The organism is Chromobacterium sp. CCUG 76385, assembly GCF_059916625.1.
In genome coordinates this window covers 57,672-115,342 of sequence record NZ_JAUCGU010000005.1, presented here as the reverse complement: position 1 = coordinate 115,342, position 57,671 = coordinate 57,672, and the positions used below count along the sequence as shown (strand labels likewise).

The 57,671-nt window shown below is 63.1% G+C and carries 49 protein-coding genes (2 of these 49 cut by a window edge); 21 read left to right on the top strand and 28 right to left on the bottom strand.

The features are described from left to right. The 3 genes from QUG01_RS05835 to QUG01_RS05825 all read left to right on the top strand — a co-directional run. Positions 1-600, top strand: the 3' end of a protein-coding gene (locus tag QUG01_RS05835) for a S8 family serine peptidase (protein ID WP_500829305.1). Its footprint begins 1,194 nt before the window's first position; 600 of the gene's 1,794 nt are visible here — the last part of the coding sequence; its start codon lies off the left edge, out of view; the stop codon is at positions 598-600. Then, a complete protein-coding gene (locus QUG01_RS05830; protein WP_500829304.1) occupies positions 597-1,064 on the top strand; it encodes a serine protease external chaperone in 468 nt (155 codons plus the stop codon). Before QUG01_RS05835 ends, QUG01_RS05830 begins: the two co-directional genes overlap by 4 nt. 392 nt (positions 1,065-1,456) lie before the next feature. Continuing rightward, the gene (locus QUG01_RS05825; protein ID WP_500829303.1) at positions 1,457-3,073 is read left to right on the top strand and encodes a methyl-accepting chemotaxis protein; all 1,617 of its coding nucleotides are present in this window, start codon (positions 1,457-1,459) and stop codon (positions 3,071-3,073) included. A 27-nt stretch (positions 3,074-3,100) separates the two neighbouring features. Here the strand turns inward: QUG01_RS05825 and QUG01_RS05820 are convergent, their stop codons facing one another. Together QUG01_RS05820 and QUG01_RS05815 are read right to left on the bottom strand one after the other, a co-directional pair. Next, positions 3,101-3,463, bottom strand: a complete 363-nt coding sequence (locus tag QUG01_RS05820; protein ID WP_043626063.1) for a YkgJ family cysteine cluster protein — start codon at positions 3,461-3,463, stop codon at positions 3,101-3,103. A 97-nt stretch (positions 3,464-3,560) separates the two neighbouring features. Beyond that, complete coding sequence (locus tag QUG01_RS05815; RefSeq protein WP_500829302.1) at positions 3,561-4,808, bottom strand: TIGR03862 family flavoprotein; 1,248 nt, start codon at positions 4,806-4,808, stop codon at positions 3,561-3,563. Between the two features lie 393 nt (positions 4,809-5,201). Between QUG01_RS05815 and QUG01_RS05810 the strand changes: the two genes are divergently transcribed. Further along, positions 5,202-6,749 (top strand): methyl-accepting chemotaxis protein, encoded by a 1,548-nt coding sequence (locus QUG01_RS05810; RefSeq protein ID WP_500829301.1) that lies wholly within the window; start codon positions 5,202-5,204, stop codon positions 6,747-6,749. Positions 6,750-6,910: 161 nt separating this feature from the next. Continuing rightward, the gene (dbpA, locus tag QUG01_RS05805; protein WP_500829300.1) at positions 6,911-8,293 is read left to right on the top strand and encodes an ATP-dependent RNA helicase DbpA; all 1,383 of its coding nucleotides are present in this window, start codon (positions 6,911-6,913) and stop codon (positions 8,291-8,293) included. 56 nt (positions 8,294-8,349) lie between these two features. On the opposite strand, the gene QUG01_RS05800 is transcribed toward dbpA, so the two are convergent. Continuing rightward, positions 8,350-9,966, bottom strand: a complete 1,617-nt coding sequence (locus tag QUG01_RS05800) for a methyl-accepting chemotaxis protein (RefSeq protein ID WP_500829299.1) — start codon at positions 9,964-9,966, stop codon at positions 8,350-8,352. Between the two features lie 217 nt (positions 9,967-10,183). Between QUG01_RS05800 and QUG01_RS05795 the strand changes: the two genes are divergently transcribed. Continuing rightward, complete coding sequence (locus tag QUG01_RS05795) at positions 10,184-10,852, top strand: 7-cyano-7-deazaguanine/7-aminomethyl-7-deazaguanine transporter (RefSeq protein WP_500829298.1); 669 nt, start codon at positions 10,184-10,186, stop codon at positions 10,850-10,852. An 81-nt stretch (positions 10,853-10,933) separates the two neighbouring features. On the opposite strand, the gene QUG01_RS05790 is transcribed toward QUG01_RS05795, so the two are convergent. Further along, on the bottom strand, positions 10,934-15,007 hold the full coding sequence (locus tag QUG01_RS05790) for a sensor domain-containing protein (protein ID WP_500829297.1): 4,074 nt from the start codon (positions 15,005-15,007) through the stop codon (positions 10,934-10,936). A 324-nt stretch (positions 15,008-15,331) separates the two neighbouring features. Between QUG01_RS05790 and QUG01_RS05785 the strand changes: the two genes are divergently transcribed. Continuing rightward, a complete protein-coding gene (locus QUG01_RS05785; RefSeq protein WP_500829296.1) occupies positions 15,332-16,156 on the top strand; it encodes a hypothetical protein in 825 nt (274 codons plus the stop codon). Here QUG01_RS05785 and QUG01_RS05780 read toward each other — a convergent pair. Further along, the gene (locus QUG01_RS05780) at positions 16,153-16,710 is read right to left on the bottom strand and encodes an FMN-binding negative transcriptional regulator (RefSeq protein ID WP_500829295.1); all 558 of its coding nucleotides are present in this window, start codon (positions 16,708-16,710) and stop codon (positions 16,153-16,155) included. The two genes, QUG01_RS05785 and QUG01_RS05780, sit on opposite strands and share 4 nt — an antisense overlap. Positions 16,711-16,821: 111 nt before the next feature. On the opposite strand from QUG01_RS05780, the gene gntR reads away from it, so the two are divergent. The 4 genes from gntR to QUG01_RS05760 all read left to right on the top strand — a co-directional run bounded on the left by gntR (position 16,822) and on the right by QUG01_RS05760 (position 20,664). After that, positions 16,822-17,841 carry an HTH-type transcriptional regulator GntR gene (gene gntR, locus QUG01_RS05775; protein ID WP_500829294.1) on the top strand — a complete coding sequence of 340 codons (1,020 nt, stop codon included), beginning with the start codon at positions 16,822-16,824 and terminating at the stop codon, positions 17,839-17,841. A gap of 185 nt (positions 17,842-18,026) precedes the next feature. Continuing rightward, positions 18,027-18,527, top strand: a complete 501-nt coding sequence (locus QUG01_RS05770; protein WP_500829293.1) for a gluconokinase — start codon at positions 18,027-18,029, stop codon at positions 18,525-18,527. A 26-nt stretch (positions 18,528-18,553) separates the two neighbouring features. Further along, positions 18,554-19,861: an MFS transporter gene (locus QUG01_RS05765; protein ID WP_500829292.1), complete on the top strand. Its 1,308-nt coding sequence runs from the start codon at positions 18,554-18,556 to the stop codon at positions 19,859-19,861. A gap of 191 nt (positions 19,862-20,052) precedes the next feature. Further along, positions 20,053-20,664, top strand: a complete 612-nt coding sequence (locus QUG01_RS05760; RefSeq protein ID WP_500829291.1) for a beta/gamma crystallin domain-containing protein — start codon at positions 20,053-20,055, stop codon at positions 20,662-20,664. An 82-nt stretch (positions 20,665-20,746) separates the two neighbouring features. Here QUG01_RS05760 and nudB read toward each other — a convergent pair whose 3' ends face one another. The 7 genes from nudB to QUG01_RS05725 are packed head-to-tail and all read right to left on the bottom strand — an operon-like array spanning position 20,747 to position 26,117. Beyond that, positions 20,747-21,196: a dihydroneopterin triphosphate diphosphatase gene (gene nudB / locus QUG01_RS05755; RefSeq protein WP_500829290.1), complete on the bottom strand. Its 450-nt coding sequence runs from the start codon at positions 21,194-21,196 to the stop codon at positions 20,747-20,749. After that, the gene (locus QUG01_RS05750) at positions 21,197-21,817 is read right to left on the bottom strand and encodes a response regulator transcription factor (RefSeq protein ID WP_043626097.1); all 621 of its coding nucleotides are present in this window, start codon (positions 21,815-21,817) and stop codon (positions 21,197-21,199) included. It abuts the gene before it with no gap. A 12-nt stretch (positions 21,818-21,829) separates the two neighbouring features. Then, positions 21,830-23,119 carry a mechanosensitive ion channel family protein gene (locus QUG01_RS05745; RefSeq protein WP_500829289.1) on the bottom strand — a complete coding sequence of 430 codons (1,290 nt, stop codon included), beginning with the start codon at positions 23,117-23,119 and terminating at the stop codon, positions 21,830-21,832. A 54-nt stretch (positions 23,120-23,173) separates the two neighbouring features. Continuing rightward, on the bottom strand, positions 23,174-23,866 hold the full coding sequence (gene lolD / locus QUG01_RS05740) for a lipoprotein-releasing ABC transporter ATP-binding protein LolD (protein WP_500829288.1): 693 nt from the start codon (positions 23,864-23,866) through the stop codon (positions 23,174-23,176). Continuing rightward, the gene (locus tag QUG01_RS05735; RefSeq protein ID WP_500829287.1) at positions 23,859-25,097 is read right to left on the bottom strand and encodes a lipoprotein-releasing ABC transporter permease subunit; all 1,239 of its coding nucleotides are present in this window, start codon (positions 25,095-25,097) and stop codon (positions 23,859-23,861) included. Before QUG01_RS05735 ends, lolD begins: the two co-directional genes overlap by 8 nt. A gap of 2 nt (positions 25,098-25,099) precedes the next feature. Next, the gene (locus QUG01_RS05730) at positions 25,100-25,330 is read right to left on the bottom strand and encodes a hypothetical protein (protein WP_500829286.1); all 231 of its coding nucleotides are present in this window, start codon (positions 25,328-25,330) and stop codon (positions 25,100-25,102) included. A 58-nt stretch (positions 25,331-25,388) separates the two neighbouring features. Continuing rightward, entirely contained in the window at positions 25,389-26,117 is a 729-nt protein-coding gene (locus QUG01_RS05725) for a C40 family peptidase (RefSeq protein ID WP_500829285.1), read from the bottom strand. A gap of 123 nt (positions 26,118-26,240) precedes the next feature. Between QUG01_RS05725 and QUG01_RS05720 the strand changes: the two genes are divergently transcribed. Both QUG01_RS05720 and QUG01_RS05715 read left to right on the top strand, forming a co-directional pair. Further along, positions 26,241-27,860 (top strand): ABC1 kinase family protein, encoded by a 1,620-nt coding sequence (locus QUG01_RS05720; RefSeq protein WP_500829284.1) that lies wholly within the window; start codon positions 26,241-26,243, stop codon positions 27,858-27,860. 205 nt (positions 27,861-28,065) lie between these two features. Next, positions 28,066-28,197, top strand: coding sequence for a hypothetical protein (locus QUG01_RS05715; protein WP_500829283.1), 132 nt, complete (start codon positions 28,066-28,068; stop codon positions 28,195-28,197). On the opposite strand, the gene QUG01_RS05710 is transcribed toward QUG01_RS05715, so the two are convergent. Continuing rightward, the gene (locus tag QUG01_RS05710) at positions 28,188-28,979 is read right to left on the bottom strand and encodes a transporter substrate-binding domain-containing protein (protein ID WP_500829282.1); all 792 of its coding nucleotides are present in this window, start codon (positions 28,977-28,979) and stop codon (positions 28,188-28,190) included. The genes QUG01_RS05715 and QUG01_RS05710 overlap by 10 nt on opposite strands. A gap of 163 nt (positions 28,980-29,142) precedes the next feature. On the opposite strand from QUG01_RS05710, the gene QUG01_RS05705 reads away from it, so the two are divergent. Beyond that, positions 29,143-29,493, top strand: a complete 351-nt coding sequence (locus QUG01_RS05705) for a DUF2325 domain-containing protein (protein WP_071110474.1) — start codon at positions 29,143-29,145, stop codon at positions 29,491-29,493. Between the two features lie 402 nt (positions 29,494-29,895). On the opposite strand, the gene QUG01_RS05700 is transcribed toward QUG01_RS05705, so the two are convergent. Continuing rightward, a complete protein-coding gene (locus QUG01_RS05700) occupies positions 29,896-31,518 on the bottom strand; it encodes a methyl-accepting chemotaxis protein (protein ID WP_500829281.1) in 1,623 nt (540 codons plus the stop codon). A gap of 133 nt (positions 31,519-31,651) precedes the next feature. Here QUG01_RS05700 and QUG01_RS05695 point away from each other — a divergent pair, with 133 nt between their 5' ends. The 4 genes from QUG01_RS05695 to QUG01_RS05680 all read left to right on the top strand — a co-directional run bounded on the left by QUG01_RS05695 (position 31,652) and on the right by QUG01_RS05680 (position 34,766). Beyond that, entirely contained in the window at positions 31,652-32,968 is a 1,317-nt protein-coding gene (locus tag QUG01_RS05695; RefSeq protein WP_500829280.1) for a DUF2254 domain-containing protein, read from the top strand. Between the two features lie 74 nt (positions 32,969-33,042). After that, the gene (locus QUG01_RS05690; RefSeq protein ID WP_500829279.1) at positions 33,043-33,615 is read left to right on the top strand and encodes a GNAT family N-acetyltransferase; all 573 of its coding nucleotides are present in this window, start codon (positions 33,043-33,045) and stop codon (positions 33,613-33,615) included. Between the two features lie 148 nt (positions 33,616-33,763). Next, positions 33,764-33,961 (top strand): hypothetical protein, encoded by a 198-nt coding sequence (locus tag QUG01_RS05685; protein ID WP_500829278.1) that lies wholly within the window; start codon positions 33,764-33,766, stop codon positions 33,959-33,961. A gap of 124 nt (positions 33,962-34,085) precedes the next feature. Then, entirely contained in the window at positions 34,086-34,766 is a 681-nt protein-coding gene (locus QUG01_RS05680) for a DUF3313 domain-containing protein (RefSeq protein WP_500829277.1), read from the top strand. 3 nt (positions 34,767-34,769) lie between these two features. Here the strand turns inward: QUG01_RS05680 and QUG01_RS05675 are convergent, their stop codons facing one another. Both QUG01_RS05675 and hflX read right to left on the bottom strand, forming a co-directional pair. Beyond that, on the bottom strand, positions 34,770-35,321 hold the full coding sequence (locus QUG01_RS05675; protein WP_500829276.1) for a GNAT family N-acetyltransferase: 552 nt from the start codon (positions 35,319-35,321) through the stop codon (positions 34,770-34,772). Positions 35,322-35,490: 169 nt separating this feature from the next. After that, complete coding sequence (hflX, locus tag QUG01_RS05670; RefSeq protein WP_500829275.1) at positions 35,491-36,879, bottom strand: GTPase HflX; 1,389 nt, start codon at positions 36,877-36,879, stop codon at positions 35,491-35,493. A 160-nt stretch (positions 36,880-37,039) separates the two neighbouring features. Between hflX and QUG01_RS05665 the strand changes: the two genes are divergently transcribed. Next, entirely contained in the window at positions 37,040-38,311 is a 1,272-nt protein-coding gene (locus tag QUG01_RS05665) for a DEAD/DEAH box helicase (protein ID WP_500829274.1), read from the top strand. Positions 38,312-38,366: 55 nt separating this feature from the next. Here the strand turns inward: QUG01_RS05665 and QUG01_RS05660 are convergent, their stop codons facing one another. The 12 genes from QUG01_RS05660 to QUG01_RS05605 all read right to left on the bottom strand — a co-directional run bounded on the left by QUG01_RS05660 (position 38,367) and on the right by QUG01_RS05605 (position 55,637). Then, a complete protein-coding gene (locus QUG01_RS05660; RefSeq protein WP_106076823.1) occupies positions 38,367-39,569 on the bottom strand; it encodes an acetyl-CoA C-acyltransferase in 1,203 nt (400 codons plus the stop codon). Between the two features lie 173 nt (positions 39,570-39,742). Next, positions 39,743-42,118, bottom strand: coding sequence for a 3-hydroxyacyl-CoA dehydrogenase/enoyl-CoA hydratase family protein (locus QUG01_RS05655; RefSeq protein WP_500829273.1), 2,376 nt, complete (start codon positions 42,116-42,118; stop codon positions 39,743-39,745). Positions 42,119-42,563: 445 nt separating this feature from the next. Beyond that, complete coding sequence (locus QUG01_RS05650) at positions 42,564-44,033, bottom strand: OmpP1/FadL family transporter (RefSeq protein WP_500829272.1); 1,470 nt, start codon at positions 44,031-44,033, stop codon at positions 42,564-42,566. A 184-nt stretch (positions 44,034-44,217) separates the two neighbouring features. Continuing rightward, the gene (locus tag QUG01_RS05645) at positions 44,218-44,595 is read right to left on the bottom strand and encodes an acyl-CoA thioesterase (RefSeq protein WP_500829271.1); all 378 of its coding nucleotides are present in this window, start codon (positions 44,593-44,595) and stop codon (positions 44,218-44,220) included. A 120-nt stretch (positions 44,596-44,715) separates the two neighbouring features. Further along, positions 44,716-47,169 (bottom strand): acyl-CoA dehydrogenase, encoded by a 2,454-nt coding sequence (locus QUG01_RS05640; RefSeq protein WP_500829270.1) that lies wholly within the window; start codon positions 47,167-47,169, stop codon positions 44,716-44,718. Positions 47,170-47,244: 75 nt separating this feature from the next. Further along, entirely contained in the window at positions 47,245-47,886 is a 642-nt protein-coding gene (locus QUG01_RS05635; protein WP_043626145.1) for a TetR/AcrR family transcriptional regulator, read from the bottom strand. A 197-nt stretch (positions 47,887-48,083) separates the two neighbouring features. After that, on the bottom strand, positions 48,084-49,265 hold the full coding sequence (locus QUG01_RS05630; protein WP_500829269.1) for an O-succinylhomoserine sulfhydrylase: 1,182 nt from the start codon (positions 49,263-49,265) through the stop codon (positions 48,084-48,086). A 125-nt stretch (positions 49,266-49,390) separates the two neighbouring features. Further along, the gene (locus tag QUG01_RS05625; RefSeq protein ID WP_500829268.1) at positions 49,391-49,762 is read right to left on the bottom strand and encodes a DUF488 domain-containing protein; all 372 of its coding nucleotides are present in this window, start codon (positions 49,760-49,762) and stop codon (positions 49,391-49,393) included. A 120-nt stretch (positions 49,763-49,882) separates the two neighbouring features. Beyond that, entirely contained in the window at positions 49,883-51,016 is a 1,134-nt protein-coding gene (gene yiaY, locus QUG01_RS05620; protein WP_500829267.1) for an L-threonine dehydrogenase, read from the bottom strand. Between the two features lie 118 nt (positions 51,017-51,134). Further along, a complete protein-coding gene (locus tag QUG01_RS05615; protein ID WP_043626159.1) occupies positions 51,135-51,836 on the bottom strand; it encodes a MarC family protein in 702 nt (233 codons plus the stop codon). A 105-nt stretch (positions 51,837-51,941) separates the two neighbouring features. After that, on the bottom strand, positions 51,942-53,468 hold the full coding sequence (locus tag QUG01_RS05610) for an amino acid permease (protein WP_500829266.1): 1,527 nt from the start codon (positions 53,466-53,468) through the stop codon (positions 51,942-51,944). Between the two features lie 249 nt (positions 53,469-53,717). After that, positions 53,718-55,637, bottom strand: coding sequence for a potassium transporter Kup (locus QUG01_RS05605; RefSeq protein WP_500829265.1), 1,920 nt, complete (start codon positions 55,635-55,637; stop codon positions 53,718-53,720). 418 nt (positions 55,638-56,055) lie between these two features. On the opposite strand from QUG01_RS05605, the gene QUG01_RS05600 reads away from it, so the two are divergent. Both QUG01_RS05600 and QUG01_RS05595 read left to right on the top strand, forming a co-directional pair. Then, complete coding sequence (locus tag QUG01_RS05600) at positions 56,056-57,297, top strand: MdtA/MuxA family multidrug efflux RND transporter periplasmic adaptor subunit (protein ID WP_500829264.1); 1,242 nt, start codon at positions 56,056-56,058, stop codon at positions 57,295-57,297. 15 nt (positions 57,298-57,312) lie between these two features. Then, a protein-coding gene (locus tag QUG01_RS05595) for an MdtB/MuxB family multidrug efflux RND transporter permease subunit (RefSeq protein WP_500829263.1) crosses the window boundary here: on the top strand, positions 57,313-57,671 show its beginning. It continues 2,743 nt past the right edge of the window; the window shows 359 of its 3,102 coding nt (coding positions 1-359); the start codon lies at positions 57,313-57,315; its stop codon lies beyond the right edge, outside the window.

Genomic DNA, 57,671 nt, shown 5'->3' with positions numbered 1-57,671 from the left:
AAGGATGCGGCGGGCAATGCCCACAGCTACCAGGCCTTGCCGGGATGGCAAAAAAACGCCGCAGGCCTGTCTTTCCATCCGTTCTATGGCTTTGGCCTGATAGACGTGGACAAGGCGGTGGAAAAAGCCTTGTTCTATCAGCGTCCGCTGCCTCCGCTGCAGAAAACCCGCTGGCAAACCGTGAACGCGCAGGCTGCCATCCCGGACGGCGATGAAAAAGGCGTGGAAAGCGTGTTCAACCAGCCGGACAACCTGACGGTGGAAGCCGTGCAAATCCTGGTGGATGCGCAGCACGGCCGCGCCAGCGACCTGGCGGTGGAACTGATCTCGCCGTCCGGCACCCGCTCGGTGCTGCTGTCGCCGCGCACCGCGCTGGTGGCGGAGGAGTATGGCCTGAACCAGCAGCGGCTGCTGTCCAACCACTTCTATGGCGAGCCGGCCAAAGGCCAATGGCGGCTGAGGGTGATAGACAGCAATGGCGGCGAGTACCAGTTCGTCCATCGGGTCAACAGCAAAAACACCACCTACTCGCTGCCAAACGCGGCAGGCAAACTGAAATCGTGGTCGATCCGCTTCTTCGGCCACCGGAGCGCAACATGAAAGCCATTCTCTCTCTGATTCCCGCCCTGCTGGCGCTTTCCGCCGCGGCTCACGCGGCCGACCTGCCCTTCCTGCCCAAGCCGGCCGGGCAGGCTGTTTCCATCAACGGCAAGGTGTATTACAAACAGACGCCGCAGCCCAAGATGGGCGTTTCCGCCAAGCTGGCGGCCGCGCCCGCTGCCGCCACGCCCACGCTGAAGCGCGGCGACGTGGTGCAAAGCGCCAAGCAGACGGTGCCGGCGTCCGTCAGCGGCGCCGTGCTGGTGCAATTGGCCTCCGCGCAGGACGAGGCGGCGCTCGCGCGCGATCACGGCCTGACGCCGCGCTACCGCACGGCCAGCGTGGTGGTGTTCGACAGCCCGCCGCAGGCCGACCTGCTGGCGCTGCAGCAAAAATTGGCGGCGGACAAGCGGGTGAAGAAAGCGCAGATCGAGCTGGCCAGCAACGACAAGCAGCCCGAATAAGACATCGCCACGCCCATTCATGACAAAGGCTTGCCGCGGCAAGCCTTTTCTTCTTCTGCAAAACACAGCCTGCGCGACCCAAAGGCAAACCCCGCGTTCTCCGCCATGCCACTCGGGTATGGCGCGCCTTCACGCCCGCCAGTCTGGCGATGGGAAGAAAATCCCACATCCGGCTCATGGATTCCACGCCAAACTGCACAATCGCCGCCACAACACTTGCTTGAAATTCATAGACATGGGTTAATCGCCAGGCAATGAAGCGGCTTGCCAATTGCATGTATCTTTCAATAAACCGCAACTTAAATATTATTTATTTAGAAATATTCAAACAGAAACACCCCAGTAGCCCGCAATACCTCTCAAGCACTCGCACCTTGACGGAGTCCATTGCCATGTCGGTTTCCAAAAAAATCCTGCTGCTGATTTTACTTTCCATCCTTACCTTGGTCGGCATCAGCGCCTACAGCCTGTACACCCAGTCCCGGCTGGCGGATACCGCCAGCAATTTCGCCCAAGCGGACTACCCCAAACTGATCACGCTGAACCAGTTCGGCAACGCCATCGCCTCCATCCGGCTAGTCGGGATGCAAGTGCTGGTGGCGGATAGCGAAGCGGACCGCCTGGCGGCCAAGGCCAAGGTCGATGCTGCCTATGCAGCCGCCAAATCGACGCTGGATCAGTACGGCGCGCAGGTCGACAACGAAGAAGACCGCGCGCTATACCAGGAAAACGTTCGCTTGCTGGACCGTTATTGGGGCACCATGGTGCCGCTGATGGACGCGGCTCTGCACGGCAATCTGGCCGAAGCGCTGCGGCTGCGCGCCACCTCTGCCCTGCCTGCCGGCAATGCGCTGACCAAGGGCATCGCGGCACATATCGACTACAACAAGCGCCATGTGGAGCAGGAGGTGGCGAATGCCCATCGGCTGATCGAAACCACCCGCGACATCACCCTGGCCGTCACGGCGCTGCTGGCGCTGCTGCTGATCGCCATCGGCCTGCGCTGCCACCGCTCCATCAGCCGGCCGCTGCAGGATCTGAACCAGACCATGAACCGGATAGGCGAGCGTCTGGATTTCACGCTGCAGGTCAAGGTGCATAACCCAAGCGACGAAATCGGCAACACCGCCGCCACCTTCAACCTGCTGATGGACCGCATTCGCCACAGCATGAGCGATATTTCCGGCAATTGCGCCAAGGTGGCGGCCTACGCCACCGACCTGGCCAGCGCCGCCGGCAATGTGCTGCAGGCGGCGGAAAGACAAAACGAGGCCTCCTCCGCCATCGCCGCCACCATGCAGCAGTTGTCGGTCAGCATCCATCAAGTGGGGGACCGGGCCGAATACAGCAATCAGCAAACCGAAGAAGCCAGCCGCCACGCCGACACCGGCCAGCAGGTCATCGCGCGCACGGTGGAGGAAATCCGGTCGATCTCCCATACCGTCGACCATGCCAGCAGCAGCCTGCATGAGCTGGAAGAGCAGAACAACCGGATCGCCAACTCGGTCAGCAGCATCAAGGACATCGCGGATCAGACCAATCTGCTGGCGCTGAACGCGGCGATCGAGGCCGCCCGCGCCGGCGAGATGGGCCGCGGCTTCGCCGTGGTGGCGGACGAGGTGCGCAAACTGGCCGAGCGCACCGCCATTCTGACCGGCGAAATCGACCACATCATCCGCGGCGTGACCGACACCTCGCGCCAGACCACCACGCGCATGAGCGAAATGCAGCAACTGGTGGTATCCGGCGTCGTCCGGGCCGACGAGGCCTTGATCACGATTGGTGAAATCGGCAAGTCGTCCAATACCGCCAGCCAGATGGTGGGAGAAATTGCGGACTCGATACGCGAGCAGGCCCATGCCTGCAACAGCATCGCCGCGCAGGTGGAAAAAATCGCGGAAATGGCGACCCAGTCCAGCGCCGCCGCCCATCAAACCGCCAAGACGGCGGAGCAACTGGACGAGGCCGTAGTGGCCATGAACCAGGCAGTCAACCGTTATCGCCTGTAAAACCGCGTGGCGCGTTGCGGACGATGATTAACCCGTCAGCAAAGGCTGAGGCTCATTGACGGCCACCGCATCGTCCCGCAACACCGCCAGCCCGTGCGCCGCTCGCGCCTTGTGGCATTGCGCCGATCCGGCCTCCACCTCGCGACAGGCGCTTGGGCGCGCGGCATAGATGCCGCAGGCCACGCTATGGCCCACCTCGCCCTGCAAGGCGACGCAACGCGGGCTATTCGACCAGGTGCCGCGCATGCAGCGGGTCCAGTCGTTGACTTTCTCGGTGAATTGGCTGGGGATGGCGCCGCCGCCGTCATCGGCCTCAGCCCAGTAGAAGGAAACGCGGAAGTTGGCGCAGCAGGCGCCGCAGGATTGGCAGGGATTGCTTTTTTCACTCATGGCAAGCAAGAAAAACAGTTTACGAATCACGCCTTGATCAGGCGAAATAATGTGATCCGGGTATTCTGTCAGGCTCGCTTGCCGCCCTCAAGTAAAACTATTTTGATGCGCCGCCCTGCAGCCACTCCGCCATCCCGATGCCGGCGGCGCGGCCGCTGGCGAAGCAGGCGGTCAGCAGATAGCCGCCGGTGGGCGCTTCCCAATCCAGCATCTCGCCGGCGCAGAACACGCCGGGCAGCGTCTTCAGCATTTGCCGCGGGTCCAGCGCCGAGAAACACACCCCGCCGGCCGTGCTGATCGCCTCGTCGATGGGCCGGGGCGCCGCCAGCCTCAACGGCAGGCGCTTGATCGCGGCTGCCAGCGTCGGCAGATGCTGGAAACTCTCCTTGTCCAGGCACTCGCGCAGGATGCCGGCGCGCGCGCCCTTCAGGTTCAGCCTGCTCTGCAAATGGCTGGATAGCGAGCGAGAGCCGCGCGGGTGCGTCACCTCGGCCAGCACCTTGGCTTCGTCCCAGGACGGGATCAAGTCCAGATGGCAGGTGGCGGCGCCGGAACGGGCGATCTCGTCGCGCAGCAGCGCCGAACACGCGTAGATCAGGCTGCCTTCGATGCCGCCCTCCGTGATGACGCACTCGCCCACCCGCTTGAAGCTACGTCCATCACTGCCTTCTAAGGAAAGCCCCACCGCCTTCAGCGGCTCGCCGGCGAACTTGTCGGAGAAAAGCGCGCTCCAGCCGACATCAAATCCGCAATTGGACGGCATGAGCGGCGCCGTGGCCACGCCGCGCTCGGCCAGCCAAGGCATCCAGCGGCCATCCGACCCCAGCTTTTTCCAGCTGCCGCCGCCCAGCGCCAGCAATACCGCGTCCGCGCGCACCGCCAGTTCGCCGTCCGGCGTATCGAAACGTAGGCTGCCGTCCGCGTTCCAGCCCTGCCAGCGATGGCGCACATGGATGCGCACGCCCGCCTCGCGCAGCCGGCTGAGCCAGGCGCGCAACAGCGGCGCGGCCTTCATTTCGCGCGGAAACACCCGGCCGGAGCTGCCGACGAAGGTTTCCACCCCCAGGCCATGCGCCCAGGCGCGCAGCGCATCGGCGTCAAACGCGCGCAGCAGCGGCTCGATCTGTTCCGCGCGCGCGCCATAGCGGCCGACAAAGGCCGCATACGGTTCGGAATGGGTGAGGTTCAGCCCGCCTATGCCCGCCAGCAGAAATTTACGGCCCACCGAGGGCATGGCGTCATAGACATCCACCCGGATGCCGCGTTGCGCCAGCATTTCCGCCGCCATCAAGCCCGCCGGCCCGCCGCCTATGATGGCGACACCGCGCCCCGCTCTGTCACTCATGCCCATCTCCACACTATCCGATCACGATTTCACCATAGCCGGCGCAGTCCGCCGCGTCGGCAAGGGCGCGATTGTTGCAGAAAAAGGCGGCCAACCCAAGCCATAAGGCCTTGAACGGGTTTTGATAGCAAATCCGCCACCGCGGCAAGCGGTATCCGCGCATTCCTTGATCTTGGCCAGACGCAGCCCACACTCGCCGAACTAGAATTCCTACGGCATAGCCATGCTAAAGTTATTTTCAGCTGCCCGCCCAGCAACGATCAAAACACAAACCACACACAGGAGACGGGGCCACGCCGCCCCGGCATGCAATGAGAAAATTTTCCGACTGGCCAATCTGGCTGCGACTGACCGGCGCCATCTGGAGCTGCCTGGTACTGGCATGGGGGGGGATTGATCGCGTGGGAAACGCGCGCCAGCCGCGACATCGCGGTGGAACAGGCCAAGGACCTGGCGCACAGCATGAATGAAATGACGCTGGCCGGGCTGACCGGCATGATGATCACCGGCACCGTGGGCCAGCGCGACGTGTTTCTGGACCAGATCCGCGAGCTGTCCGCCGTGCGCGACCTGCGGGTGATACGCGGCGAACCCGTCAACAAGCAGTTCGGCCCCGGCAACGCCGGCGACAAGGGGCGCGCCACCGATGCGCTGGAACGCGCCGCGCTGCAGGACGGCAAGCCGCATGTGCAGATCGAATCCACACCCGAGCTGGGCGAGCATTTGAGGGTGGTGTACCCGGCGCTGGCCTCATCCAATTATCTGGGCAAGAACTGCATGGCCTGCCACCAAGTGGCGGACAAAACGCCGCTGGGCGCGGTCAGCATGCGCATCTCGCTGGAAAAACCGTATGCCGCGGTGGACAGCTTCCGCACGCAGAGCATCCTGTTCGCCCTGCTGGCCTCGCTGCCGCTCTTGGGCGTGGTGTATCTGTTCATCCGCCGTTTCGTGACCGACCCCTTGCAGGAAATGGCCAAGGGCTTGGCCGAGCTGGCCAAGGGCGAAGGCGACCTGACGCGCCGGCTGCCGACCAGAAGCAACGACGAGATCGGCGTCACCGCCCGCCTGTTCAACCAGATGCTGGGCACGGTGGCCAGCCTGGTGCGCCAGGTCAGCGAAAGCGCGGACGCGGTGGCCTTGGCCTCGCGCCGCCTGTCCGGCGGCGCCAACCAGCTGGCCGCCAGCTCGCACCGCCAGAACAGCCAGTCGCTGGCTGCCGCGGAGGCTGTGGAGCAGCTGGCCTGCCACATCGGAGAGATCGCCGGCAAGGCGGAGCACGTCAGCAACGGCGCCGAGGAAAGCCTGCAGCGTTCCGAGCAGGGCCAGCGCAGCCTGCAGCAGCTGCAACAGGAGGTCGGCCAGGTGGAAAGCGCGGTGCAGCTGATGGCGCAGGCGGAGAGCGACCTGGTCAACTCCACCGCCGTGATCACCAGCATGACCAAGGAAGTGCGCGAGATCGCCGAGCAGACCAACCTGCTGGCGCTGAACGCGGCGATAGAAGCCGCCCGCGCCGGCGAGATGGGCCGCGGCTTCGCCGTGGTGGCGGACGAGGTGCGCAAACTGGCCGAGAAATCGGCCAAATCCGCCAGCGAGATCGACTCCGTCACCGGCGCGCTGAACAGCAAGACCGATGCGGTGCGGCAAGCCGTCAGCGCCAGCCTGCAATCGCTCGAAGCCAGCCGCCACTCCACAAACAGCGTGGCCAGCGTGCTGAGCGCCGCCAACCAGTCGGTGGCCGAAGTCCGGAACGGCCTGCAGCAGATCGTCGAAGTCACCGAGCAGCAACGCCTCACCAGCCAGGCGGTCAACGAAAACATCGACGCCATCGCCAACATGGCGCGCACCAACGACGCCGATATTCAGCAGACCGTGGGCGCGGCGGCGGAGCTGGAAACGCTGGCGCAGCGCCTGACGGACTCGGTGTCGCGCTTCCGAGTGTGAGGATACCCGGGCAAAAACCGCAACATCTGATAAAACTAGATAGGAAGACCCCAGCGCCCGGTTCACCGGGCGTTTTTTCAACTGAAAATGCGCTGGGCATTTGGCCGCGAGCCTCACTGCTGTTACACTGCCCAGCCTTTAGCCAACCGCGCCAAGTCATTGTGAAACCAGCCGCTTTTTCCTCCCTGCCCCTGCCCGCCCCCTTGCTGTCCAACCTGGACAGCCTGGGCTACCACCAGATGACCGCCATCCAGGCCGCCAGCCTGCCCGCCATTCTGGAAGGCCGCGACCTGATCGCCCAGGCCAAGACCGGCAGCGGCAAGACGGCTGCGTTCGGCTTGGGCCTCTTGGCCAGCATCAATCCGCGCTGGTTTGGCGTGCAGGCGCTGGTGATGTGCCCGACGCGCGAACTGGCTGACCAGGTGGCGCAGGAAATCCGCCGCCTGGCGCGCGCCATCGACAATATCAAGGTGGTGACGCTGACCGGCGGCACCCCGATGGGGCCGCAGATCGGCTCGCTGGAGCATGGCGCGCACATCGTGGTGGGCACGCCGGGCCGGCTGCAGGACCATCTGTTCCGCGAAACGCTGAACCTCTCCGGCGTGAAAACGCTGGTGCTGGACGAGGCGGACCGCATGATAGACATGGGCTTCATCGAGGAAATCGTCGGCATCGTCCGCGCCTGCCCGAAGAACCGCCAGACCCTGCTGTTCTCCGCCACCTATCCGGAAGACATCCGCAAGGCCAGCGCGCAGTTCCTGAAAAACCCGGTGGAAGTGAAGGTGGAGTCGCTGCACAAGGCCGACCACATCGAGCAGTGGTTTTACAAGGTGAAGCCGGAAACCCGGCTGGAAACGGTCAGCCGCATCCTGCGCCACCTGCGCCCCACTTCGGCGCTGGCCTTCTGCAATACCCGCGAACGCTGCAAGGAGCTGGTGCGCGAGCTGCAGGAGCAAGGCTTCAACGCCCTGACGCTGCACGGCGACCTGGAGCAGCGCGAGCGCGACCAGATTCTGCTGCGCTTCGCCAACAAGAGCGCCACGGTGCTGGTGGCCACCGACGTGGCGGCGCGCGGACTGGACATCAAGGAGCTGGATGTGGTGATCAACGTCGACGTCACTCATGATCCGGAAGTGCACATCCACCGCATCGGCCGCACCGGCCGCGGCGATCAGCACGGCCTGGCGCTGACCCTGGCCACCGACAGCGAGGCCAAGCGTCTGGTGCAGATCGAAAACTATCAGCAGGCCGACCTGACCTGGGCCGATGTGGAAGAGCTGACGCCGGCCCCGGGCGGCCCGCTGCTGCCGCCGATGGTGACGCTGGAAATCGCCGGCGGCAAACGCGAAAAACTGCGCCCGGGCGATCTTTTGGGCGCGCTGACCGGCGAGGCTGGCTTTGCCGGCAGCCAGATCGGCAAGATCAACATCTTTGAATTCAACAGCTTCGTGGCGCTGGAGCGCAGCATCGCCGAAGCCGCCCTGGCCAAGCTGTCGCAAGGCAAGATCAAGGGCAAGCAGTTCAAGATGCGGCTGATCGGCTGACGCCGAAAATGAAACAGGGCCTGGCGGCCCTGTTTTCCCCGACCTGCACCCTCGTCTTATACCTGATACTGCCCCACCGTCCGCTGTATGCTTTCCGCCTGATCCCTCAGCCGGTTGGCGGAACTGGCCGAATCGTTGGCATCCTTGGAATTGCCCTCCGCCATCATGGCGATCTGCTCCACCTTCTGCGCGATGATATTGCTGGCGCTGCCCTGCTCCACAATGCTGCTGGAAATCTCGCTGATCAGCTCCACGCTGCGTTCGGAATTGGTTTTGATTTCCTGAATCGCCTCGCTGGCGCCGCGCGCTTTTTCCGCCTCCAGATTCACGCGCTCCACCACTTGCTGCATGCCAGCCACCGCCGCCTGCGTGCCGTGCTGCATCTTGTCGATCACGCCGGAAATTTCTGTGGTGGAACTGGCGGTACGCTCGGCCAGCTTGCGCACTTCGTCCGCCACCACGGCGAAGCCGCGGCCCATCTCGCCGGCTCGCGCCGCTTCGATCGCCGCGTTCAACGCCAGCAAATTGGTCTGATCCGCAATATCCTTGATCACGCCCAAAACCGTGGCGATGGTGGAGCTGTCATCGCGCAGTTTGCCGATGCGGTCCGCCGCCTCGCCGACCGCCTGCGCCACCGCGCTGATGCCGTCCACCGTGCCCAGCACCACGCCGCTGCCGCGCTCGGCGATCTCGCCGGCCTCCTGCGCCTGCGCATTCGCCTCGCGCGCCCGGTCAGCCACATGGTTGATGCTGACCGTCACCTGCTCCACGGCGGCCGCCATTTCCGAGGCGGACTCGCTCTGCGTCACTGAACTGCCGGCGATGTGCGAGGACGAATCGGCCATCATCACGATGGCGCCTTGCATCTGGCTCACGCTGCCGCGGATTTCCAGAAAGCTCTGCTGCAGCCGCCCCATCAGCTCGTTGAACGCCGTCGCGGCCTGGCCAATCTCATCCATCCGCGCCACCGGCGCGCGTTGGCGGAAATCCAGCTGGGTGCGCACGGCCTGCATGGTGCCAAGCAAGCTGGCCAGACTGTTGCGGATATTGACGTATAGATGCGTGCTCAAGCCGCCGCAAATCAGTATGGCCAGCAGCACCACCGCCACCGACATGGCAACGCCGGCCTGATAGGCCGATGCATTGTCCTGCGACAACTGCTCGGCCAGCTTGTAGTTGTATTCGATGTGGTCCAGCAGCAGTTGATTCAGCGTCTTGGCCTCTTCCGCCATATCGCCCAGCATCAGCTTGTCGGCGCCGGCCACATCATTGGCCTGCACCAGCTGCAGGTATTTCTCGCGCTGCTGTCTATAGGTTTTCATCCCGTCGCGATCAGCCTGCAGCATCTTGCGATCGGTATCGTCCGAGATCAGATCCTTTTCGTACTTGTCCATCGTCGCGTCAAAACGCTTATCCAGCTCCAGCATGCGCGCCTGCTGCGCCGCCTTGGCGGCGGGATCGGTCAGGGCCACGCTGCGCGCCAGCGTCAGCCGGATGCCTGCCAGCGCTTCCTTGCCCTCGTCCAATACATGGATGCTGGGGAAAGTATTGACCTTCAGATAATCGAAGCGCTCATTCGCTTTCTTCTGCTGCCACAAGCCCTGAACCCCCACCACGATCATCGCGATCAGAGCCAGAGCTATCGTCAACATCAGCCGCTTGGTTATCGTCATCGCCCACTCCTTCCAACCATCCGCGTGCCAGCAAAATTACTTAGAGTAGTTATAGACAGGACTGACAAACAAACAACAAATCGTTTCGCATATCCCATAATCAGCGCATAGCGCCCTTTTCATCTGGCCGCCAAACCGGTAACATGCTGCCCCTTGCCGTTATCGCGGCGTTTATTCACTGGGTTCCCTCACCCCAGTCAGCAAAAAGGATATTCCGATGTTCGCCTTTACCCGCCGTCAGCGCTTGTCCGCGCTGTTATGGCTCTCGTGCTTTCATATCGCCATCATTGCGTCCAGCAATTACCTGGTGCAGCTGCCGATCACCGTGTTCGGCTTCCACACCACCTGGGGCGCTTTCACGTTTCCGTTCATCTTCCTGGCGACCGACCTGACCGTGCGCATCTTCGGCGCGCCGCTGGCCAGGCGCATCATCCTGGCGGCGATGGTGCCGGCGCTGGCCATCTCCTATCTGGTGTCCACGCTGTTCTATCAGGGGTCCTGGCAAGGCGCGCAGGCGCTGCAGCAGTTCAACCTGTTTGTCGCCCGCATCGCCGTGGCCAGCTTTGCCGCCTATGCCCTGGGCCAGATACTGGATGTGCAGGTATTCAACCGCCTGCGCCAGCTCAAGGCCTGGTGGGCGGCCCCGGCCGCGGCGATGTTCCTGGGCAATATCAGCGACACGCTGTCGTTTTTCTTCATCGCTTTCTACAAGAGCAGCGACGCCTTCATGGCAGCCAACTGGGTTGAGATCGCTCTGGTGGATTACAGCTTCAAGGTGCTGATCTGCATGCTGTTCTTCCTGCCCATGTATGGCGTGGTGTTGAAGATGATCCTGCAGCGGCTGCTGCGGAGCGGGGCGACAGAGCAAACGCTGCAGCCGGTTTGATCCCGCATCAGAATATTGGACGCTTAAAAAATAAAAATGCTGTTCACTTTGTAAAGTGAACAGCATCGGCCTTTGCGCCCGTCATTTCATTTGAATGTCCAGCCCCGCCGCCCCGAGGTCCAACTGGCGCCAGACCGCGTCATCGCGCCAGTGCCGGCACCAGTCCGGCACGGCGGCGGCCTCCATCGGCCGGGCGATGCCGAAGCCCTGGGCATAGCGGCAACCCAGCGCGCGCAGCGCGGCGCCATGCTCCAGCGTTTCCACGCCTTCGGCGATCACCTTGCGATTGAAGATCGCCGCCAGCTGAATCACGCCTTCAACGATGTGGCGATCATCGGCGCTGGTCAGCATGTCGTGTATGAAGCTGTTGTCTATCTTCAGCGTTTCCACCGGCAGGCGGCGCAGATAATTCAGCGAGGCATAACCGGTGCCGAAATCATCCAGGGCGAAATGGACGCCCAGTTGGCGGCAGCGCTGCAAGGTCTCGATGGTTTTCTCCACATCCGCCTCCGCGCTCTCCTGGATCTCCAGCTCCAGGAAATCCGGCGGCACATTCGGATACAGGGCCAGGCTTTGCGCCAGATGATCGCAAAAATCCGCGCTGAGCAGATAGTGCGCGCTGACATTGGTGCTGATCCGAATCGAGAAGCCGGCATCAGCCCATTGCGAAACCTGCTTCAGCGCGGCATCCAGCACCCATTGCCCGAATGCGCCTTCCAATTCGTGCCCGCGCAGATGCGGCAGAAACTCCGCCGGCGCAAGCAGGCCGCGCTTGGGGTGGTGCCAGCGGATCAAGGCCTCCACGCCGATGATCTCGCCATCGAACAAATCGACCTTGGGCTGGTAGAACAAAGCGAACTCGTCGCGGCCCAGCGCCTGGCTCAGCAACTCCAGGAACTGGCGATGCTCCTGCGCCACGCGGTCGCTTTCCGGATCGAACAGCTGATAGCGGTTCTTGCCCGCCTCCTTGGCCACATACATCGCCTGGTCGGCGTGGCGCAGCAGCGTGTCCGGATCGACATTGTCCTGCGGATACAGGCTGACGCCTACGCTGCAGGTGACATTGACCGTGACATTGCCCACCGGCACCGGCGCGGCCACCGCCTGCAGTATCCGGTCCAGCACCAGCATGCACTCTTCGGTCGAGCCGACCTCGGACAATAGCACCACAAACTCGTCGCCCCCCAGCCGCGCCAAGGTATCGTCGCCGCGCAGCACGGATTTCAAATGGCCGCTTACCGCCACCAGCAGCTGGTCGCCCACCTCATGGCCATATTGATCGTTGACCGATTTGAAGCCGTCCAGGTCGAGGAAGCACACCGCGCAGGACTTGCCGCTGCGCGTGGCGCGCACGATGGCCTGGCGCAGCCGGTCGGACAACAGCCGGCGGTTCGGCACCCCGGTCAGCGGATCGAAATGCGCCACCCTATCCAGTTCCGCCTCATGCACCTTCAGCTGGGTGATATCGGAGAAAATGCCGATATAGTGCTGCACTTGGCCGTTTTCATCCCGCACCACCGAGATCGACAACAGCTCGGCGTACAGCTCGCCGTTCTTGCGCCGGTTCCACAACTCGCCGCGCCAGAAGTTATGCCCCTTCACCGAGCTCCACAACTCTTCGTAAAAGCTGTTGGACTGCTTGCCGGAGGACAGCATGCTGGGTTTGCGGCCTATCACTTCCTCCGCGCTATAGCCGGTGATGCGGCTGAAAGCCTGATTGACCTTGGTGATCACCCCATCCGGGCTGACCATCAAGATGCCCTCGTAACTGCTGTCGAACACCGCCGCGGCTTCTTTCTGCGTCTGTTCGAACACTTTGCGTTCGGTGATGTCGGTATGCGTGCCGGACATCATCAGCGGCTGGCCCGCCGCGTCGCGCTCCACCACCCGGCCGCGCGACAGTATCCAGCGCCAGTCTCCGCCGCGGGTGCGGCAGCGAATTTCCACTTCATGACTGGCCGACTCCGCGCGCAGATTGCGTTGAATCGACTCCTTCGCCCGCGCCACATCGTCTGGATGCACATGGTCGTACCAGTTGTCCGCGGTGATGCGCATCTCTCCCGGGCCATAGCCCAGCATGCTCTCCCAGCGCGGGCTGACCTGAAAACTGCCGGTCTTCAGGTTCCAGTCCCAGAAGCCCTGATCCGACCCTTCGATCACCCGCGCCAGTTGCTGCTCGCGGCTGCGCAAAGCCTGCTCGGCGCGGCGCTGCTCGGTCAGATCGCGGCCAAACGCCATGTAGCGGCCATCTTTCAGCCGGCCGGTAGCCAGATCGACGCAGATGCTGCCGCCTTTCTTCTGCCGCAGCAGCCACTCCGCTCGCAGAAAGGCGCCGGAAGCGATCTGATCCAGATGCGCCTGCAGCATGGGCAGAGACTCCGGGGCCACCAGATCGCGGATCTGCATGCCTTTCAATTCTTCCAAACTGTGCCCGGTAAGCCGGCAAGCCGCCGGATTGGCGAAGATGTAAAACCCATCGGGATCGGTCACCCAAATCGCCTCGCCGGCCTCGTTCAACACCAGCCGCAGATCGTCGTCCACCCGCTTGCGTTCGGTGATGTCGGACAGGTTGCCCACCAGCCTCAGCGCCGCGCCGCGCTCGTCCCACTCCACCGCTCGGCCCCGAGTCTGCAGCCAACGCACGCCATGCGCCTGATTGGCCAAACGGAATTCGACCTCGATGCGCGGCGATTTGCCGCGGCGGTGCGCCTCTATCGCCTGCAGCACGAAAGGCAGGTCCGCCGGGTGAATCAATTGCCGGAAAAAACGGAAATCGCCGCTATCATCCTCCGCCCGCGTGCCGGTCACTTCGTAATAGCGAGGCGAACGGTATACCCGGTCGCTGCGCAGATCCCAATCCCAGAAACCGTCGCTGGTGGCTTCCACCACCAGTTGCAGCCGCGCCTCGCTCGCCTTGACCTGCAAGGCCATGTTCTTGCGAGCCGTGATGTCCTGCATCGTGCCGTACAAGGCCACCACTTTGCCGCCCTCATCCCGCCGGGCCTCGCCACGCGCGGTCACCCAGCAGGAGGTGCCGTCCACCCGCAGCACTTCCAGATCGCACTCATACCCCATTCCGATGAGCCGGCAGCGCTCGGTCGCTTCGGACAACTGCGTCCAGCTATCCAGCGTGAAGAAGCGCTGCAGCGCCGTATAGTCCAAAGGCGGCCCATTGCCATCCAGGCCGAACAGCCGATAGATCTCCGCCGACCACTGGTGGCGGTCGGTGCGCAAATCCCAGCTCCAGCTGCCCAGGCCGGCCAATTGCTGCGCCAGTTGCAGCTCCGCCTCGCTGACGCGCAAGGCTTCCTCGGCGCGTTTGTGAGCGGTGATGTCGCGGGAGATGCCGAACAGGCCGACCAAACGGCCGTCAGGCGCATAGACCGGCCCCTTGGTCACCAGGAATACCATGTCGTCGCCGCTTTGCAGCGTCAGCGATTCTTCCTGGGTCAGCACCCTGCCGGACTGCATGATCGCGCGATCAATCGCCATCAGCTTGCGCGCGGTATCCTCGGCGAACAGCGCATAGTCATCCCGCCCCAGCACCTCGCGCTCATCCTTGCCCACAAAAGCCAGGCCGGCCCGGTTGACCAGCAGATAGCATCCATGCACATCCTTGACGAACACGGCATCCGAAGTGCTGGACACCACCGCGCCCAGCAGCCGGCGGTTCAGCTCCACGCGGAAAAGCGTTTGGCGCAAGACGGCGCCCACCAAGCAGGTCGCCATGCCCGTCAAAACGAGGCACGCCAATTGCAGATGCTGCCCCAAGGACTGCGTGGCATGCGCCCCAAAAACTGGCAAGGCATTGGAAGCCAGCGCAGCCAGAGCGATAGCCAGCAGGCCAGGCCCTAGACCGCCCAAGCTGGCGCACAGCATGATGGGGAGCATGAACAAAATCAGCGTGGACTGCTCGCCGCCTGCCCCGGACAGCATGGCGCGCAGCGCCATGATGCAAACGGTCAACAGGACGGCAAGCAGATAGGCCAAACGGACGGACCAGCGGCTGGGAAGCAAGTCGGCAGACAAGGCCACATGCCAGGCCGGCAGATCCGCTTGATATCCCCGAGCGGCTCGCAGCGCCAATAACAGCAGCAACAAGCTCGCCGCGACAAACAGACCATCTTTGATGGCAAATGCATGCAAACCACCCATCGCACGCACCCACGCGTCGGGCAAAGCGAGCCAAACCCAGGCAAACGCGGCGTAGGCCACTGTCGCCAGCAAGATGAATCTTGTCCGCGGCTGCACCCGCATCGCGCCCCCCCCCCTGCCGGCCAAATGGCCCATGGTGTGATTACATCGGGACCGCCCGCCACTGCAAACGCCCAATCGTAGCGAGATACCCTGTCAATGCTTAGAACGCCTCAAATAAAGATATAGCATTGATCGGCCAGGCAACGGCCATCTGAACCGACTTTCGTTTGAATTTGAACTATTCTTTAGCGGTAAAACAATATGTTGCTTGAAGGATCGGGGATGGAGTTTCAGTTCGATCTGGATGATCCGCTGCAGTGCCTGGAACGGATCTATCTGCAGTTGAATCCCATGGTGGTGGCCTTCCGTCCGCTGATGAACGGCGGCCTGTTCGGCCCGGTATTCGGCAGCGGCCTGCTGCTGTCCTATCGCGACGAAACCTTCATCATCACTTCGGAAGCCGTGCTGGCGGAAATTTGCGTCGCTTACAACCAGCAGGCATGGGCCTGCTCGGAGCGTCTGAAGTGGCCGCTGCGCGAACTGTGCTGCGCCTGTTCGCCGCATATGGAAATCGGCGCGATCCACATGCCGATGGACTGGCTGGACAAGCAGCCTCAACCCTCTTGCTTCGAGCTGAGCGGCGTCGGCTGGGCGGACCCGCAGGCCAGCGCCTTCACCCTGCTGTTGGGCTATCCGGTGCCCTGCCGCTCGCCTTCCGCCGATCCGGATTCGGCCATCGGCATCGTGTCCCGCGCCTACCCGAACGGCAACCGGGACTGCAAAACCCTGCATCCGCTGTTCGTCGAATTCGACAGCCGTGACATCCTGAGCCGGCATCCCTTGGACAAGGCCGCCTTGCAGCACCATTATCAGCTTGCCGGCACGCCCGCCATCAGCCTGTACCATTCCTTCCGCGACGACAGCAACCGTCTGACCGCCTACCTGCAAGGCATCGTCACGGAATGGGACGCGGCAGGCATCGGCGCAGTCACTACCTCCACCATGCTGCTCAACGGCTTTCTCGACAACTACCTGCAACAACTGCAGCAAGGCGGCAAACAGGCCAAGGACAATGTGGCCTCGCTGCTGGCGCGTTTTAGGCGCTAAGGCATCGCCGCGGCGTCGCTCTGGTTCTGGCTCAGCTTGAACTTTCCCTCCAGACTATCCACCGTCAACTCTATGCCGACGATCGCCGCCATCATCTTGTCGATATAATCGGCCGGCGCGTCCTCCATCCGCCAGGGCTGGGCGAAAGCGGCCTCATGCTCGGTCGTCAGATCGCTTAGCAACTGCCGCAGCCATGCCCTGTCGTCCACCGCGCGCAAACGCCCGCGCGCATGCGCCACCATATAGTTCCAGGTCGGCACCACCTTGCCGTGCTCGGCCTTGGCCGGATACCAGCTCGGCGTCACGTAAGCGTCGTCGCCCTGAAAAATGGCCACGGCCTGCGGCTCTCCGCCCAGCTGTTTCCACAAGGGATTGGCACGCGCCACATGGCCGCGCAGAATCAGCGTTTCCTCCCGCCGCACCGCCAGCAAGGGAATATGATTGACCAGCGGGCCGTCCTCGCCGTTGATCGCCAGCGCAGCCAATGGACGGGCGCGCATCAGATGGCATAAAGCGTCCGCGTCGCTCGCCTGAAAATGCTTGGGCAGATACATGGAATGATCCAATCAAATAAGCGCCATTATTCATTTCGTATCATGCCGCGGCAAGCCCGCGCGCTTCACGCTGCGCTACAATAGCGGCGGCCCTTCCCCAGACTGAGAAACATGTCGAGAAAACCGCGCGTCCGCTCCGGCAGCGGCGTCACCATGCATGATGTCGCCCGCGCGGCGGGCGTCAGCGCCATTACCGTGTCGCGCGCGCTGAACCAGCCGCAGCAGGTTTCGCCGGCCTTGCGCGACAAGGTGATGCAAGCCGTGGACGCGCTGGGTTACGTCCCCAGCCGCTCGGCCAGCACCCTGGCCTCGGCGCGTTCGCGCACGGTGCTGGTGCTGATCCCATCTCTTGGCAATACGGTGTTTCTGGACACGCTTGCCGGCATCGAGACCGTGTTGGCCGAAGCCGGCTACCAGATGCTGATCGGCAACAGCCATTACGATGCGGAACAGGAGCTGCAACTGCTGCGCGCCTATCTGCAGCACCGGCCGGACGGCGTGCTGCTGACCGGCCTGAGCCACGCCGCGCCGTTCGATGACCTGTTGCGCCGGCATGGGCTGCCGGCGGTATACATGATGGACCTGGCCGACGACGGCCGCTGCTGCGTGGGCTTCTCGCAAGAAGAAGCCGGCGCGGCCATCACCCGCCACCTGCTGGAGCGCGGCAAGCGCCGCATCGGCTTTCTGGGGGCCCAATTGGATGAGCGGGTGATGAAACGCCTGTCCGGCTATCGCGCGGCCTTGGCCGAGGCCGCTTGCCACGACGCCGGCCTGGAATGGCTGGACCCGGCGCCTTCCAGCATGCAGATGGGCGCCGACATGCTGGACGCCGCCCTGGCGGCGCGCCCGGACTGCGACGCCCTGTTCTGCTGCAACGACGACTTGGCGATAGGCGCGCTGGCGCGCTGCCAACAGCTGGGCATCGCCGTGCCGGCGCGGCTGGCGGTGGCCGGCTTCAACGATCTGCAGCCGGCGGCCTGGTGCACGCCCGCCCTCACCACGGTGGCCACGCCGCGCCGCGAGATCGGCATCCAGGCCGCCCGCGCGCTGCTGGCGATGATAGAAGGCGATGCGCCGCAAGCGCTCCGCCTCGACCTGGGCTTTCAATTGATGCTGCGCCGCAGCAGCTGAAATCCGCCTCCCGCCGCGGCGCGCCTGATCTGCCGCCGCCTGTTGTGCGCCGACTACATTTCTTCCTATCGCAAGTGAAAACTTGATCCAGCTGCTTGTTGCCGCGCTTTTGTTAGCGCTAACATCATTGCCATTCGGCCGATCTGGCATCGGCCATTTCTTCACTCTAATTTGTTAGCGCTAACATGAATACCCGCAATATCGTGGTGATGGGCGTGGCCGGCTGTGGCAAGAGCAGCATAGGCAAACTGCTGGCGGATGCGCTCGGCGCCGGCTTCATCGAGGGCGACAGCTTCCACCCGCCGGAAAACATAGAACGCATGCGCGCCGGCATCCCGCTGGACGATGCCAGCCGCGCCGGCTGGCTGGCCAATCTGGCCCAACAACTGCGGCAGGCGCGCGCCGATGGCCGCGCCATCGTGCTGGCCTGCTCCGCCCTGAAGCGCCGTTACCGCGACGTGCTGCGCGGCGGCGATCCCGAGCTGCGCTTCGTCCATCTGCGCGGCGAAGCGGAACTGATCGCCGCCCGCATGCGCGAACGCAGCGGCCATTTCATGCCGGAGAGCCTGCTGCACAGCCAGTTCGCCGATCTGGAAGCGCCCGGCGCGGACGAGCGCGCCATCGCGGCGGACATCGGCGCGCCGCCGGAAGCCCTGCTGCGGCAAATCCTGGCCACGCTGAAATAACACAACGCAGAAATGAGGAGAACAATATGCACGCCCCGTCACAACAGCAACACCAGGTTCCCGCCCGCCGCTGGCGCATAGGCTGGCTGCTGGGCATCGGCATCCTGGTCAATTATTTCGACCGCATCAGCCTGTCGGTGGCCGCGCCGCAGCTGCAGCAGGAATTCGGCCTGAGCAACGGCGAGCTGGGCCTGTTGTTCAGCGCCTTCTTCTGGAGCTACGCGCTGCTGCAAATCCCCACCGGCCTGATCCTGGACCGCTTCGGCACCACCCGCATCGGCCGGCTGGGCGCGCTCTTGTGGGGCGTGGCCGCCACGCTCACCGCCTGCGCCGGCGGCTTCGCTGGCATCTTCGCCGCCCGCGTGCTATTGGGCATCGCCGAGGCGCCGGGCTTCCCGGTCAGCTCCAAGGCCACCGGCTACTGGTTTCCGCGCCGCGAGCGGGCCATGGCCACCGCCATCTTCGACGCCGCGGCCAAGTTCTCCAATGTGATAGGGGTGCCGCTGGTGGCGCTGGCCGTGGTGCATCTGGGCTGGCGTTGGGGCTTCGGCGTGTCGGCCATCCTCAGCGTGCTGTACTTCATCGCTTTTTATCTGATCTACCGCGACCCCAGCGCCGACCAGAAACTCAGCGCGGCAGAGCGCCAGTACATCATCCAGGGCGGCGCCGCCGAGGAAGGCGTCAGCCAGCAAGGATCGCTGGCGATGCTGGGTTACCTGCTGCGCCAGCGCAAGGTGTGGGGGTTGTCCATAGGCTTCGCCGCCTATGGCTACGTGTTCTACCTGTTCCTGACCTGGCTGCCTGGCTATCTGGTGCAGGCCATGCACATGGATATTCTGAAGTCGGCCTGGTTCTCCGCCATTCCGTGGATGTTCGCCACCCTGTCCGATCTGTTTGTCGGCGGCTGGCTGATCGACAAGCTGATAGACCGCGGCTACGACGAGACCAAGGTGCGCAAAGCGGTGCTGCTATGCGGCATGACCATGGGCATGGCGGTGTTCGGCGCCACGACCACCACCGACCCATACATCGCCATCATCTGGATCACCATCGCGCTGAGCGGCCTGGCCGCCGCCGCGCCGGTGGGCTGGTCGCTGCCGTCCCTGATCGCGCCGCGCGGCGGCACCGGCACCGTCGGCGGCATCATGAACTTCGCCAACAATATGATGGGCGCCATCGCCCCCATCGTCACCGGCTTCATCGTCGGCGCCACCCACTCTTTCACCAATGCCTTCCTGGTGGCGGGCTGCATGCTGGTGATCGGCATCCTGGCCTTTGTCTTCCTGCTCGGCCCCATCGAGCAGTTGCCCGAACCCGGCGTCTCCCCGGATTAAGGCAGCCCCTCGGCCCCGGCCCACGCCGGGGCTTTCTTGCGTCCCGCGCTCAAAAACCATGCATAAAAAGCGGGAATTTCAAGCTTATCACCCCTGCCTACTCGGCCTGTTGCCGTTCTTATGGACTGGCTGCATGCTGCGCGCTGCAGTCAAAGCCCGATTTCCCCAACACTTTGATCAAGGAGCACGGCATGGCGCTGTTACCGGACCAAATCGCTTTCTTCCGCACCAACGATCTGCAAGGCGAACCCACGTACTACAAGGTGGGCGACGATGTTGCCCTGCATGGCGAACTCAATGACAAATACAAATCGGTGGAAGTCGGCGAAACCGCCAAGGTGCGCTGCTACCAGCACATCAACGGCAGCGGCCTGACTCATGAATATCAACCGGGCCGGCATCAAAATATAGATGCGCAGATCAGCGGCCTGTCCAAATTCCAGGTGCTGGCGCTGGACACCCGCTTCGCCGTGGGAATCAAGCTGCACGACAAGACCGGCGGCGAGCCGGGCGATTATCGGATGGAGTTCAAGGCCGCGGCAATTGGCGAGGTGGAAGTGCTCTCCGGCCAGGATGAATATGCTTTCCTGCCCGCCAGCGGCGACTCCAATGAAATCACCTGCGCCATTTTCGTGTTCGACCGCGACCATGGCACGGTCGCCTTAGGCACCGTCTACTTCCAGTGGAACGCGCATAGCCACGAAATCCACATCACGTCTTACGACGAAACCTTCCCGGCCAATATGTCCTACCACAAGGACGACCAGACGCGGATCACCTTCTATCTGGATGCCGTCAAATAAGCATTGACGCAGAGCGCAGGTACACACAAGCGCGACAAAGCCCGCCAAAGCGGGCTTTGTTTTCACTGCGTATCTTGCGCACTCAGGCCATGAGGCCGAGTTTCTGCGGCAGCAGCCGCAAGGCCTCGGCGTTCGATGGGGAGAATACCCGCTCTGCGGCCTGGTCCCACGGCAGCCAGCGGTAACCCAGATGCTCGCGCGGGGCCAGCGTCACCTGGCAAGGCTCGTCCAACATCAGGCCAAACACATGCTCGTCGTTATGGGTGACGCCTTCCGGATAACGGTGGCGCCAGTGCTCGTAGATTTCGTAGCGGTTGACGATGCGCCAGTCGCTGAGCGCGAAGCGGGACGGGTCCAGGCCGGTCTCCTCCGCCACCTCGCGGCGAGCGGTGTCGATCAGATCCTCGTCGCCCTCGCGGCTGCCGGTCACCGACTGCCAGTAGCCGGGCTTGTCCGCCCGCTCCAGCAGCAAAACCTGGCCATCGCGGCTATGAATCACCACCAGCACCGAAACCGGCTGCTTGCTGCCCATCTAGATCTTGCCTCCTTGCGCGCCGGGGGCCGCCAGCATGCCAGCCAGCTCCACCGCGGATTTGACGCCCATTTTTTCGAATACCCGCGAGCGGTGGACCTCCACCGTCTTCATGCTGATGCACAGCTCCTCGGCGATCTGCTTGTTCAGTTTGCCGGCCAGGATCAGTTGCATCACTTCGCGCTCGCGCTCGGTCAGCAGCGCCAGCGCCGCGGCCACTTTCAGTTGGTAGCCGTGCAGCTGGCGGTTCTGCTCGTCCAGCGCCACCGCGGCGGCGGCGCGCTCCAACAGATGCACATCATCAAACGGCTTCTCGATGAAGTCCAGCGCGCCCAGCTTCAAGGCCGCCACCGCGTGCGGCACGTCTCCGTGCGCCGTCAGCATGATCACCGGTGGACAGTAGGGCCAAGCAGCCAGCTTTTCCAGCACCACAATGCCGCTGATGCCGGACAAGCGCAGGTCCAGGACGATGCCATTGTATTCGAAGCCGTTTTCCGCCGCCAGAAAGGCTTCGCCGCTGTCGAAGCCATCCACCTGGTAGCCCTGCCCGTCCAGCAGCCACAGCAAGGATTGCCGCACCGCTTCGTCATCATCGATGATAGCCAGACGCTTTGCGCTCATGATGTCTCCGTGTCAGCCCTGCGCCGGCTTGTCGCCGACGATGCGCACTTCCCGCTGCGGGAAGGGGATTTCGATGTTGTGCTGCTTGAACAGGCGCCAGATGGCGAGATTGATGTCCGACTTCAGGCCCATGAAGCCGTTTTCCGGATCCAGCACCCAGAAACCCAGCTCCATATTGATGCCGCTGTCGGCGAACAAGGTCACAAAGGCGTTCGGCCCCGGCTGCGTCTGCACGCGCGGGTGCACCGCCGCCTGCTTGAGCAGGGACATGGCCAGGTCCAGATCGGTGCCGTAGGCCACCTGCACCGGCACGCTGGTCCACAAGCTCTTTTCCGAGTACGACTGATTGACCACCGTATTCGATACCAGCAGGTCGTTCGGAATCAGCGCCTCGCTGCCATCGCCGCCGCGCAGCACCACGTAGCGCGAAGTCATGCGGGTGACGTTGCCCACTCGGTCGCCCACCATCAGACGGTCGCCGATGCGGATGGAGCGGTCCAGCAGAATGACGAAGCCGGACAGGAAATTCCGGGCGATGTTCTGCAGGCTCAGACCGAGGCCGATGGTGAAACCGCCGCCCAGCGCAGCCAGCACGGTCAGATCGATGCCCACTACCGGCAGGGCGACCATCACCGCGATCACCACCAGGATGATGCGCGTCAGCTTGGCGAACACGATGCGCAGATTGGAATCGAGGTGCTTGAGCTTCATGATGCGCGCCTCGATCAGGCGGCTGGCCCACAGCGCCACCACCACGATCACCGTCACCCACAGCAGGCCGTTGATGATGGTCAGCATGTCCAGCTTGGTCTTGCCGATGCTGAAGGTCATCGACTCCAGCCAATCCGTCACCGCCACATCGAAGCCTATGGTCCAGCTGACGAAGCCCAGCCACAGCACGGTGGCCAGCACGTGCTCGGAATGCCGCTCGAAGCGGCTAGACGGAAACGCCTGCCGCACCACGGCCGTGCACAGCCGGATCACCGCCAGCCAGAACAGCATGGCGCTGAAAATATGCAGCACCAGCATGGGCGCGTGCTCCAGCCGGCCCCAGGCCAGGCTGGCGGCGATCACCAGCAGCTGCGCGGATACCGGCAGCACCAGCCGGAAGCCCAGATACGGCAGGAACTGCTCGTAGCGCTCGGGCGTGCGCGTGAACCAGCGGCGGTATAGATGGCGGGCGATGACGACAGCCAGCAAGACGCAGAGCGCGCCTATGCCCAGCTCGATCAAGCCATTGGGGGTTTGCAGCGCGTCAAGCAGCGCGAAAAAATCCATTTCCTTGCGGATGAACAACAGCAATGTCTGACTCCTTGTCAAAACGGCAAACGGGCCGATCGCTCGGCCCGTTCTGGATCAGGCGGAAACCGTATCGGACCGCGCCAGGCGGCCTTCGTTCAATCGCAGCACCCGCTGGGTGCGTCCGGCCAACTCCAGATCATGGGTGACGATGATCAGACTGGTGCCCAGCGTGCGGTTCAGTTCCAGCATCAGCTCGAATACCTGGCGCGCCGTATTGGCGTCCAGATTGCCGGTCGGCTCGTCGGCCAGCAGGCAGGCCGGTTGCGTGACCAGCGCGCGGGCGATGGCGGCCCGCTGCCGTTCGCCGCCCGATAATTCGCCTGGCTTGTGCTCCAGCCGCTTGCCCAGCCCCACCCGCTCCAGCATCTCCGCTGCACGGCGCGCGGCTTCCGCCTTGTCCATTCGGCGGATCAGCAGCGGCATCATCACGTTCTCCAGCGCGGAAAATTCCGGCAGCAGGTGATGGAACTGGTAGACAAAGCCCAGCGACGCATTGCGCAGCCGGCCGCGCTCGGCTTCGGACAGAGTGGACAGGTCGCGCCCCAAGACTTCCACGGCGCCGGAAGTCGGCGAATCCAGCCCGCCCAGCAGATGCAGCAGCGTGCTCTTGCCGGAGCCGGACGCGCCGACGATGGCCAGATGCTCGCCCTTCTCCACGTCCAGATCGATGCCGGACAGCACATCCAGCGCCAGCTTGCCTTCCTGGTAGCGTTTGCCCAACTGGCGGCAGCTCAATACTTTACTCATAGCGCAGCGCCTCCGCCGGTTGCGTGCGCGCCGCGCGCCAGCTGGGGTACAGCGTGGCGAACAGCGCCAGCAGCAGGGAAATGATGGTGATGGTGGAGACATCGCCCCACTGCACGTCGGACGGCAGATAGTCGATCATGTAGACGTCGCTGGACAGAATTTTGGCGCCGATGATGCGTTCGATCACCGGCACGATCACATCCAGATTCAGCGCGATGGCCACGCCGCTGATAGCGCCCGCCAGCGTGCCCAGCACGCCGGCCACCGCGCCCTGGATCATGAAGATTTTCATGATGCTGCCCGGCGACGCGCCCAGCGTGCGCAAGATCGCGATGTCGGCCTGCTTGTCGGTCACCACCATCACCAGCGTGGACACCAGATTGAAGGCCGCCACCGCGACGATCAGCGTCAGGATGATGGTCATCATCCGCTTCTCGATCTGCACCGCGCGGAAGTAATTGGCATTGGTATCGGTCCAGTCCGTCACCATCAGCTGCGGCAGCTGCGGGCGCAGGCTTTCCTTCAATTGCGGCGCCAGCAACGGGTCATCCAGCTTCAGCCGCACGCCGCTGACCGTATCGCCCATGCGCTCCAGCACTTGGGCGTCGCGCAAATTGACCATGGCCAGCGAGGAATCGAACTCGAACATGTCCACCTTGAAAAGGCCCACCACGGTGAACTGCTTCGAGCGCGGAATCATGCCGGCCGGCGTGATATTGCCCTGCGGCGTCATCAGCGTCACCTTGTCGCCGACGCCCACGCCGAGCTGGCGCGCCAGCTCCACGCCGAGCGCCATGCCGAAGCTGCCCGGCTGCAGATTGTCCAGCTTGCCGGCCACCATGTGGCGGCCCACGTCCACCACCTGATTTTCCAGCTTGGGTTCGACGCCGCGCACCAGGCCGCCGCGCACATTGCCGTAGGCGACGAACAGGCCCTGGCTGCTGACAAAGGGCGCCGCCGCCACCACGTGCGGCTGCTTGACCAGCATATCGCGCGCGCCCTGCCAGTTGGGCAGCCGGCCGTCATAGCCGCTGACCTCCAGATGCGAGGCCACGCTGAGGATGCGGCCGCGGATTTCCTTCTGGAAGCCGTTCATCACCGACAGCACGATGATCAGCGCGGCCACGCCAAGGGCGATGCCGACGATGGAAATCAGCGAAATGAAGGAAATAAACCCGTTGCGGCGCTTGGCGCGCAAATAGCGCAGCCCGATAAAGGCTTCAAATGGCATCGTCAGGCGTCTCGCTCGGAACGGTAGGGGTTGTCCAGGCTCTGCATCATCGCCACCAGGAAGTCGCGCACCTGTCGCTCGTCGCAGCCCATCAGCACCGCGTCCTCGAAAGCGTCCTGCGCCAGCTGGGCGATCTCTTCCAGATTCTCGCGCATCACTTTCAGCTTCTCGACGCAGGCCACCACATTGCCTTCCGGGTCCTTCCAGACCGGTATTGCTATCTTCAAAGTCATTTTCGTTCCTGAAAACAAGATGCCCGCAAGCTGCGGGCATCAGGCTAGACCCTTGGGTTCAGCGCTTGTGCTTCTTCTTGGCGGCATGCGAGGCCTTGGCCGCCTTTTTGCCGCGCGCCGGCTCCGCCGCCTTGCACTTCTTGCCCTTGCGGCATTTGACTTGCGTCTCGGCCTTTTTGGCGCCGCCCTTCACGCTGACGTCATCGGACGTATCGGCCGCCTGGTAGGCGGTGCTACGATTGACCCGGCGCGCTCCATTGTAGCGCGCGCTCCAGTAACTCTGTGACAGATTGGCCACTTCAATGTTCTTGCCGGTGCGCGGCGCATGGATGAATTTGTTGTTGCCCATGTAGATGCCGACATGGGAATAATTGAAGCCGCGGGTGTTGAAGAACACCAGATCCCCTGGCACCAGTTCGCCGCGGCCGACGGACTTGCCCACCTTGGCCATTTCGGCGGCGGTGCGCGGCAGGTTGACGCGCAGCGACTTCTGGAACACGTAACGGATAAAGCCGCTGCAGTCCAGGCCGTCATCCGGCGTGTTGCCGCCGAAGCGGTAGGCCACGCCCAGGAGACTCATCGCTTGCAAAAGCAGATCACCCACCGCATCCTCTTGCGGAGCGGCGTATTTGGAGATGGGATCGTCCGGTTTGTCGGCCGCCGAGCTGTCGGCTGCCGTTTTGCCATCGACCGGGGGCTTGTCCGGCGCGGCCTTGTCTGGCGCAGCCTGGGCGAAAACCATAAAGCCCGCCAGCGCCAGCGCTGATAAGCGGAGTTGCAATTTCATAGGCCGCACTCTATCGGACGGGACCGGTAGTGTAAAGCCAAGCGGAACGGCGAAAAGCACATGATTCGGGAAACCTTGATTGCAATGCGGGACTTACCGCGACTAAGAGAAATCAGCGGAATTTTGATCCGTCATGGCCTGGGAGAGTTCGCGCAGCGGCTGAAACTGCCGCGCGCCATGGAAAAAGCCGGCGAGTGGCTGAATCTGGGCCTGCCGGACGGCGAATCCGGCCAGCCGACGGCGGTGCGGGTGCGGCTGGCCTTTGAAGAGCTGGGCCCCACCTTCATCAAGCTGGGCCAGATCCTGTCCACCCGCGTCGACGTGTTCCCACCGGACTGGATAGATGAATTTGAAAAACTGCAGAACCGCGTGCCGCCTCTGCCGCCGGCCGTGGTGCAGCGCATGGTGCGCGATGCGCTGGGCGGCGCCCCCGAGGAAGTGTTCGCCGAATTCGACATGCGGCCGATCGGCTCCGCCTCCATTGCCCAGGTGCACCGCGCCCGCTTGAAAGACGGCAGCGAGGTGGCGGTCAAGCTGCGCCGCCCCGGCATCGCGGAAAAAGTGGAGGCCGACCTGCGCATCCTGGCCCACCTGGCCCACCTGCTGGAACTGGAATTTCCGGAGCTGCGCCGCTACCAGCCATCCGGCATCGTCGCCCAGTTCTCGCGCTCGCTGCGGCGCGAACTGGATCTCGCCATTGAGGCGCGGAATATGGAGCGCTTCGGCAAGGACTTCGCCGACGATCCGTCGGTGGAAGTGCCGAGCGTGCACTGGCAGTACACCAACGCCGCTGTCAATGTGCAAAGCTTCGTCGACGGCATTCCCGCCAGCGACTTGGGCCGGCTGGCAAGCAGCGGCCTGGACGCGGTGCTGCTGGCGCAGCGCGGCGCCGACGCGGTGCTGAAGATGATTCTGGTCAATGGTTTCTTCCATGCCGACCCCCACCCCGGTAATGTATTCTTCCTCGCCGATCACCGCATCGCCTTCATCGACTTCGGCATGGTGGGCCGCATCAGCCATGTGCGGCGCGACGAAATCGTCGATCTATTGTCCGCCGTGGCCGAACACAACGAGCACGGCATCATCGACGTTTTGATCGAGTGGACCGGCAACACGCCGGTGGACATGCAGAAATTCGCCGACGAAGTCAGCGAATTCATGTTCCAGTACGAGCACGTGCCGCTGAAGGGCCTGAACATCAGCCAGCTGATCGGCGACATCATGACGCTGATCCGCAACCACGGCATCGTACTGCCGCCGGACATGGCCATGTTGTTCAAGGCCTTGATCACGCTGGAGGGGCTGGGCCGGCAATTGAACCCGGATTTCCAGCTGGTGGCCCACATCACGCCTTTCGTCAAGGAGCTGATCGTCGCCCGCTATCACCCGGCGGCGCTGCTGAAACGCGGCCGGCAATCGCTGTCGGAAGGGCTGGAAATGATCACCGGCCTGCCGCGCGACCTGGTGCGGGTGGGCCGCGACATGCGCCATGGCAAGTTCCGCATCAATCTGGACCTGCAGCGGCTGGATAATTTCGGCAAGCAGCTGGACCGCAGCAGCAACCGGCTGACCATGGGCATCGTCACCGGCTGCCTGATCATAGGCTCGTCCATTGTGATGACGGTGAACGCCGGACCCAAGCTGTTCGGCCTGCCGTTCTTCGGCTTCTTCGGTTTCATGCTGGCGCTGCTCAACAGCGTGTGGCTGGTGTGGTCGATCTGGCGCTCCGGCAAGGATTTATAAGCTCGCAAGCACCGCCTGAAACGGCAGGCAATACGCAATCGCCACAGCATCAAGTTGCGCCGGACAGCGTCGATACAGGGGCATTCCCGCCTTGATCGGACGAGCGCCATGCGTATTGCCTCCGTGAATCTGGACCGGATGCGGCGGCAAAGACCAGCTGGAAACCCTGCAACAGGCACATATCGGCGCCATCCTGCTGCCCAGCGTGCAGGCGCCGCTGACCATCCGCCAGGACAGCTCCAATCCCAGGCCGACCGCCCAGATGGCAAGCGCCGGCGTTTATCTGAAGGACGACGGCCAGGCCGGCCTGATCAGCCAGGTGGACGTCTATGGCTGATCCGGCCGGCTGACGATATCGGCCATGAACCACTTGCGGGACAGCGCCAACAAGGCGCCGTCCCGCTGCAGATGTCCAATAGCGCGATTGACCTGCATACGCAGCTGCGGATTGTCCTTGCGCATCACCACGCAGGCATCCTCCCGCGCCAGCATCCGCCCCGCGGCCACCAAATCGCCCCGCGTCTTCAGCATCAGATTCAGCGCCGCCAGCCGATTGATCACGATGGCATCCACCTCGCCGCGGCGCAAGCCATCGTATTTGGTTAAATCGTCGTGGTACAGATGGACATGCGCCTGCGGCACATTGGCGCGCAGCCACTGTTCATAGTTGGTCTCGGCCCCGACGCCGACGTGCGCGCCAGCCAGATCCGCCGCGCTGTGGAAACGCGCCGCGTCGGCCTTGCGCACCACCATCTGCAAACCGCTATAGGTATAGGGGATGGAAAAATCAAAACGGCGTTGACGCTCGGTGGTCGCCACCACCTGATTGATCACCACATCCACCCGGCGGGCGGACAGGCTGCTCAGCATATGGGTCCAGGCAATGGTATGGAAATGCGCCTGGACGCCGAGTTGCTTCGCCAGCTCGCGGCCGAAATCCACTTCGAAACCCTGCAGCTCGGCCCCGGGAGCAGCGCGAAAACTATAAGGCGGAAACGTCCCCTCCAGGCCGATCTCCAGCACGCCTTTGCGTTGAATCTGCGCCAACTGATCCGCTCTTGCGGTCGACAGCAATAGCGGCAGAACCATAGCCAAGATACCCAGCAGCCTAGACTTCATGATGCTCCTTCCCGCCGATCCACCCATTCATGCGTTCAATCTTTACAACATAGGCGCAATGCGTGGCGGCCGCCATCACGCGACGAAACATGCTGAAAGTACAGGTTGACGCTTGAAATGATAATTATTATCATTCTCAAAAATCACTGAAGGAGATCGTCCCATGAACGCCATGCTGGTTGGAGCCGACACGCTGGGCAACATCCCCGACGTGCTGCAGAGCTACGGCATTACCATCAACCGCCACCTGAGCGGCCGCAACAGCTCGCACCAGCGCAAGGTGGACCGGCTGCCCGCCGGCACCGAGCTGCTGATCCTGTTCACCGACTTCCTGGGCCACAATGTGATGCGCCACTTCCGCGAACTGGCCGCTGAGCAACAAATCCGCTTCATCGCCTGTCGCCGTTCGGTCTGCGCGCTGAAACAATCGCTGAGCGGCGCCGGCATGTGCGAAAACCCCTGCGCCGCCTGCCCGCAACGCGCCAGTGAAAAGGCCGGCAAACGCAAACGCTAGGGGCTGTTGACGTTTGGTGAGCGGTCGCGCCGGGATGCGTTTTGCGCCGAATCGAGGCGTTTCGCGCGCCGCATAGTCATTCTCTGCCAGCGCGGAACAACGAAGAGTCGGCGCGAAAGGCGCCCGGCCCTGCGGGTTTGGCCGCTTTGGGCCGGAAGCCACGTTGCCCAGCCCTTGCATAGAATGACTATGCGGCGGACTGTGCGCCTTGCTTCCGGCCCAAATCGGCTCAAACGCGATCCACTCACCAAACGTCAACAGCCCCTAGCCAGCCTGCGGCAGGGCCACCCTCAGGCCCTGAGTGGCACGGCGCGACAAACGGCGGGCATACCGCGGCCCGCCCATGTCGGCCTACGCCATCCGCGCCAATGCCGCGCCAAGCATGATGCGCATCAGCAGCCGCTATACCTTGAAGCGCGATACGGTGGCGCGCAGCTCCGCTGCCAGCGCGTTGAGACGCTGCGCCGCAGTCGAGGTCGTGTCCGCCACGTTACTGCCCTCTTCGGAAACCTGCGCGATTCGTTCCAGTTGCTGCGCAATTTCAGTGCTGGCGTCCGCCTGCTCGCCTATCCCTGAAGCGATCTCGCCGACCAAGGCGACAGCCTCGGCGGCGCGCTGGCTGATCTGGGTGATGGTTTCTCCGGCCTGATTAGCCGATTGTTCGCAGCCCCGCACCTCGCCGACCACCTCATTCATATGCCGCACCGCGTTCAACGCCTCCTGCTGCATGGCCTGGATCATGCCATTGATCTCCAGCGTCGCCGCGGCCGTCCGCTCTGCCAGCATGCGCACTTCGTCCGCCACCACCGCAAAGCCACGTCCCATTTCGCCGGCCCGCGCGGCCTCTATCGACGCGTTCAGCGCCAAAAGATTGGTTTGTTCCGCCACGCCCTTGATGACTTCAGTCACGCTGCCTATCGCCGCAACCTGGTCGCGCAGCTTTTCCACGGTGCCGGCCGCGTCGCTGACGGTTTCAACCGAGGACTGGATCTGCGCCACGGTTTTCAGGATAACTTGCTCACCGGACGCCGCCAAATGGCCAGAGTCGCTGCTGAGCCGGCTGGCCTCCTGCGCGCGGTCGCGCACATGGGCGATGCTGACCGTCAGTTGCTCCACCGAGGCCGCCATGCTGGAGCAGGCCTGTGACGATGTCGCGGCGCTGACCGCCAGCTCGTCGGCGGTTTCTCGCATGCCGCGCGCCGAGTCCGCCACGCCGCTCACTGCGCCGCCCACCTCGCTGAAACTGCGCTGCAGCGTCTGCAGCAAGGAATCCAGCGCTTGCAGCGCATCCGCGATCTCGTCATGCCCCGCCGGCCCGGTGCGGCGGGTGAAATCGAGTTCGCGCGCCACTTGCGCAAGCGCATCCCGCGCCCCGTTCAAAGGCACGGTGATTGAGCGCTGCAGAACATAGCCGGCGCCCAACAACACCAGCACGCCGACGACGATCACAGCGATCATCTGTCCCCACGCGGCCTTGTAATCCTGCTCCGCCGCCAGCCGCTCCGCCCGCGCGTCTTCGCGGCTGGCTTTGACCATATCTTCCACCAGCGAGCCCATCGAACCGGCCGCGCCATTGATCTTGGGGTTGTACACCGGAGGGGGATGATCCGGATCGGCCTTGGAGGCGGCCAGCAAGGGGGAGACGGCGTCAATGTATTCGGCCAGCCGGGACTGGAACTGCTCGCCCTTCTGCTGCAATTCGGCCTGCAACGGCAACTGATGATAGGCGGCCAGCAAGCCGTCCAGATTCTCCCTATGCTTTCGCACCTGCTGCTCCGCCGCCTGCTTGACCGCCGGATCGCGACTGGCGATATGGCGCACCGTCTCCAGCCTCATGCCAGTCAGCTCTGCGCTGAGGCTGCGCGAGATGTCCACCTCGGCCAGCGACACCTCGTCCAATTTGCGCAATTGCAGCTGCACAGCCTGCAGGCGCGACAAGCTGATCGCGCCCAGCAGCACAAAAGCGACAATGGACAGAACAATCAACACGGCAATCCGCCGCCCCACCGTCAAACGCAGTGCCATTGCCGGCTCCCAGCGATCGTGAATATCAATACAGTGTAGATCAGACTGAAGCCGCCCCGATCTCAACCGCACGCCGGACAAACCAGATATCATGTGCATCCTGTCCGTCGCGCATCGACTCCACCCCAGCACCATGACCAGACACCTGCCACGCGCCATCCAGCACATACTGTTCAATCTTCGCGGCGGCTTCCTGGTTCGCCCGCTGATCATTTCGCTGGCGCTGGGTTTTGTCGGCGGCTGCTTGTCCTGGCTGGAAGAGACGCATCCGGCGCTCGGCGCCTGGCTGCCGCAGATTCTGTTCCCGTCGCGCAGCGACCCTCAGGTGGCCCAGGTGATTCTGTCCGCCATCGCCACCTCCATCATGACCGTGGTGTCCATCGTATTTGCCATTCTGCTGATGTCGCTGACGCTGGCGTCCATGCAGTTCTCGCCCAGAATCATCGTCAGCTTCTCCCGCGACAAGGTCACGCAGCGGACGCTGGGCATCTTCCTCGGCACGTTCGCCTATTGCATCGCCGCCTTGCCGGCTGCCCGAATCAAACCCTACGCTTTCAGTCCGGTGCTGACGGTATTCGGCGCCATGCTGCTGGCGGTGGCTTGCGTAGTCGGCCTGCTGTTCTTCATCCATCACATCTCGCGCGCCATCAGCGTCAACTACATCGTCGACCGCATCGCCGCGGAGACCGAACAGGCAATCCAGGAACAGATGCCGGCGCCGCATGAAGACCGGTTGTGGCCAGCCGGCGCGACGCCCAACGCCGCCCAGCCGGATGCGCCCATCCTCAACCGAACCGCCGGCTATGTCCGCTTCATTGACACCCGCAAGCTGGTGCAACTGGCCAAGACGCATCAACTGAAGCTGCGCGTCACACGCCGCGTCGGCCAATTTGCGCCGGCCGGCATCCCGCTGCTGCTGGCCTCGCGCGAGGAAAGGCTTACCCCCAGGCTGCGCCAGGCCATGCTGGCCGCGATCGACATCGGCCCCAGCCGCACCCTGCAGCAGGACGTGGAGTTCGGCGTGCTGCAAATCGTCGATATCGCGCTGAAAGCCATCTCGCCCGCGGTCAACGACCCCACCACCGCGATTGCCTGCGTGGATCAGCTCAGCCGCATCCTGTGCCTGTACGCGCAGCGCACTCCGCCACAACAGCATTATTACGACCCGCCAGGCGTGGTGCGCGTCACCATTCCCGCCATGGACTTCGACGCGCTGCTGGAGTCGGCCTTCGAACAGATCCGCCATTACGCGCGCGGCGACATGGCAGTCAGCCTGCGCCTCTTGGCGGCGCTGGCCGATATCGCCACCGTCGCCCATAGCGCTGCCTTCCGCCAATCGCTGCGGACGCTGGGCCAGCGCACCATCGACAGCTGCCGCGGCCATCTGGACGAACAGGCCATGAACCGGATGCGCGGGCGGCTGGATACGCTGCAGACGCTGACGACATAAGCGCTGTGGCATTCCAGTCCCACACTCGCGCCGCGGTCCCAGCCATACCGTTCACACCCAAACCGGAATACACCATGGAAATCCTGTCCCAACCGTATCAGGCCTTGCCGCAGGCACTGCGTCGCGAATGCGCCGTCATGCTGCAACATGCCTACCAGTGCCCGGGGGAGCCGGACCCCGACGACGCGCTGCACAAGCCGGAATATCACGCGCAAGCGTTCTGCCTGCTGCAGCATGGCCATCCCGTCGCTTACGCCGCAGTAGTGGGCCTGACCGTCAGCCATGGCGGGCAGGCGTTTGCCCTGGCCGCCCTCAGTTGCGTCGCGACCCACCCTGGCTATCGGCGGCAAGGCCTGGGCGAGCGCGTTGTCGCAGCGGCCTCTGCCTGGCTGAGAGAATGCGGGAAATATGACATCGCAGCCTTCACCTGCGATGCCGAGCTGGCGCCGTTTTACGCGCGGGCGGCGGACTGGAGAACAGTTGACGATGTCGTGCTGCTTGCCCACCTTGGAAACCATGCCTTGCGCAGCGATAGACTCGGCAAGGCCGTGATGCTGGAGCTGCTGTCAGCGCGCGCGCAATCCGCCGCCGCGGCGTTCCGCTCGGCCACGATCAACCTGGGTTTGCCGGAGGGAGAATTCATCTGAGAGGGAGCGCGGGATGCTGGAGGGACGGTCAGGACGTCGCTTGCCCCGTGTGGCGGAATTGACAACCATGCGGGATGAGAAGTTGCGGGAATATGCAAAAAGAGTAAAATCCCTGCCTATAAATTTTCGTTTACGCAGGACTTCCATCATGAAAACCGGCAACGCCGACCCCGACGGTCCCAGTTCGCACTCTCTCTTGCAATATTGGCTGCATAAACTCAATCGCTCCCGGCTCCGCATGGACGACAAACTTCATTTCGAGCCGATGCAGGAAGAAATCCTGCTGAATCTGATGATCATCTGCTGCATCATACTATTGGCATTGTTTACCTACCTGCATCGCTGAATCTCCGGCCCGCTTCCGCGGGCCTTGCCATTTCCCGCACACTGCACGCGACAATTTCCTCTGCCCGAATTATGCTGTCGACAGCATGCCTGCATACTTCGATCGACTAAGCAAGGAACCGACAATGAAACTGTCCACACTGACCCTGTGTTGCGCTCTCGGACTGGGCTTGAGCCTGCCCGCCTGGTCCGACGGCGAAACCGCGAACTCGGAAAACCTGTTCACCGTTCCGCTCAGCGCCTTCCAGCAAAGCAAAAGCAACCCGGATCAGCGTGTTTATCTGAAGCCGGGCATCGATCTGAAAGCCTACAACACCGTTCTGCTGGAGCCATTGCTGTTCATGCGCCAAGCCAAGGATGGCAACTGGGAGCTGCTGCAATCCGGCGATGAAAACGCGATTGCCGCCTACTACCATCAACGGATGCAGGCCGAGCTGGCAGCGGCCGGCGTCGCGATGACGCAGCAGGCGGCCCCCGGCGTCGCCCGCTTGCGGGTGGCGGTCACTGCCGTCTCCCAAGACCGGCCAGGCGTGGATGCCGTGGACTTGCTGCCGATCAAGGCGGTGTTCAACCTGGCGCGACTGGCCACCGGCAAAGAGCCTTATCTGCTGAAGATAGGCAGCATGGCGCAGCTGGAAGATGCTCAGGATGGCACCCTGCTGGCCGGCACGGTCAACCTGCGCCAGAGCAAGAAGAGCAAGACCAAGGAAGAACAGATGACGCTGGATCTGATCAAGCCTCTGATCGACCAATGGTGCAAAGACAGCGCCCGCCAGCTGGCCAGCCACCTGGGCAAAGCTTCCTGATAGTCAAAACGCTTTGCGCATGAATACGCTGTACGGGTCCTCGCGGTAGGACCCGAACGGCGGGCAAAAATCGTAACCAGCACGCTGGTACAGAGCGATGGCCTCGTGTTGGTGGATGCCGGTCTCCAGCGTCATGGCGGCGCAGCCTCGCGCCTGCGCCTGCCGCTCCAGAAACGCCAGCACGCTGCGCGCGGCGCCGCGGCCCCGGCATTGCGGCCGCACAAACATCCGCTTCAATTCGCCATATTCCGGCGTGCACCAAACCGCGCCGCATCCCACCGCGGCGCCGGTTTCGTCGCGCGCCACCGCAAACGCCACCTCGGGCCGCAGCAAGGCTGCCACATCGACGCCATGATGGCTTTCCGCAGGGTATAAGGGCTTCTGATAGGCATCGAGCTCGTCTATCAATGCCATCACCTCGGGCTGGTCCGGCCGCTCCAGCGCGATACTCAGGTTCTGGCGGGGGGATGGTGCCTGCCCGGCCAACGCCTGAACTGTTCGCTCCAGCGCATCGATATCCGCCACGCGCGCCTTGATTTCAACATTGCTCGCCATCTTGTTCCTTATGGATTCAACTCCAACTCAAGCAAGGAATTTGCATGCAATGACCATAAGCTGGCAAGAGGTAAGATTACCCTGAAAAGAAAAGAGCCCTGCAAGCAAGGCTCTAATCTCTGTGGCGAGGGCATTCCACCTTTAGCTACGCCGCGATGGGGTGGTCTTCCTAGACTTCCCAGTATTCCTTTTCCCTGCCCTGCGCGCCGGGATTGAGCTGCTCGCGCAGGCTGCGCAGCTTTTCCGGTTCGCCGCGCACGCGGAACCAGCTGCCTTCGTCCTCCGTGCGTTCTTCCAATACCTGGCAGTGGCTATAGATTTCGCCGCGCAATTGCTGCGCCGCCCACGGCAGCAGCAGTTCCTCCTCCACCAGATCCTGCTGGAAGAAGGAGACGATGGCTGCGCGCAGGCTGGCCACTTCTTCCGGCCGGCGGGCGCTCATCACCACGCAGCCCGGATAGCGCGTCTGCAGCTCCGCCGTCCAGGCGGCCTGCTCGGCCTCATCGCCGACATGGTCTATCTTGTTGAACACGCGGATGCGCGGCACTGCATCGGCGCCGATTTCCTGCAGCACCGCGTCGGTCACTTCCAGCTGGCGCTGGAAGCCGGGGTCGCTGGCGTCGATCACGTGCAAGAGCAGTGACGCGTCCAGCGCCTCCTCCAGCGTGGACTTGAACGAGGCAACCAGGCCGTGCGGCAGGTTCTTGATGAAGCCGACGGTATCGCTGACCAGCACCCGCGGCACGCTTTCCGGGTACAAGGCGCGCACCGTGGTGTCCAGCGTGGCGAACAGCTTGTTGGCCACCAACACTTCGCTGCCGGTCAGCGCCCGCATCAAGGTGGATTTGCCGGCATTGGTGTAGCCGACCAGCGATACCCCGCCCAGGCCGATGCCCTGCCGCTCCAGCCGCCGCGCGCGCTGGGTCTTGCGCTCCAGTTCCATGGCGATGATTTCGCGTTGCAGCTCGGCGATGCGGTCGCGCACCTTGCGGCGGTCCAGCTCGGTATGGGACTCGCCGGCGCCGCGCCCGCCCATGCCGCTGCGCTGCCGGCCTTGCGGGCCGGCCAGCTTGGCCGCTTCGCGCAGCCGCGGCGCCATATAACCGAGACGGGCGATCTCCACCTGCGCGCGCGCGGCGCGCGAGCGGGCGTTGCGATGGAAAATCTCCAGAATGACCATGGTGCGGTCCATCACTTCGCAGCCGACGGCTAATTCCAGATTGCGCGCCTGCGACGGCGAGATTTCGTGGTCCACCAGCAACGCGTCGATCTCGACCGCGCTGGCGTCCCATTCTTGCGCATCGTCTTCCAGCTCGTCGGCGCGGATGCCGCGCTTGACGAACTGGCTGATTTCTTCCAGCTTGCCGACGCCCATATAGGCGGTGCGGTCAAAGCTGTTGCGCTTCTGCACAAAAGTCTGCACCACCTGGAAACCCAGCGTCTTGGCCAGCTCGCTCAATTCGGTGAGCGAGGCTTCAAACTCGACATCGCTGACTTCCGGCAGCTGCACCGAGGCGACAATGGCGTAACGGGGCTTCTCTTTGACTTCTGTTTGCATGGGCAGATGGCTTTATTTAGGTAACGAACCCGGATATTACTCGCAAATGACGCTTCACGCTGACAAGTTGAGCCTCATCGCTTGACCTCGCGGCCGGCCCGGTCGATACTGCTGCCGCTTCGGGCCACAAGCCCCCACTTTTCCATAGTTGTCTTCATTCATGCCATTCACCGCCCTGGGCCTGCAGCCCGATCTGGCCCAGTCCGCGCTCATGCAAGGCTACGCCCAGCCCACCGCCATCCAAAGCGCCGCCCTCCCCGCCATCCTGCTGGGGCGCGATGTGCTGGCCACCGCGCAGACCGGCTCCGGCAAAACCGCGGCTTTCTGCCTGCCGCTGCTGCAGCAATGGCTGGCCAGGCCACGCGGCATCCTGCGCCAACCCCAGGCGCTGGTTCTGCTGCCGACGCGCGAGCTGGCTGCTCAGGTAGGCGAGATCCTGCGCGATCTGGCGCAGGCCCTGCCGAAAAAACTGAAGGTCGCCGTGGTGTATGGCGGCGTGTCCATCAATCCGCAGATGATGGCCCTGCGCGGCGGCGCCGACATCGTCGTCGCCACGCCGGGACGCTTGCTCGATCTGCTGGACCGCAACGCGCTGCGGCTTTCCGCCGTCCAAACCCTGGTGCTGGACGAGGCCGACCGGTTGCTGGACCTCGGCTTCGCCGACGAGCTGGGCAGCCTGCTGGCCCGGCTGCCGCCGGCGCGGCAGAACCTGATGTTCTCCGCCACCTTCCCGCCCGCCGTGCGCGCCTTGGCGGAACAGCTGCTGAGCCAACCGCTGCGCATAGACATCGCACAGACAGCCGCCACCGCCCCGGACATCCGCCAGCGCGCCATCGAGGTGGACGCCGCGCGGCGCACCATGCTGCTGCGCCATCTGCTGGCGACAAATGATTGGAATCGGGTCTTGGTATTCGTCGCCAGCCGCCAGGCGGCGGACAGAGTGGCGGACAAGCTGCAACGCGCCGGCGTGAGGGCCGCCGCCCTGCACGGCGACTGCAGCCAGAGCCAGCGCGGCCAGGTGCTGGCCGATCTCAAGACCGGCCAGCTGCGCGTGCTGGTCGCCACCGACGTGGCCGCGCGCGGCATCGACATCGCCCGGCTGCCGCTGGTGGTCAACTACGACCTGCCGCGCTCGCCGGTGGACTACACCCACCGCATCGGCCGCACTGGCCGCGCCGGCGCCAGCGGCGAGGCCATCAGCTTCATCAGCGCGGACAACGCCGCCCATTTCCGGCTGATAGAAAAGCGCCAGAGACTATGCTTGCCGCGCGAGCGGATCGCCGGCTTCGAGCCAAGCGAGACCATGCCGCCGACCGCTTCACTGGCGGACCCGGACGGCAACGGCGGCATCAAGGGCAAACGCAAAAGCAAGAAGGACAAGTTGCGGGAGGCCGCAGCCCTGCAAACGTCAACAGCAGCCGCGAAACCATAAAACAAACCCCGCCGGGAAACTCGGCGGGGTTTTTGTCAGGTCAAGCCAGACAGGTTTACAGCACTTCGATGATGCCGGCGGCGCCCATGCCGGTGCCGATGCACATCGTCACCATGCCGTGGCCCTTCATGCCGGCGTCGCGCATGCCGTGGATCAGGGTGGCGGTGCGGATCGCGCCGGTCGCGCCCAACGGGTGGCCCAGGGCGATGGCGCCGCCATGCGGGTTCACCTTGGACGTATCCAGGTTCAGATCGCGGATCACCGCCAGCGCCTGCGCGGCGAAGGCTTCGTTCAGCTCGATCCACTTCAGGTCGTCCTGCTTCAGGCCAGCCTGGGCCAACGCGGCCGGGATGGCTTCCTTGGGACCAATGCCCATGATTTCCGGCGGCACGCCCTTGACCGAGAAGGTCACGTAGCGAGCCAGCGGCACCAGGTTGAACTCCTTCAGCACGCGCTCAGACACCAGGATCACCGCGCCGGCGCCGTCTGACATCTGCGAGGAGTTGCCGGCGGTGACGGAGCCCTTGGCGTCGAACACGGTCTTCAGCTTGGCCAGGCCTTCCAGCGTGGTTTCGCGGCGCGGGCCTTCATCGGTGTCCAGCACGCGCTTCTTGACGATCACTTCGCCGGTTTCCAGATTCGGCGTGCGGTAGGTCACTTCCAGCGGGGTGATTTCATTCTTGAACTTGCCGCCGTCGATGGCCGCCAGCGCGCGGCGGTGCGATTCCACCGCGAACGCGTCCTGGTCTTCGCGCGACACGCCCCACTGCTGCGCCACTTTTTCAGCGGTCAGGCCCATGCCGTAGGCGATGCCGTAGTTCTCGTCCTTGGCGAAGATTTCCGGATTCAGCGATACCTTGTTGCCCATCATCGGCACCAAGGACATCGATTCGGAACCGGCCGCGATCACCACGTCGGCTTCGCCCAGGCGGATGCGGTCGGCCGCCATCTGCACCGCGTTGATGCCGGACGAGCAGTAGCGGTTGATGGTGATGCCGCCCACGGTGTTGGGCAGGCCGGCCAGCAGCACGCCGATGCGCGCCATATTCAGGCCCTGCTCAGCCTCCGGGAAGGCGCAACCGACCACGCAGTCGGAAATCAGTTTCGGGTCCAGGTTCGGCACCTGGGCCAGCGCGCCGGTGATCACATGCGCCAGCATGTCGTCCGGACGCACATTGCGCATCATGCCGCGCGGCGCCTTGCCCACCGGGGTGCGGGTGGCGGCGACGATGTAAGCTTCTTGTACTTGCTTAACCATTCTTTTGCTCCTTCGCGACCGGCGGCAGGATTGAGTACCTACCGCCCGTCTTTGCATTCTTGGATGTTTGAGCCGTTTACAAGCGCCTGAGGCAAGGCGCGCCGACGCAGACAGTACATCTAGTACGGCAAGTCGGCGCAACGCAGCATCAGGCGTCTTGTGGGCGGCTCATATTAGTTGCGCAGCGGCTTGCCGGTGGTCAGCATATTGGCGATGCGATCCTGGGTCTTGGCGTTCTTCAGCAGGGTCATGAAGGCCTTGCGCTCCAGGTCCAGAATCCATTGCTCGTTGACCAGGGTGCCGGCTTCCACGTCGCCGCCAGTCATCACGTCGGCGATCTGCGAGGCGATGAAGAAGTCGTGCTGGCTGATGAAGTTGCCTTCCAGCATGTTCACCAATTGGCCCTTGATCGACGCGGCGCCGGAACGGCCCGCCACCGGGAAGCCCTTCACCTTCAGCGGCGGGCGGTAGCCGGATTCGGCCAACGCCAGCGCTTGCTGCTTGGCGACGTACAAGAGCTCATAGGCATTGAACACCACGGCGTCGCCCTTCTTGAAGAAGCCCAGTTCTTGCGCTTCGATGCCGCTGGTGGCGACCTTGGCGGTAGCGATGTTCATGAAGTAGTCCTTCAGCGCGGCCAGCAGATCGCCCTTGGACTCTTGCGAAGCGCGCAGCGCGAACTCCTTGCAACCGCCGCCGCCCGGCAGCAGGCCGACGCCCACTTCCACCAGGCCGACGTACGATTCCAGCGCGGCCACGGTCTTGTCGCAGTGCATGGCGAACTCGCAGCCGCCGCCGAACACATAGCCCTGAGTCGCGGCGATGGTCGGGATCTGGCTGTAGCGCAGGCGCAAGGCGGTGGACTGGAAGCGGCCGATCATGGCGTCGATGGCGTCCCAGTCGCCCATCATGAAGGCCGGCATCATCGATTGCAGGTCGGCGCCGACGGAGAACGGCTCTTCGGTTTGCCAGATCACCAAGCCCTTGAAGCGGTCTTCGGCGATGTCGATGGCGGTGTTCAGGCCGTCCAGCACGGCCGGACCGATGGCGTGCGCCTTGGACTTGAACGACACCACCAGCACCTCGTCGCCGGTGGTGAAGGCGCGCACGCCTTCGTTCTCGTACACGGTTTCGCCCAGCTGCTCGGACTTCTCGCCCAGCACCTTGGCCGGCGCCAGCTGGCGCTGGTAAACGTCCAGCGCGGAGCGGCCTACCAGCTTCTTGTCGGCGGCGTTGTAGGAACCGTCGGCGAAATGCACGCCGGCGCGGTCGCCTTCCAGCACCCAGGCCGGCAGCTCCGCCTTGGCCAGGGACTTGCCGGCGGCGATGTCTTCCTGCAGCCACTTGGCCACTTGCTGCCAGCCGGCGGCTTGCCAGGTTTCGAACGGTCCGGCGGACCAGCCAAAGCCCCAGCGGATGGCGAAGTCCACGTCGCGGGCGCAGTTGGCGATATCGGCCAGATGGAAGGAGATGTAGTGGAACACGTCGCGGAAACATGCCCACAGGAACTGCGCCTGCGGATGCTCGCTCTCGCGCAGCTTCTGGAATTTCTCGGCCGGATTGGCGATCTTCAGGATATCCTTGACCGCGTCGTCGCCCTTCTCGCCGGAGCCCACGTACTCGCCCTTGGCCGGGTCCAGCACCAGCATGCGCTTGCCGTCTTTCTTGTAGATGCCCGCCTTGGTCTTGGAGCCCAGCGCGCCGGCGGAGATCAGGCCTTGCATCCAGTCCGGCGTCACGAACAGGCTATGCCACGGATCTTGCGGCAGGGTGTCCTGCATGGTCTTCACCACGTGGGCGAAGGTGTCCAGGCCCACCACGTCGGCGGTGCGGAAGGTGGCGGACTTCGGGCGGCCCAGGCGCGGGCCGGTCAGGTCGTCCACCACGTCGAAGCGGATGCCGTACTTGGCGGCATTGGCGATGGTGGCCAGCATGGAGAACACGCCGATGCGGTTGGCCACGAAGTTAGGGGTGTCCTTGGCGCGGACCACGCCCTTGCCCAGCGTGGACACCAGGAAGCGTTCCAGGTTGTCCAGGATGTGCGCGTCGGAAGTCACGCAGGGAATGATTTCCACCAGGTGCATGTAGCGCGGCGGGTTGAAGAAGTGCACGCCGCAGAAGCGCGGGCGCACCGCGTCCGGGCAGCCTTCGGCCAGCTTGTTGATGGACAGGCCGGAGGTGTTGGTGGCGAAGATGGTGTGTTCGCCCAGGTGCGGGGCCACCTTGTGGTACAGGTCCACCTTCCAGTCCATGCGCTCGGCAATGGCTTCGATCACCAGATCGCAGTCTTTCAGCAGATGCAGGTGGTCGTCATAGTTAGCCGGCTGGATGTGGGCGACCACGTCGCTGCCCGCCAGCGGAGAGGGTTTCAGCTTCTTCAGACCGTCGATGGCCTTCAGCGCGATGCCGTTCTTGTCGCCTTCCTTGGCCGGCAAGTCAAACAGAATGGTCGGGACTTTGGCGTTCACCAGGTGGGCGGCAATCTGCGCCCCCATCACGCCAGCGCCGAGCACGGCAACCTTGCGTACATTGAATTTGGTTTGAGACATGGTTTCCTCGATTTGTTGAAACACACATGAGACAGGCCCCTCTCAACCTGTCCTGCTTGCTTCCAAGGACGGGCGTTGAATCGTCCTTGCCCAGAATCCGCGCCGGCTGGAGCAGACGCGGCGCCGGGTACTGCTTGATAGTAAGGCCGGACTGAATCGCTATTGTTCCGGCCGCGCCCGGAGAATGTTTCCTGGCGCGTCCACCCTCTCCGGCACGGATAAAGCACTCCAAGCGGGGGGGATCTGCGAGTACAGATAAAATATCAAACACTCGCTTTTATGTGGGATTAGTCTAACCCATTTTGGGCAAAATCAAAGCAGGTTTTGTAAAAAATCTGCACACAACATCCCAGCAAGCGCAACAACGGCTTCAGCTGTGCCGAAACGACAACAGGGCAAGCGCTGACGCCTGCCCTGTTGCCGGTTTCCGAACGGTGTTAGCCGCTTAGAAACGATAGTTGTACTGCACGCCGATCAACTGCAGATAGGTCTTGTAGCTGCCCTTGACGGTGCCGCCGTTGCCGGTACACGCGGCGCCAGTCGTCGGGCTTACACCAGCCGGGCTGCAAGCGTCGGTGTAGTTGACGTTAGCGTTTTTGAAGTCGATGAAGCTATAGGCCAGATCAATCGAGCTCTGCTTGTTGATCTTGTAGTTGGCGCCGAACGACAGCCACAGGCGGTCGCTATCCGGGATGGCCGGATGGCGGTCATTATCGGACTGCAGAGGCGCCTGCTCCCAAGCCACGCCGCCGCGCAGCAGCCAGGCATCGTTATACTGATAGTTAGCACCCAAAGATACACGCCAAGTATCCTTCCAGTTCTGGTGAATCTTGATATCACCTTGCGAAATACCATTCTTGGTATCCTGCTTGATATCAATATCCTTCAACTTGGAATTACCAACCCAAGTCACATCCCCCAGCAACGCCCATTTCGGATCAATCTGACGGAAAATATTAATCGAAGCAGTATCAGGCGTGGTTACATCAACGCTACCAGTCGTACTCGGGTGCTTCTGCGAACTGAAGTAGCCGCTTGCGGAACCAATGCCCGGCAGCACACCAGTTACATTGGAAAAGTCCCAATCAACCGTACCAGTAAGCTTCTGTTTGATCTGCGAACGGTAAGCCAAACCAATACGGGTAGATTCGTCAGGTGTGAACATATAGCCGATATTCCAGCCAAAGCCCCAATCATCGCCCTTGACGGTCGCCTTACCATCACCCGAAATACCTAGAGCAGCCAGCGCACCTTTTATCGCCGGGCTATTCAGAACATTCGGATCCATAGGATTCAGGCCATTTTTAATCGCTATGGCTTGAGCCGCACCAGTGGCCGCATCAGCAGACTGCACCAGTTTCGCATCCATATATTGGGCGGAAACACCAAAGCCTAGAGCATGACGCTCATTCAGCTTGAAAGAGAACGAAGGATTAATATTGAAGGACTTCAGTTCAATGCTTTGCAGAGCATAACGGCCCGCCCAACTGCTGCCATAATCCAACTTGGCACCATATGGTACAAAAACACCCACCCCGGCGGTGAATTGCTCGTTCACCTTGTGCGACAAATAAAAAGTTGGGGCAGCCACAACTGACGGAGCAAAACTGCCGCCATTACCACCACCAGTTGGTTTACCAGCCAAATTGACCGAACCATTGTCAGTATATTCAGAATGCGGCACCACCAGAGTTACGCCGCCGGAGACCTGAGTGCCCTCCAGCCGGGACAGGCCAGCCGGGTTGGTGAAGATGGTGGAAGGATCGTTGGCTTCGGCGCCGTTGGCGTGGGCGGTGCCCTGGCCGGAAACGCTCTGCGAACCAAACTGATAACCCGAGGCAGCAGCCTGTGTAGACGCCAGGCCGAACGCGGTGCCCATGATCATCACGGACAGGCTAAGGTGCTTGAGCTTCATGCTTCCCTCTCTAGTATTTCTTGAGTAGATATTTTCATTAATCATGACTCATTCATGTCGTGAGTCATGGTCGATGCTACCAGAGAATTAGAGCAATCCAACCAAACCGTGGAGCTATTATTCCAAACGTTCGTTTTACTGCAACATTTCCACAACAATTGATGAAGACCGAAACATTCCTGCCTCAGCCCGCCTCCAGCAAACGCGATTTGCCGTCGCGATCGATCGCGACATAGGTGGCGATCACCTCGGTGATCCGCACGTGCGATCCATCCATGCGCTGCGCCTCCACCGAGACTTTCAGCGTGATGGACTTCTGGCCGATGCGCAGCCGCTCAACATACAAATCCACCACATCGCCCAGCAGAATGGGCGCGGCGAACTGGAAGGCGTTGACCGCCACCGTCGTCACCGGCCCGCGCGACAGCCGCTCGGCGTCCAGGCTGCCCGCCATGTCAATCTGGCTCATCAGCCAGCCCGCCTGCACTCGCCCATAAGCATTGGTGCTGGTGGGCAAGGCCCTTACCCGCAACACCGGCACCCTGGCCTCTTGCTGCTCCATCACAGACTCTCCCGCCCTTATCGCTTCGCCGCGTTCGACAAAACGGCCGCATGAAACGCGGCCGCTTTGCGGAACGCCGGAGACATGCGGTATCCGGCGCATGGTACCACGTTGCCTGGCTTAGAAAATCAGGCGCTGCAGCAATTTGTCATCATGCTGTTCCAGCTTCTTGTCGAAGTCGTCCACCATGATCACGTCGCGCTTGAGCTTGCGCGCGCGAGTGACGGCATCGAACTCTTCCTGATTGATCAGGCCGGTTTGCAAGGCCTCGGCCAGACGCTCGCGCGCGGTGATGGTCTTGAACTTGCCGTCGCGCGCCAGCTTGCGCAGCTTCTGCTCCACCGGATCGGTGGCCAGAATGGCGTTCAGCGCATGGCCCAGCACGCCAACCGGATCGGTCTCTTCCTTAGGCACGTACATGCCGTGCGTCAGACGGTCGCGGGTGCCGCCCGGCTCCATCAGGGCGCGCGCCACCTTGGTGCCAGTGCGGTCGGACGCCGGCTTCAGCGTCAGGCCCCACGGGAAGATGACGCGGCGCAGCAGCCAGGCCAGGCCGCGGCTGGGCAGGTTGGCCAGGAAGCCGTCCATCGCCACTTGCACGTCGTACAAGGCGTTCTCCACGGCCCAGCTCATCACGGCGATGTCTTCCTTCGGCGCGCCGTCGCGCTCGAAGCGCTTCAGCGAGGCGGTGGCGATGTACAGGCCGGACAGCATGTCGCCCAGGCGGGCGGACAGCTTCTCGCGGAACTTCAGCGAGCCGCCCAGGCTGAACATGGCCATGTCGGACAGCAGCGCGAAGGCGCTGGAGAAACGGGTGACGCGCTTGTAGTAAACCGCGGTGACGCCGCCCTTCGGGCTTGACGCGAAACGGCTGCAGGTCAGGCCCAGCCACAGCGAGCGGACGAAGTTGCTGATGACGAAGTTGATATGGCCGGTGATCGCCTTGTCGAACTCGGTGCCGTCGTTGGCCATCGCCGCCTTCATCTCGCGCAGCACAAACGGATGGCAGCGGATCGCGCCCTGGCCGTAGATGATCATCGAACGGGTCAGGATGTTGGCGCCTTCCACGGTGATGCCGATCGGGATAGCCTGATAACCGCGCGCCAGATAGTTGCGCGGGCCCAGCACCACGGTCTTGCCGCCGTGCACGTCCATCGCGTCGTTCAGCGTTTTGCGCATGCGCTCGGTGTTGTGGTACTTCAGGATGGCCGACAGCACCGACGGCTTCTCGCCGTTGTCGAGGGCGGTCAAGGCCAAGTCCTGCGCCGCTTCCATCTGGTAGGTGTAGCCGCCGATGCGGGCCATCGCCTCGTCCACGCCCTCAAACTTGCCGATGGGCAGGCCGAATTGGTCGCGGATGCGGGCATAGGCGCCGGTAGTGTAACTGGTCAGCTTGCCGCAGGCCACGGACATGGCCGGCAGCGAGATGCAGCGGCCGACCGACAGGCATTCCACCAGCATGCGCCAGCCTTGGCCGGCGTATTCGCGGCCGCCGATGATCCACTCCAGCGGAATGAACACGTCCTTGCCCCAGGTCGGGCCGTTCATGAAGGCCGAGCCGCCCGGGAAGTGGCGGCGGCCAATTTCCACGCCGACATGCTCTGTCGGCACCAGCGCGCAGGTGATGCCGATTTCTTCCTTGTCGCCCAGCAGGTGATCCGGGTCATACATCTTGAACGCCAGGCCCAGGATGGTGGCCACCGGGGCCAGCGTGATCCAGCGCTTTTCCCAGCTGACGCGCACGCCCAGCACGTCTTCAAAACGCTCGCCGGTGCGGGGATGGGTGTAGGAACCGCGGCACACCACGCCAAAGTCCGGAATGGCGCCGGCGTCGGAACCGGCATACGGACTGGTCAGCGCGAAACACGGCACTTCCACGCCCTTGGCCAGACGCGGCAGGTAGTAGTCTTTCTGCGCCTCGGTGCCGTAGTGTTGCAGCAGCTCGCCCGGGCCGAGCGAGTTCGGCACCATCACCGACACCGCAGCGGTGCCGCCGCGGGTGGCGATCTTGGTCACTACCTTGGCGTGGGCGTAATTGGAGAATTCCAGGCCGCCGTACTTCTTCTTGACGATCATGCCCAGGAAGCCGTGATCCTTGATGAACTGCCACACTTCCGGCGGCAGATCCTTCAGCTCATGGGTGATCTTCCAGTCGTCGATCATCGCGCACAGCTGCTCGGTCGGACCGTCGATGAAGGCCTGTTCTTCCGGCGTCAGCTTCGGGTCCGGGAAGGACAGCAGACGGCTGTAGTCCGGCTTGCCGGAGAACAGGTCGCGATCCCACCACACCGTGCCGGCGTTGATGGCTTCCTGCTCGGTTTGAGACATGGCCGGCGTGATTTTCTTGAACACGCCGAACACCGGACCGGTGAACACCGCGCGGCGCAGCGGCACGATGTTCAGCACGGCGGCGACAACGGCGAACACCGCCCAGACGGCGGCGTGAACTTCGCAATGGAAAACGAACTGGAGCGCGGCGAGCCAGGCGGCAATGCCCACGGTCCAAACCAGCACCGGCGCGGCGCAGTAGGCCAGCGCGACGATCAGCGCGACCAGAATTACGGCAGCAATCATTGTGTTTACCCTCGTGTTGACCCCTCAGTCCCGCGCGCCGCCTTGCTGTTGTAATCCTTGGCGAACGACGCGGAATCAGCCCTCGATGGGCGCGACCAAACCGGCTATCACAAACGGCACCAGGTATTTGACGATCATGTCCGGATCCCGGGCGGTAACGATCTGGCTGCGCGTGAAGATTTTCAGCACATCGTTGCCGGCAAAGGCGTTGAACATGACGCTGAAGGCGAGATGCATGCGCCAGGCGAGCTGCTCCGGCTCCAGATGGGGCAGCGCGCGCTGGAACGCTTCCGTGTAGCGCTGCACGAACACGCTGTACTGCTGCGAGATGGTCTCGCGCAGCAGACGGTGGTTTTCCACCAGCGTGCGCGACAGCAGGCGCACAAACATCGCGCCGCCGCGGGACGGGTCCTTGGACAACACCAGGCACGGCCGAATGAACGACAGCACCAGTTGTTCCAGCGGCAATTCGCCCGGCTTCGCTTCCAGCAGGTCCAGTTCCGCCAGGCAGTCTTCCAGCAACGGCGCCAGCCTGCGCATGAACACGGACTCGAACAACGCATCCTTGGAGCCGAAGTGATAGTTCACCGCGGCCAGATTCACCTCGGCCTGCTGGGTGATCATGCGCAGCGAAGTCGCCTCGAATCCATGCTCCACAAACAGACGTTCGGCAACATCCAGAATGCGGGTGGCGGTGTCGGGGCGGTTTGCCTCCATGGTCTCCAGTGCCTTTGTTGTATTGTGTGGTTTAGTCTTGCTCATCTCAGCTTTCGAACAAGCGTTTCAAACTTACGTTTTAACTTGATCAATGTCAAGGCATGCAGGGCGCCTTGCGCATTCACCGCTCAGGGCAAACAAAAAACGGCAGTCTTGATTTTAGACTGCCGTTTGAATGAAACACGCGTTAAAAGGGCTTAGTCAAGGCCCAGCGCCAAATCCCGCTGCAAGTCCAACACATTTTCCAGGCCGACGCTGACGCGCAACAGACCCTCGACAATGCCGGCCTTCTCGCGCGCCTCGGGCGTCACGCGGGCATGGGTGGTGCTGGCGGGGTGGGTGATGGTGCTTTTCACATCGCCCAGATTCGCCGTGCGCGAAATCACCCGCACGCTGTCCACCACCTTCCACGCCGCCTCGCGGCCGCCCTTCACCACGAAGGACACCACCGCCCCGCCGCTCTTCTGCTGGCGGCGAGCCAACTCGTACTGAGGATGACTCTCCAGACCGGGATAATACACGCGCTCGACATTGGGCTGCGCCTCCAGCCAGCGCGCCAGCTCCAGCGCGTTGGCGCTGTGTTTTTCCATGCGCAGATGCAGCGTCTCCAACCCGGACAGCAGCGTCCAGGCATTGAACGGCGACAGCGACGGCCCTGCGGCGCGCACATGCAGATAGATCTGCTCGATCAATTTGTCGCTGCCCACCACCGCCCCGCCCATCACCCGACCATGGCCGTCGATGAACTTGGTGGCCGAATGCATCACCAGATCGGCGCCCAGCCTCAAGGGCTGCTGCAGCGCCGGCGAACAGAAACTGTTGTCCACCACCAGCAGGGCATCATGCGCGTGGGCGATATCGGCGACGGCGGCCACGTCGGCCACTTCGGTCAGCGGATTGGAAGGGGTCTCCAGGAACAGCAGCTTGGTGTTCGGCTGGATCGCGGCGCGCCAGGCTTGCAGATCGCGCGCATCGACAAAAGTCGTGGTCACGCCGAACTTGGCCAGCTGATTGGCGAACAGATTGGTGGTGGAGCCGAACAGGCTTTGCGAGGAAACCATATGATCGCCTGCCTGCAGCAAAGTCATCATGATGGCCTGGATGGCCGCCATGCCGGTGGCGGTGGCGATGGCGCGCTCGCCGCCCTCCATCTGCGCCAGCCGTTGCTGGAAGGCCGAGACGGTGGGGTTGGTGAAGCGGGAATAGGTATAGCCCTCGATCTCGCCGAGGAACATGGCCGCGGCCTGCGCCGCGGACTCATAGGTGAAACTGGAGGTGAGGAACAGCCCCTGGCTGTGCTCACCGTATTCGCTGATGGTGCGGCCGGCGCGAATAGCCAGCGTTTCCGGATGCAGATTCTCTTGTTGCGGGCCCGACATGCGCGTCTCTCTTTCTCGTCCCGGCTTAGCGCCGGCAGTGCTTACCCGCCTATCTTGCCCGAAAACCGCCCGCTTGCTAAATGCCATCGGGCGCTATGGCTGTTTCGCTTAGGAAATTTGGCCGCTCAGGCCGCCATGCCGTTTTCGTCCTGCCGCCGCAAAAACAGCTCCAGCGCGCGCACCGAGGTGTACTGGCCGTCGCCGCAATCATGCAGCAATACCAGCTCGCCCTCGCGCATCGCCCCAAGCAAGGCCTGCCAGCGCGCGGGATTGGCGCTCAGATCGGCCCAGTAAATGTCGCAGAACGTCGGCCAACGCACGCTATCGCCATGCATCCAGGCCACCAGTTCTTCCGTAGGCAGCACGCGACGCAGCCAGTGGTCCGGCAGCAGGGCTGCGCGCGGCCACTGTCGCGGCCACTTGCTTGACAGTAGAAAGCCCTTGCCGGGGGGAATTTTGCATTGCCCGATGGAAACCAGACGTATAGAGGCGTTCATATAACCCTCCTTGTCCGCGAGGCGCCGGCCTATGCTGGCCAGCTTCCCGTGGGCGGTGATTCCGCGGCCTGGAACGTTCAGGCCGCGGAGAAGCCCGGCCGCAGGGGCCGGGCGGCGCGGCTAGATGGCCGCGCGGAAGATCGCGCAGATTTCTTCGTGGCTGGCCTTGCGCGGATTGGTCAGGCCACAGGCGTCCTTCAAGGCGTTGTCGGCCAAAGTCGGAATATCGGCTTCTTTCACGCCCAGCTCTTTCAAGCCGGCGGGGATGCCGACATCGGCGGCGAGACGCTTGATCGCGGCGATGGCGGCTTCGGCGCTGCGGGTCTTCTCGCCCAAGGCCAGGGCCACATCGCCCAGCCGCTCGCCGGCGACGGCGGCGTTAAAGACCTGCACATGCGGCAGCAGCACCGCGTTGCACACGCCGTGCGGCAGATCGTAGAAACCGCCCAGCTGGTGCGCCATCGCGTGCACATAGCCCAAGGACGCGTTGTTGAAGGCCATGCCGGCCAGGAACTGCGCGTAAGCCATCTGCTCGCGCGCTTCCATGTCCTTGCCATCCTTCACCGCGCGGCGCAGGAAGCCGGCGATCAGCTCCACCGCCTTCAAGGCGCAGGCGTCGGTGATGGGGGTGGCGATGGTGGACACATAGGCCTCCACCGCGTGGGTCAGCGCGTCCATGCCGGTGGCAGCCGTCAGCGAGGCCGGCATGCCGGCCATGGTTTCCGGATCGTTGACCGACAGAATCGGCGTGGTGTGCTTGTCGACGATGGCCATCTTGATGTGGCGGGATTCGTCGGTGATGATGCAGAAGCGGGTCATCTCCGACGCAGTGCCGGCGGTGGTGTTGATCGCCACCAGCGGCAATTGCGGCTTGGCCGACCGGTCCACGCCCTCGTAGTCCTGGATCTTGCCGCCGTTCACCGCCACCAGCGCGATGGCCTTGGCGCAGTCGTGCGGCGAGCCGCCGCCCAGCGACACCACCACATCGCACTGCTTCTCTTTCAGCAGGGACAGGCCGGCATTGACGTTGGCGCAGCTTGGGTTCGGATGCACGCCGTCAAAGATCACCGGCTCGATATCGGCCTCGCCCAGCATCCCGGCCACCTTGCCGGCCAAGCCGGCATTGACCAAGCCCTGATCGGTCACGATCAAGGCGCGCCGGAAACCATGGCCGCGCATGGTTTCTACCGCCTGTTGCAGACAGCCGGCGCCCATCAGATTGAGCGAGGGGATGAAGAAAGCGCTTGTGCTCATTGTCCGTCTCCATGAATGGACTCGAAATGTTGAACACAGTGTGCGCCGCCCTACCCGCCGTCGCTTTGCCTCAAATCAATAAACGCCGGCCATGGCGCAGCCATGCGGCATCAACCGGTCAATGCAGCAGGCCGGCATGATCCTGCAGCCATTGGCTGGCCAGCTCGCCAAAACCGTCCCACATGATCTGCACGCCCAGACACAACAAGATGAAGGCGGACAGCCGCAGGAAGACGATGGAGCCGGTCTGCCCCAGGTAGCGCAGCAGCTTGTCGGCGTGGGCGTAGCACAGGTAGACCAGCACGCTGCTGGCCAGCACGGCGGCCGATCCCGCCAGCGGGGCGATGGCGTAGCGGACGATGCCCTTGCCGCTGCCGGTGAGCGTGGCGCCGATGGTGATGGCGACGGAGATCGAGCCCGGCCCCACCGTCAGGGGGAAGGTCAAGGGATAGAAGGCGCGTTGCTTCAGCTCGGCCGTGTTGTCAGAACGCGCAGGTTCGCTGGACGTTTGGCTGGATTCCGCCGGCGTGTCGTTCAACATGCGCCAGGCGGCAAAGGTGATCAGCAGGCCGCCGGACATCTGCACCACCGGCAGCGAAACCCCGAAGAACGACAGCACATAACCGCCGACATACATGCTGCCCACCAGCAGCAAGGCGCAATACAGGGCGATCCGGCGCGCCAAGTAACGGCGCTGCTGCGGCGTATTGCGCGCCGTCATCGAGATGAAAATGGGCACCAGGCCCGGCGGGTTCATGATGGGCAGCAGCGCGGCCATCACGAAAAGAAACTTGGTCATGAAGATGGACAGCAACTGCATCGGGGCCGGCTCCGCGGAATATTTCAAATGGTATCGAGATTGCGGATGAAACCATAAAAAAAGCCCGCTTGCCAGCGGGCTTTGTCAAATATCTGCAAGTCGCCGTCAGGCTTGCGCGGAGGCCAGTTTGCCGCCCTTGCCTTCGTCGCGCTGATCCAGCGCCTTGCGGTGCGCTTCGGCCAGTTCGATCTCCTCCAGCGGCACCAGACTCGTCTTGTGCATCACGCGATAGCCCCACCACAAAGCCAGGAACAGCGGAATGCCCAAATAGGTGGCGATCACGCCGTACCAATCGACCTTGGCCGCGGTGAAGGCGGTGTAGTTCTGGCCCAGCATGATCAGCAGGCACAAGGCGAAGGCGAACATCGGGCCCAGCGGGAACCACTTGGCTTTATACGGCAGGTCATCCAGGCTGTAACCCTGCTTCACATAGGCGCGACGGAAGCGGTAGTGGCTGATCGCGACGCCCAGCCAGGCGATGAAGCCCGTCATGCCTGACGAGTTCAGCAGCCACATATACACCGCATTGCTCTCGAACAAGGAGGTCAGGAAGCACAGGCAGGCCACCAGGGTGGTGGCATACAGCGCGTTGCGCGGCACGCCGTTGTCGGATAGCTTGCCGAACAGCTTGGGCGCCATGCCGTTCTTGGCCATCGCGTACAGCATGCGGGTGGAGGCGTACATGCCGGAGTTGCCGGCGGACAGGATGGCGGACAGGATCACCGCGTTCATCAGGCTGGCGGCGAAGGCCAGGCCGGCGCGATTGAACACCAGGGTGAACGGGCTGGCGCCGACGTCCTTCATGTCGTTCTTCAGCAGCGAGGGATCGTTGTGCGGCAGAATCAGGCCGATGATCAGGATGGACAGCATGTAGAACATCAGGATGCGCCAGAAAATCTGGCGCACGGCGCGCGGAATGGTGCGGCCCGGATTGGCCGACTCGCCGGCGGCCACGCCGATCAGCTCGGTGCCCTGGAACGAGAAGCCCACCACCATGGCCACGCCGACAAAGGCGGCCAAACCGCCGATGAAGGCGCCGTCGCCCTGCGTCATCACGGCCAGGCCCGGCGCGATGCGGTGCGGATCGGGCTCGGTCATGATGCCCAGAATCATCAAAAAGCCGATGACGATGAAGGCGATGATGGTGGCCACTTTCAGCATCGAGCACCAGAACTCCGCCTCGCCGAAACCCTTCACCGAGAAGTAGTTCAGCACGAAGATGATGACCAGGAAGCCGCCGCTCCACAGCACGCCCGGCACGCCGGGGAACCAGTAATTCATGATGATGGCGGCCGCGGCCAGCTCCACCGCGATGGTGATGGCCCAGTTGTACCAGTAGTTCCACCCCTGGGCGAAGCCGAAGGCCGGATCGACGAAGCGCGAGCCGTAAACCTGGAACGAGCCGGACACCGGCATGAAGGCGGCCATTTCGCCCAGACTGGTCATCAGGAAGTACACCATCAGGCCCACCAGCGCATAGGCCAGCAGCGCGCCGCCGGCGCCGGCGCCCGAAATGGTGGCGCCGGAGGCCAGGAACAGGCCGGTGCCGATGGAGCCGCCGATGGCGATCATCGACAGGTGGCGCGCCTGCAGCGAACGGCGCAGCTCCTGGGCGTCTTGTTTCTTGTCCATATCCAACTCTCTCTGCGTATTTCTCGCCGCGCGGCTCGCGCCGGACGGCCCCCGATCTTAAGGGTCGACTAATAAAGCGGCAAAGAATGACATTGATCGCGGGCATTGACTAGCCTGAATCCGCCATTTCCAGCAAAAAACGAAAATGTCATGTTCGAAAGAGAAATATCGACTCGCCCGCACCGCCCGACAGGCAAGAAAAAGCCGGGCTCAGCTCGGCCTCATTGCCTTATCACGCAAAGTGTTGCATTACAGCTCAATCCGGGCGCCCAACTCCACCACCCGGTTTGGCGGCAAACGGAAATACAGCGTGGCGCTGCGCTCGTTCTGCCGCAGAAAACTGAACACGCCGATCAGCCAGCGCTTGAAACCGCTGCTGCCCATGGCGGGAACCAGCGTCTGCCGCCCAAGATAATAAGTGGTGCAGAGCGGCTCCAGCTCCGGCAGATTCAGCAAGGCGGCCGCATGCGCCATCACCTCCGGCACATCGGGTTCTTCCATATAGCCATAGCGCGCCACCACGCGCGCCACGCCCTCGCCCAGCCGCCGCACCGCCACACGCTCGCCTTTCACCCGCGGCACGTCCTGCATCTGCAGGGTCAGCAGCAATACGGTCTCGTGCAGCACCTGGTTGTGCTTCAGATGATGCAGCATCACCAGCGGCGCGCCGTCCGCGCTCTCCGACAAAAACACCCCGACGCCCGGAATGCGCGCCACCGGATTCATTTGCAAACTGGACAGCAAGGCCTCGATAGGCAGTTGCCTGTCCTGCCCTTCCTTCACCTGCAGACGGCGGCCGCCAAACCAGCAGCCCATCAGCATGAACATGAACAGGCCCAATGTCAGCGGCAGCCATCCGCCATCCATGAATTTCAGCGCGTTGGCCAGCACGAAAGCCAGATCGACCACGAACAGGCTGCCCGCCACCGCCATCACCGCCCACCACGGCCAATGCCAACGGCTACGCGCCAGCACGGCAAACAAGATGGTGGTGATGGCCATGGTGGTGGATACGGCCAGGCCAAAGGCGGCGGCGAGCTTGTCCGACTGGCGGAAACCCAGCACCACCGCCACGGTGGCCATCATCAGCAGCCAGTTCAGCAGCGGCAGATAAATCTGGCCCTTATGGCTGCGCGAGGTATGCAGCACCAGCACCCGCGGGAAGAAACCGAGCTGCACCGATTGATGGGTGAGGGAGAATACCGCCGTGATCAGCGCCTGCGACGCGACGATGGTGGCCAAGGTCGCCAGCGCCACCATCGGATACAGCCCCCACTCCGGCACCATCGAATAGAACGGCCGGCCTGACAGATGGGGATGGGCCAGCAGCAGCGCGCCCTGCCCCAGATAGCTCAGCAGCAGCGCAGGCAGCGCCAGGCCATACCAGGCCAAGCGAATCGGCCGCGCGCCGAAATGCCCCATGTCGGCGTACAGCGCCTCGGCGCCGGTCAGGCACAATACCACCGCGCCGAGCGAAACAAAGCCGGCAAAGCCGTTGCGCTGAAAATAGCTGATGCCATGCAAGGGGTTGATCGCTTGCAAAATGACCGGGTTCTGCCACAACTGGGCGATGCCGAGCGCCGCGATCACCACGAACCAGGCGGCCAGAATGGGGCCGAACACCACGCCCACCCGGCCGGAGCCGAATGGCTGCACCATGAACAGCAGCACCAGAATCACGACCGTAGCCGGCACCACATAGGCCGCCAGCGCGGGGGTGGCCACCTGCAAACCTTCCATCGCGCTCAACACGGAAACGGCCGGCGTGATCACGCCGTCGCCATACAACATGGCTGCGCCAGCCAAGCCGAGCAAGACCCAGAAACAAGTGGAATGGCCGGCCGTCTCGGCCTTGTCGCCGGCGATCTGCGCCAGCAGCGCCAGAATGCCGCCCTCTCCTTTGTTGTCGGCCCGCATCAACACCAGCACGTACTTGATGCTGACCATCAAAATCAGCGACCACAAGAACAGCGACACCACGCCCACCACATTGTCCGGCGTCGGCCGCACGCCGTGATCGCCGTTGAACGCCTCCTGCAAGGCGTACAGCGGGCTGGTGCCCAAGTCGCCATACACCACGCCCAGCGCCGCCAGCGCCAGCATCGCCACCGGCGGCTGTCGTTTTCGATCGGAAGCCGCGATGGCCCCGTTGCGCACACCTGCCTGCATCGTCATCTCCTTGTCGCTACGCTTCCCTGCCGTGCCGCGGGCACGGTGAAAAGCGCATGCTAGACCGTGGCGGATAAATTTCGCGTAAACATTTCATCCCATACGCAAACAACCGGTAAAAATCACAATCTAGACGTCACCGAGCGGCGCCGCGCGCAAGCCCATGACTCAAAAGCGTTTCCCGGTGCCGCTCGAGACATGCCGCCAAAAAAAGAAAGCAAACAATTGCTTTAATTTAACAAATTCAAACACAAAGCGCGCCCGCGCTCAAACCACGCTCATATTATGCAGGCACGATTTAGCACGGTTTATTGGCATAGTCTGCCGCCTTATACGCCAGCTATGCAGCAAAACGCATGAAAAACTGTCATGCTATGCACGATCAATAACAAATGATACGCCATTCCGGAGCACCTGCATGTCAAGCCCCACGCCCGTCAAATCCCGCCGTCTGCCGCTCGCCATCGCCGTCATCGCCGTCCTGGGCGGCGGCTGGTGGTGGCACCAACATAGCCAGAATGCAATGGAGGCGGCAGCCAGGAACAAGGGGGCGGCGCCGGTGGCCGTGGGCGTGACCGAAGTCAGAACCATGGATGCTCCACTGCGGCTGAACGCACTGGGCACAGTCAACTCCACCTATACCGTGACCGTGCGCAGCCGCGTCGACGGCCAGCTGGACAAGGTGCACTTCAGCGAAGGCCAGATGGTCAAGCAAGGGCAGTTGCTGGCCGAACTCGACTCCCGTCCCTACCAGGCCACGCTGACCCAGGCGGAAGGCCAGCTGCAACGCGACCAGGCCCTGCTGGCCAATGCCAGGATAGACCTCGCGCGCTACCAGCAGCTGTCGGGACAGAATTCCATTTCCAAACAGCAGGTCGATACCCAACAGGCCCTGGTGCATCAATACGAGGGCACGGTCAAAGTGGACCAAGGCGCCGTAGCCGCGGCCAAGCTGAATGTCGACTACGCCCGCATTACCGCGCCGGTCAGCGGCCGCGTCGGCCTGCGCCAGGTGGACCCGGGCAATATCGTCCACGCCAGCGACGCCAACGGCCTGGTCACCATCACCCAGACCCAGCCCATCAACGTGGTGTTCGCCATTCCGGAAGTCAGCCTGGCCTCGGTGCTGCAGGCCGCCAGGGACAACAAGACGCTGAAAGTGGAGGCCTGGGACCGCGACAACAAGCACAAGCTGGCCGACGGCACGCTGCTGGCGCTGGACAACCAGCTGAACACCGGCACCGGCACCATCAACATCAAGGCCAAATTCGCCAATGAACAGCAAGAGCTGTTCCCCAACCAGTTCGTCAACGTCAATCTGGAACTGGGCGTGCGCAAAAACGCCATCGTAGTGCCGACGGTGGCGGTGCAATTGGGCAAAGTAGGCAATTACGTTTACACCGTGGGCGACGATTCCACCGTCAGCCTGGCCAAGGTCAAAACCGGCCCGGCCTCAGGCAACAACACCATCATCGAGGACGGTTTGAAGCCGGGCCAACGCGTAGTCATAGACGGCGTAGACAAACTGCGCGACGGCGCCCAGGTGAAAGTCGTGGATCGCGCCGCGCAAGCGCGCGAAGCCGCCGCCAGCGCGGGCAAGGGACATAAAAAGCACGGCGCTGGCCCGCAGGGCAAGCGCCCAGCCTCCGCCGCCAACTAAACGGAAGGAAAAGGCATGAATCCGTCCCGTCCGTTTATTCTGCGGCCGGTGGCCACCACCTTATTGATGGTGGCCATCCTGCTGACCGGCCTGGTGTCCTGGCGCATGCTGCCGGTTTCGGCGCTGCCCGAGGTCGACTACCCCACCATCCAGGTGGTGACGCTGTATCCCGGCGCCAGCCCCGACGTGATGACCTCGTCGGTCACCGCGCCGCTGGAGCGCCAGTTCGGCCAGATGCCGGGCCTGTCGCAAATGTCCTCGTCCAGCTCCGGCGGCGCCTCGGTCATCACGCTGCAATTCAGCCTGGACCTGACGCTCGATGTCGCCGAACAGGAAGTCCAGGCGGCCATCAACGCCGCCAGCAACCTGCTGCC

Coding starts and splice junctions, on each gene's coding strand:
- QUG01_RS05790 (WP_500829297.1), bottom strand. CDS start 15,007: ATGGGTGGTTTGCATGCATTTGCCATCAAAGATGGTCTGTTTGTCGCG.
- QUG01_RS05765 (WP_500829292.1), top strand. CDS start 18,554: ATGCACGCCCCGTCACAACAGCAACACCAGGTTCCCGCCCGCCGCTGG.
- hflX (WP_500829275.1), bottom strand. CDS start 36,879: ATGCAAACAGAAGTCAAAGAGAAGCCCCGTTACGCCATTGTCGCCTCG.
- QUG01_RS05625 (WP_500829268.1), bottom strand. CDS start 49,762: ATGAACGCCTCTATACGTCTGGTTTCCATCGGGCAATGCAAAATTCCC.
- QUG01_RS05660 (WP_106076823.1), bottom strand. CDS start 39,569: ATGGTTAAGCAAGTACAAGAAGCTTACATCGTCGCCGCCACCCGCACC.
- QUG01_RS05770 (WP_500829293.1), top strand. CDS start 18,027: ATGAATACCCGCAATATCGTGGTGATGGGCGTGGCCGGCTGTGGCAAG.
- QUG01_RS05830 (WP_500829304.1), top strand. CDS start 597: ATGAAAGCCATTCTCTCTCTGATTCCCGCCCTGCTGGCGCTTTCCGCC.
- QUG01_RS05710 (WP_500829282.1), bottom strand. CDS start 28,979: ATGAAGTCTAGGCTGCTGGGTATCTTGGCTATGGTTCTGCCGCTATTG.
- QUG01_RS05630 (WP_500829269.1), bottom strand. CDS start 49,265: ATGTCGGGCCCGCAACAAGAGAATCTGCATCCGGAAACGCTGGCTATT.
- QUG01_RS05700 (WP_500829281.1), bottom strand. CDS start 31,518: ATGGCACTGCGTTTGACGGTGGGGCGGCGGATTGCCGTGTTGATTGTT.
- QUG01_RS05785 (WP_500829296.1), top strand. CDS start 15,332: ATGGAGTTTCAGTTCGATCTGGATGATCCGCTGCAGTGCCTGGAACGG.
- QUG01_RS05680 (WP_500829277.1), top strand. CDS start 34,086: ATGAAACTGTCCACACTGACCCTGTGTTGCGCTCTCGGACTGGGCTTG.
- nudB (WP_500829290.1), bottom strand. CDS start 21,196: ATGGGCAGCAAGCAGCCGGTTTCGGTGCTGGTGGTGATTCATAGCCGC.
- QUG01_RS05675 (WP_500829276.1), bottom strand. CDS start 35,321: ATGGCGAGCAATGTTGAAATCAAGGCGCGCGTGGCGGATATCGATGCG.
- QUG01_RS05655 (WP_500829273.1), bottom strand. CDS start 42,118: ATGTCTCAAACCAAATTCAATGTACGCAAGGTTGCCGTGCTCGGCGCT.
- QUG01_RS05695 (WP_500829280.1), top strand. CDS start 31,652: ATGACCAGACACCTGCCACGCGCCATCCAGCACATACTGTTCAATCTT.
- QUG01_RS05825 (WP_500829303.1), top strand. CDS start 1,457: ATGTCGGTTTCCAAAAAAATCCTGCTGCTGATTTTACTTTCCATCCTT.
- QUG01_RS05735 (WP_500829287.1), bottom strand. CDS start 25,097: ATGCCATTTGAAGCCTTTATCGGGCTGCGCTATTTGCGCGCCAAGCGC.
- QUG01_RS05685 (WP_500829278.1), top strand. CDS start 33,764: ATGAAAACCGGCAACGCCGACCCCGACGGTCCCAGTTCGCACTCTCTC.
- QUG01_RS05820 (WP_043626063.1), bottom strand. CDS start 3,463: ATGAGTGAAAAAAGCAATCCCTGCCAATCCTGCGGCGCCTGCTGCGCC.
- QUG01_RS05665 (WP_500829274.1), top strand. CDS start 37,040: ATGCCATTCACCGCCCTGGGCCTGCAGCCCGATCTGGCCCAGTCCGCG.
- QUG01_RS05730 (WP_500829286.1), bottom strand. CDS start 25,330: ATGACTTTGAAGATAGCAATACCGGTCTGGAAGGACCCGGAAGGCAAT.
- QUG01_RS05600 (WP_500829264.1), top strand. CDS start 56,056: ATGTCAAGCCCCACGCCCGTCAAATCCCGCCGTCTGCCGCTCGCCATC.
- QUG01_RS05795 (WP_500829298.1), top strand. CDS start 10,184: ATGTTCGCCTTTACCCGCCGTCAGCGCTTGTCCGCGCTGTTATGGCTC.
- gntR (WP_500829294.1), top strand. CDS start 16,822: ATGTCGAGAAAACCGCGCGTCCGCTCCGGCAGCGGCGTCACCATGCAT.
- QUG01_RS05750 (WP_043626097.1), bottom strand. CDS start 21,817: ATGAGCGCAAAGCGTCTGGCTATCATCGATGATGACGAAGCGGTGCGG.
- QUG01_RS05815 (WP_500829302.1), bottom strand. CDS start 4,808: ATGAGTGACAGAGCGGGGCGCGGTGTCGCCATCATAGGCGGCGGGCCG.
- QUG01_RS05640 (WP_500829270.1), bottom strand. CDS start 47,169: ATGATTGCTGCCGTAATTCTGGTCGCGCTGATCGTCGCGCTGGCCTAC.
- QUG01_RS05635 (WP_043626145.1), bottom strand. CDS start 47,886: ATGGAGGCAAACCGCCCCGACACCGCCACCCGCATTCTGGATGTTGCC.
- QUG01_RS05615 (WP_043626159.1), bottom strand. CDS start 51,836: ATGCAGTTGCTGTCCATCTTCATGACCAAGTTTCTTTTCGTGATGGCC.
- QUG01_RS05605 (WP_500829265.1), bottom strand. CDS start 55,637: ATGCAGGCAGGTGTGCGCAACGGGGCCATCGCGGCTTCCGATCGAAAA.
- QUG01_RS05705 (WP_071110474.1), top strand. CDS start 29,143: ATGAACGCCATGCTGGTTGGAGCCGACACGCTGGGCAACATCCCCGAC.
- QUG01_RS05610 (WP_500829266.1), bottom strand. CDS start 53,468: ATGGACAAGAAACAAGACGCCCAGGAGCTGCGCCGTTCGCTGCAGGCG.
- QUG01_RS05800 (WP_500829299.1), bottom strand. CDS start 9,966: ATGACGATAACCAAGCGGCTGATGTTGACGATAGCTCTGGCTCTGATC.
- QUG01_RS05650 (WP_500829272.1), bottom strand. CDS start 44,033: ATGAAGCTCAAGCACCTTAGCCTGTCCGTGATGATCATGGGCACCGCG.
- lolD (WP_500829288.1), bottom strand. CDS start 23,866: ATGAGTAAAGTATTGAGCTGCCGCCAGTTGGGCAAACGCTACCAGGAA.
- QUG01_RS05760 (WP_500829291.1), top strand. CDS start 20,053: ATGGCGCTGTTACCGGACCAAATCGCTTTCTTCCGCACCAACGATCTG.
- QUG01_RS05725 (WP_500829285.1), bottom strand. CDS start 26,117: ATGAAATTGCAACTCCGCTTATCAGCGCTGGCGCTGGCGGGCTTTATG.
- yiaY (WP_500829267.1), bottom strand. CDS start 51,016: ATGAGCACAAGCGCTTTCTTCATCCCCTCGCTCAATCTGATGGGCGCC.
- QUG01_RS05780 (WP_500829295.1), bottom strand. CDS start 16,710: ATGTATCTGCCCAAGCATTTTCAGGCGAGCGACGCGGACGCTTTATGC.
- QUG01_RS05690 (WP_500829279.1), top strand. CDS start 33,043: ATGGAAATCCTGTCCCAACCGTATCAGGCCTTGCCGCAGGCACTGCGT.
- QUG01_RS05645 (WP_500829271.1), bottom strand. CDS start 44,595: ATGGAGCAGCAAGAGGCCAGGGTGCCGGTGTTGCGGGTAAGGGCCTTG.